Origin of the sequence: Allobosea vaviloviae, assembly GCF_001298265.1 — a bacterium.
Lineage (GTDB): Bacteria > Pseudomonadota > Alphaproteobacteria > Rhizobiales > Beijerinckiaceae > Allobosea > Allobosea vaviloviae_B.
Window position 1 is genome coordinate 217431 of record NZ_LGSZ01000040.1, and the last position, 55870, is coordinate 273300.

61 protein-coding genes (1 of these 61 running past the window's edge) are annotated in these 55870 nt (G+C 66.2%); 28 read left to right on the plus strand and 33 right to left on the minus strand.

Annotated elements, in window-relative coordinates; translation table 11 throughout:
- Positions 1-26 precede the first annotated feature (26 nt).
- The 3 genes from AE618_RS12825 to AE618_RS12835 form a co-directional block, all read right to left on the minus strand.
- On the minus strand, positions 27-410 hold the full coding sequence (locus AE618_RS12825) for a porin (RefSeq protein ID WP_054209446.1): 384 nt from the start codon (positions 408-410) through the stop codon (positions 27-29).
- A gap of 160 nt (positions 411-570) precedes the next feature.
- Positions 571-1665: a TRAP transporter substrate-binding protein gene (locus AE618_RS12830; RefSeq protein WP_054209447.1), complete on the minus strand. Its 1095-nt coding sequence runs from the start codon at positions 1663-1665 to the stop codon at positions 571-573.
- Between the two features lie 265 nt (positions 1666-1930).
- Positions 1931-3016 carry a TRAP transporter substrate-binding protein gene (locus AE618_RS12835; protein ID WP_054209448.1) on the minus strand — a complete coding sequence of 362 codons (1086 nt, stop codon included), beginning with the start codon at positions 3014-3016 and terminating at the stop codon, positions 1931-1933.
- A 297-nt stretch (positions 3017-3313) separates the two neighbouring features.
- Here AE618_RS12835 and speB point away from each other — a divergent pair, with 297 nt between their 5' ends.
- Positions 3314-4366, plus strand: coding sequence for an agmatinase (gene speB / locus AE618_RS12840; RefSeq protein ID WP_054209449.1), 1053 nt, complete (start codon positions 3314-3316; stop codon positions 4364-4366).
- Between the two features lie 10 nt (positions 4367-4376).
- Here the strand turns inward: speB and AE618_RS12845 are convergent, their stop codons facing one another.
- Positions 4377-5051: a spermidine synthase gene (locus AE618_RS12845; RefSeq protein WP_054209450.1), complete on the minus strand. Its 675-nt coding sequence runs from the start codon at positions 5049-5051 to the stop codon at positions 4377-4379.
- Between the two features lie 192 nt (positions 5052-5243).
- Between AE618_RS12845 and AE618_RS12855 the strand changes: the two genes are divergently transcribed.
- The 4 genes from AE618_RS12855 to AE618_RS12870 all read left to right on the plus strand — a co-directional run bounded on the left by AE618_RS12855 (position 5244) and on the right by AE618_RS12870 (position 8932).
- Positions 5244-6476 (plus strand): MFS transporter, encoded by a 1233-nt coding sequence (locus AE618_RS12855; RefSeq protein ID WP_054209452.1) that lies wholly within the window; start codon positions 5244-5246, stop codon positions 6474-6476.
- Positions 6477-6638: 162 nt separating this feature from the next.
- Entirely contained in the window at positions 6639-7418 is a 780-nt protein-coding gene (locus AE618_RS12860) for a transporter substrate-binding domain-containing protein (protein WP_054209453.1), read from the plus strand.
- Positions 7419-7490: 72 nt separating this feature from the next.
- Positions 7491-8219, plus strand: a complete 729-nt coding sequence (locus AE618_RS12865; RefSeq protein ID WP_054209567.1) for an ABC transporter permease — start codon at positions 7491-7493, stop codon at positions 8217-8219.
- Positions 8216-8932 carry an ABC transporter permease gene (locus AE618_RS12870; protein WP_054209454.1) on the plus strand — a complete coding sequence of 239 codons (717 nt, stop codon included), beginning with the start codon at positions 8216-8218 and terminating at the stop codon, positions 8930-8932. The genes AE618_RS12865 and AE618_RS12870 overlap by 4 nt, the downstream gene beginning before the upstream one ends.
- Before the next feature lie 23 nt (positions 8933-8955).
- On the opposite strand, the gene map is transcribed toward AE618_RS12870, so the two are convergent.
- A complete protein-coding gene (map, locus tag AE618_RS12875; RefSeq protein WP_054209455.1) occupies positions 8956-9705 on the minus strand; it encodes a type I methionyl aminopeptidase in 750 nt (249 codons plus the stop codon).
- 148 nt (positions 9706-9853) lie between these two features.
- Here map and AE618_RS12880 point away from each other — a divergent pair, with 148 nt between their 5' ends.
- Positions 9854-10720, plus strand: a complete 867-nt coding sequence (locus AE618_RS12880) for an NAD(P)-dependent oxidoreductase (RefSeq protein WP_054209456.1) — start codon at positions 9854-9856, stop codon at positions 10718-10720.
- Positions 10721-10756: 36 nt separating this feature from the next.
- Here the strand turns inward: AE618_RS12880 and AE618_RS12885 are convergent, their stop codons facing one another.
- The 3 genes from AE618_RS12885 to solA are packed head-to-tail and all read right to left on the minus strand — an operon-like array spanning position 10757 to position 14019.
- The gene (locus AE618_RS12885; protein WP_054209457.1) at positions 10757-11947 is read right to left on the minus strand and encodes a multidrug effflux MFS transporter; all 1191 of its coding nucleotides are present in this window, start codon (positions 11945-11947) and stop codon (positions 10757-10759) included.
- Complete coding sequence (locus AE618_RS12890; protein WP_054209458.1) at positions 11944-12846, minus strand: DMT family transporter; 903 nt, start codon at positions 12844-12846, stop codon at positions 11944-11946. The genes AE618_RS12885 and AE618_RS12890 overlap by 4 nt, the downstream gene beginning before the upstream one ends.
- Before the next feature lie 33 nt (positions 12847-12879).
- Positions 12880-14019, minus strand: coding sequence for an N-methyl-L-tryptophan oxidase (gene solA / locus AE618_RS12895; RefSeq protein ID WP_054209459.1), 1140 nt, complete (start codon positions 14017-14019; stop codon positions 12880-12882).
- A 199-nt stretch (positions 14020-14218) separates the two neighbouring features.
- Here solA and AE618_RS12900 point away from each other — a divergent pair, with 199 nt between their 5' ends.
- The gene (locus tag AE618_RS12900; RefSeq protein ID WP_054209460.1) at positions 14219-15988 is read left to right on the plus strand and encodes a methyl-accepting chemotaxis protein; all 1770 of its coding nucleotides are present in this window, start codon (positions 14219-14221) and stop codon (positions 15986-15988) included.
- A gap of 19 nt (positions 15989-16007) precedes the next feature.
- On the opposite strand, the gene AE618_RS12905 is transcribed toward AE618_RS12900, so the two are convergent.
- From AE618_RS12905 to moaA, 4 genes are all read right to left on the minus strand, one after another.
- Complete coding sequence (locus AE618_RS12905; protein WP_054209461.1) at positions 16008-16772, minus strand: hypothetical protein; 765 nt, start codon at positions 16770-16772, stop codon at positions 16008-16010.
- Positions 16773-16811: 39 nt separating this feature from the next.
- Positions 16812-18272 (minus strand): hypothetical protein, encoded by a 1461-nt coding sequence (locus AE618_RS12910; protein WP_054209462.1) that lies wholly within the window; start codon positions 18270-18272, stop codon positions 16812-16814.
- The gene (locus tag AE618_RS12915; RefSeq protein ID WP_210166458.1) at positions 18262-18792 is read right to left on the minus strand and encodes a hypothetical protein; all 531 of its coding nucleotides are present in this window, start codon (positions 18790-18792) and stop codon (positions 18262-18264) included. The genes AE618_RS12910 and AE618_RS12915 overlap by 11 nt, the downstream gene beginning before the upstream one ends.
- 173 nt (positions 18793-18965) lie before the next feature.
- Positions 18966-19994 (minus strand): GTP 3',8-cyclase MoaA, encoded by a 1029-nt coding sequence (gene moaA / locus AE618_RS12920; RefSeq protein WP_054209568.1) that lies wholly within the window; start codon positions 19992-19994, stop codon positions 18966-18968.
- 174 nt (positions 19995-20168) lie between these two features.
- On the opposite strand from moaA, the gene AE618_RS12925 reads away from it, so the two are divergent.
- Positions 20169-20537, plus strand: a complete 369-nt coding sequence (locus tag AE618_RS12925) for a gamma-butyrobetaine hydroxylase-like domain-containing protein (RefSeq protein WP_054209464.1) — start codon at positions 20169-20171, stop codon at positions 20535-20537.
- Positions 20538-20561: 24 nt separating this feature from the next.
- Here AE618_RS12925 and AE618_RS12930 read toward each other — a convergent pair whose 3' ends face one another.
- The 4 genes from AE618_RS12930 to AE618_RS12945 all read right to left on the minus strand — a co-directional run bounded on the left by AE618_RS12930 (position 20562) and on the right by AE618_RS12945 (position 23337).
- The gene (locus AE618_RS12930; RefSeq protein ID WP_054209465.1) at positions 20562-20966 is read right to left on the minus strand and encodes an AtzH-like domain-containing protein; all 405 of its coding nucleotides are present in this window, start codon (positions 20964-20966) and stop codon (positions 20562-20564) included.
- Positions 20963-22135 (minus strand): amidase, encoded by a 1173-nt coding sequence (locus AE618_RS12935; protein ID WP_054209466.1) that lies wholly within the window; start codon positions 22133-22135, stop codon positions 20963-20965. Before AE618_RS12935 ends, AE618_RS12930 begins: the two co-directional genes overlap by 4 nt.
- 141 nt (positions 22136-22276) lie before the next feature.
- Entirely contained in the window at positions 22277-22855 is a 579-nt protein-coding gene (locus AE618_RS12940) for a L,D-transpeptidase (protein ID WP_054209467.1), read from the minus strand.
- Between the two features lie 245 nt (positions 22856-23100).
- A complete protein-coding gene (locus AE618_RS12945) occupies positions 23101-23337 on the minus strand; it encodes a hypothetical protein (protein ID WP_156330245.1) in 237 nt (78 codons plus the stop codon).
- Between the two features lie 193 nt (positions 23338-23530).
- Here AE618_RS12945 and AE618_RS12950 point away from each other — a divergent pair, with 193 nt between their 5' ends.
- A complete protein-coding gene (locus AE618_RS12950; RefSeq protein ID WP_054209469.1) occupies positions 23531-24541 on the plus strand; it encodes an ornithine cyclodeaminase family protein in 1011 nt (336 codons plus the stop codon).
- The gene (locus tag AE618_RS12955; RefSeq protein WP_197280769.1) at positions 24538-25341 is read left to right on the plus strand and encodes a phosphate/phosphite/phosphonate ABC transporter substrate-binding protein; all 804 of its coding nucleotides are present in this window, start codon (positions 24538-24540) and stop codon (positions 25339-25341) included. Before AE618_RS12950 ends, AE618_RS12955 begins: the two co-directional genes overlap by 4 nt.
- Before the next feature lie 94 nt (positions 25342-25435).
- Here the strand turns inward: AE618_RS12955 and AE618_RS12960 are convergent, their stop codons facing one another.
- The 6 genes from AE618_RS12960 to AE618_RS12985 all read right to left on the minus strand — a co-directional run bounded on the left by AE618_RS12960 (position 25436) and on the right by AE618_RS12985 (position 30889).
- Positions 25436-26389, minus strand: a complete 954-nt coding sequence (locus AE618_RS12960) for an ABC transporter ATP-binding protein (RefSeq protein ID WP_054209470.1) — start codon at positions 26387-26389, stop codon at positions 25436-25438.
- Positions 26386-27021: an ABC transporter permease gene (locus AE618_RS12965; RefSeq protein ID WP_054209471.1), complete on the minus strand. Its 636-nt coding sequence runs from the start codon at positions 27019-27021 to the stop codon at positions 26386-26388. The genes AE618_RS12960 and AE618_RS12965 overlap by 4 nt, the downstream gene beginning before the upstream one ends.
- Positions 27021-27650 carry an ABC transporter permease gene (locus AE618_RS12970; protein ID WP_054209472.1) on the minus strand — a complete coding sequence of 210 codons (630 nt, stop codon included), beginning with the start codon at positions 27648-27650 and terminating at the stop codon, positions 27021-27023. Before AE618_RS12970 ends, AE618_RS12965 begins: the two co-directional genes overlap by 1 nt.
- Positions 27647-29200 (minus strand): HAL/PAL/TAL family ammonia-lyase, encoded by a 1554-nt coding sequence (locus tag AE618_RS12975; protein ID WP_054209473.1) that lies wholly within the window; start codon positions 29198-29200, stop codon positions 27647-27649. Before AE618_RS12975 ends, AE618_RS12970 begins: the two co-directional genes overlap by 4 nt.
- A gap of 11 nt (positions 29201-29211) precedes the next feature.
- Positions 29212-30096: a glycine betaine ABC transporter substrate-binding protein gene (locus AE618_RS12980; RefSeq protein ID WP_054209474.1), complete on the minus strand. Its 885-nt coding sequence runs from the start codon at positions 30094-30096 to the stop codon at positions 29212-29214.
- Positions 30097-30226: 130 nt separating this feature from the next.
- Positions 30227-30889 (minus strand): DUF1684 domain-containing protein, encoded by a 663-nt coding sequence (locus AE618_RS12985; RefSeq protein ID WP_082365228.1) that lies wholly within the window; start codon positions 30887-30889, stop codon positions 30227-30229.
- A gap of 288 nt (positions 30890-31177) precedes the next feature.
- Here AE618_RS12985 and AE618_RS12990 point away from each other — a divergent pair, with 288 nt between their 5' ends.
- Positions 31178-31411, plus strand: a complete 234-nt coding sequence (locus AE618_RS12990; protein ID WP_054209475.1) for a hypothetical protein — start codon at positions 31178-31180, stop codon at positions 31409-31411.
- Positions 31412-31453: 42 nt separating this feature from the next.
- Here the strand turns inward: AE618_RS12990 and AE618_RS12995 are convergent, their stop codons facing one another.
- From AE618_RS12995 to cyoA, 7 genes are all read right to left on the minus strand, one after another.
- Complete coding sequence (locus tag AE618_RS12995; RefSeq protein ID WP_054209476.1) at positions 31454-31987, minus strand: response regulator transcription factor; 534 nt, start codon at positions 31985-31987, stop codon at positions 31454-31456.
- Entirely contained in the window at positions 31977-33224 is a 1248-nt protein-coding gene (locus AE618_RS13000) for an ATP-binding protein (RefSeq protein ID WP_248310852.1), read from the minus strand. The genes AE618_RS12995 and AE618_RS13000 overlap by 11 nt, the downstream gene beginning before the upstream one ends.
- 46 nt (positions 33225-33270) lie before the next feature.
- The gene (locus tag AE618_RS13005; RefSeq protein ID WP_349236434.1) at positions 33271-33963 is read right to left on the minus strand and encodes an SURF1 family protein; all 693 of its coding nucleotides are present in this window, start codon (positions 33961-33963) and stop codon (positions 33271-33273) included.
- A gap of 71 nt (positions 33964-34034) precedes the next feature.
- Positions 34035-34421 (minus strand): cytochrome o ubiquinol oxidase subunit IV, encoded by a 387-nt coding sequence (gene cyoD, locus AE618_RS13010; protein WP_054209479.1) that lies wholly within the window; start codon positions 34419-34421, stop codon positions 34035-34037.
- Positions 34418-35050, minus strand: coding sequence for a cytochrome o ubiquinol oxidase subunit III (gene cyoC, locus AE618_RS13015; RefSeq protein ID WP_054209480.1), 633 nt, complete (start codon positions 35048-35050; stop codon positions 34418-34420). Before cyoC ends, cyoD begins: the two co-directional genes overlap by 4 nt.
- Before the next feature lie 5 nt (positions 35051-35055).
- The gene (gene cyoB / locus AE618_RS13020; protein WP_054209481.1) at positions 35056-37035 is read right to left on the minus strand and encodes a cytochrome o ubiquinol oxidase subunit I; all 1980 of its coding nucleotides are present in this window, start codon (positions 37033-37035) and stop codon (positions 35056-35058) included.
- 40 nt (positions 37036-37075) lie between these two features.
- On the minus strand, positions 37076-38254 hold the full coding sequence (gene cyoA, locus AE618_RS13025; protein WP_054209482.1) for a ubiquinol oxidase subunit II: 1179 nt from the start codon (positions 38252-38254) through the stop codon (positions 37076-37078).
- A gap of 212 nt (positions 38255-38466) precedes the next feature.
- On the opposite strand from cyoA, the gene AE618_RS13030 reads away from it, so the two are divergent.
- Positions 38467-39807, plus strand: a complete 1341-nt coding sequence (locus AE618_RS13030; RefSeq protein ID WP_054209571.1) for an MFS transporter — start codon at positions 38467-38469, stop codon at positions 39805-39807.
- Positions 39808-39863: 56 nt separating this feature from the next.
- On the opposite strand, the gene AE618_RS13035 is transcribed toward AE618_RS13030, so the two are convergent.
- Together AE618_RS13035 and AE618_RS13040 are read right to left on the minus strand one after the other, a co-directional pair.
- Positions 39864-40085: a hypothetical protein gene (locus AE618_RS13035; RefSeq protein ID WP_156330247.1), complete on the minus strand. Its 222-nt coding sequence runs from the start codon at positions 40083-40085 to the stop codon at positions 39864-39866.
- Between the two features lie 99 nt (positions 40086-40184).
- On the minus strand, positions 40185-41315 hold the full coding sequence (locus tag AE618_RS13040; protein ID WP_054209484.1) for an MlaD family protein: 1131 nt from the start codon (positions 41313-41315) through the stop codon (positions 40185-40187).
- 455 nt (positions 41316-41770) lie between these two features.
- Here AE618_RS13040 and AE618_RS13045 point away from each other — a divergent pair, with 455 nt between their 5' ends.
- The 5 genes from AE618_RS13045 (at position 41771) to AE618_RS13070 (ending at position 46969) form a co-directional block, all read left to right on the plus strand.
- Positions 41771-43051 carry an AAA family ATPase gene (locus tag AE618_RS13045; protein ID WP_248310853.1) on the plus strand — a complete coding sequence of 427 codons (1281 nt, stop codon included), beginning with the start codon at positions 41771-41773 and terminating at the stop codon, positions 43049-43051.
- Positions 43052-43444: 393 nt separating this feature from the next.
- Positions 43445-43960 carry a hypothetical protein gene (locus AE618_RS13055; protein WP_156330248.1) on the plus strand — a complete coding sequence of 172 codons (516 nt, stop codon included), beginning with the start codon at positions 43445-43447 and terminating at the stop codon, positions 43958-43960.
- Positions 43957-45831, plus strand: coding sequence for a phage terminase large subunit family protein (locus AE618_RS13060; protein ID WP_054209487.1), 1875 nt, complete (start codon positions 43957-43959; stop codon positions 45829-45831). Before AE618_RS13055 ends, AE618_RS13060 begins: the two co-directional genes overlap by 4 nt.
- 75 nt (positions 45832-45906) lie before the next feature.
- Entirely contained in the window at positions 45907-46161 is a 255-nt protein-coding gene (locus AE618_RS13065; RefSeq protein ID WP_054209488.1) for a hypothetical protein, read from the plus strand.
- A gap of 121 nt (positions 46162-46282) precedes the next feature.
- Positions 46283-46969, plus strand: coding sequence for a hypothetical protein (locus AE618_RS13070; protein WP_054209489.1), 687 nt, complete (start codon positions 46283-46285; stop codon positions 46967-46969).
- Here AE618_RS13070 and AE618_RS13075 read toward each other — a convergent pair.
- On the minus strand, positions 46966-47406 hold the full coding sequence (locus AE618_RS13075) for a hypothetical protein (protein WP_156330249.1): 441 nt from the start codon (positions 47404-47406) through the stop codon (positions 46966-46968). The two genes, AE618_RS13070 and AE618_RS13075, sit on opposite strands and share 4 nt — an antisense overlap.
- Positions 47399-47635, minus strand: coding sequence for a helix-turn-helix domain-containing protein (locus AE618_RS13080; protein ID WP_248310854.1), 237 nt, complete (start codon positions 47633-47635; stop codon positions 47399-47401). The genes AE618_RS13075 and AE618_RS13080 overlap by 8 nt, the downstream gene beginning before the upstream one ends.
- 64 nt (positions 47636-47699) lie before the next feature.
- On the opposite strand from AE618_RS13080, the gene AE618_RS13085 reads away from it, so the two are divergent.
- From AE618_RS13085 to AE618_RS13135, 11 genes are all read left to right on the plus strand, one after another.
- Positions 47700-48044, plus strand: a complete 345-nt coding sequence (locus AE618_RS13085) for a hypothetical protein (protein WP_054209492.1) — start codon at positions 47700-47702, stop codon at positions 48042-48044.
- Positions 48035-48676, plus strand: a complete 642-nt coding sequence (locus AE618_RS13090; protein WP_054209493.1) for a hypothetical protein — start codon at positions 48035-48037, stop codon at positions 48674-48676. The genes AE618_RS13085 and AE618_RS13090 overlap by 10 nt, the downstream gene beginning before the upstream one ends.
- A gap of 93 nt (positions 48677-48769) precedes the next feature.
- Complete coding sequence (locus tag AE618_RS13095) at positions 48770-49393, plus strand: hypothetical protein (protein ID WP_054209494.1); 624 nt, start codon at positions 48770-48772, stop codon at positions 49391-49393.
- A complete protein-coding gene (locus AE618_RS13100) occupies positions 49390-49635 on the plus strand; it encodes a hypothetical protein (protein ID WP_054209495.1) in 246 nt (81 codons plus the stop codon). The genes AE618_RS13095 and AE618_RS13100 overlap by 4 nt, the downstream gene beginning before the upstream one ends.
- On the plus strand, positions 49632-49874 hold the full coding sequence (locus tag AE618_RS13105) for a hypothetical protein (protein ID WP_054209496.1): 243 nt from the start codon (positions 49632-49634) through the stop codon (positions 49872-49874). The genes AE618_RS13100 and AE618_RS13105 overlap by 4 nt, the downstream gene beginning before the upstream one ends.
- Positions 49871-51274 carry a phage portal protein gene (locus tag AE618_RS13110; protein ID WP_054209497.1) on the plus strand — a complete coding sequence of 468 codons (1404 nt, stop codon included), beginning with the start codon at positions 49871-49873 and terminating at the stop codon, positions 51272-51274. The genes AE618_RS13105 and AE618_RS13110 overlap by 4 nt, the downstream gene beginning before the upstream one ends.
- The gene (locus tag AE618_RS13115; RefSeq protein WP_054209498.1) at positions 51271-53169 is read left to right on the plus strand and encodes a prohead protease/major capsid protein fusion protein; all 1899 of its coding nucleotides are present in this window, start codon (positions 51271-51273) and stop codon (positions 53167-53169) included. The genes AE618_RS13110 and AE618_RS13115 overlap by 4 nt, the downstream gene beginning before the upstream one ends.
- Before the next feature lie 2 nt (positions 53170-53171).
- Positions 53172-53396 carry a phage head-tail joining protein gene (locus AE618_RS13120; RefSeq protein ID WP_054209499.1) on the plus strand — a complete coding sequence of 75 codons (225 nt, stop codon included), beginning with the start codon at positions 53172-53174 and terminating at the stop codon, positions 53394-53396.
- Position 53397: 1 nt separating this feature from the next.
- Entirely contained in the window at positions 53398-53730 is a 333-nt protein-coding gene (locus AE618_RS13125) for a DUF2190 family protein (protein WP_054209500.1), read from the plus strand.
- Between the two features lie 67 nt (positions 53731-53797).
- Positions 53798-54205, plus strand: a complete 408-nt coding sequence (locus AE618_RS13130) for a hypothetical protein (protein ID WP_054209501.1) — start codon at positions 53798-53800, stop codon at positions 54203-54205.
- 159 nt (positions 54206-54364) lie between these two features.
- Positions 54365-55870 carry the 5' portion of a phage tail tape measure protein gene (locus tag AE618_RS13135; RefSeq protein ID WP_197280771.1) on the plus strand. The gene runs 297 nt beyond the window's last position, so the window shows 1506 of its 1803 coding nt (coding positions 1-1506); its start codon is at positions 54365-54367; its stop codon lies off the right edge, out of view.

Sequence of the window (55870 nt, forward strand, 5' to 3'; positions counted from 1 at the left end):
GCCGGAGCCAAGCGTCGCCGACGGCTTCAGTAGCGATAGGGGCCGGTAGGCAGGTTGCGCTCCAATTGCCCGCGGGCCTGGATGACGGTGCGCACGGAGCCGATGCCGGTTTCGCTGCGGGTTTCCAGATAGGCCATGCCGCCCGCGGCCGAGCCCGTGCCGTTGCGCGAGCTTTTCCCGAATTCCGCCCGCACCGCGCCGCCGACACGCACGCAGGCCGACGATCCTTCGACGCGCACGAAGCCAGGCCCGTATTCGGGGCAGGGACGCGAGGCCTGCGTGTCGACGCGGGCAGGCTTCGCACGCTCCTTGGCCGGACCACGGCCCGGCAGCGGCTCGCCGATCGATTGCGCCTGCACGGCGGCGGCGGTCAGCAGGACGATGAAGGCGGAGCCGGCGAGACGGAGCATGGCGCAATCCAGAGCGTGGACGTCAAACTGTCATCACCGAGCAAAAAGGCGTGACCATGGCGTGCTTCACGATACACTGTTGCCCGAAAACCGAAAACCCCGGCCTGCCGGCCGGGGTGGCATTCAAGTCGGGCCGCAGGGCGCGGCCGGTCGCTCCTTGTCAGAGCTGGTTGGCCGCGCGCGCGCGGATCAGGAAATTGTCGTAGGTGTATTCGGCGATCTGGAACCAGAGATATTCATCGTTGCGGAAGGCCGACATCGCCTCATAGACCTTCTTGAAGTCGGGGTTCTTGGCCGACGTCTCGGCATAGACCTCCTTTGAGGCCTTGAGGCAGGCCTCGAGGATCTCTTGCGAAAACGGCCGCAACTGTGCCCCGGCGCCGACCAGGCGCTTCAGCGCACCGGGATTGCGTGCATCGTATTTCGCCTGCATGTCGACATTGGCGAGTGCGGCCGCCGTGGTCAGGATCGACTTGTAGATCTTGGGCAGGGCCTCCCACTTGGCTGTGTTGAGGAAGAAGTGCAGCGATGCTCCACCCTCCCACCAGCCCGGATAGTAGTAGTAGGGCGCGACCTTGTTGAAGCCGAGCTTCTCGTCGTCGGCCGGGCCGACCCATTCGGCGGCGTCGATCGTGCCCTTCTCCAGTGCGGGATAGATGTCGCCGCCGGCGATCTGCTGCGGCACCACGCCGAGCTTGGCCATGACCTGGCCGGCGAAGCCGCCGATCCGCATCTTGACGCCCTGGAGATCGGCGACCGTCTTGATTTCCTTGCGGAACCAGCCGCCCATCTGGCAGCCGGTGTTGCCGCCGGGCAGCGCGTAGATGTTGTATTTCTTGTAGAATTCGTTGAGCAGCTCGTTGCCGCCACCATGATAGAACCAGGCGTTCTGCTGGCGCGCATTAAGCCCGAAGGGCACCGCCGTGCCGAAAGCGAAGGTCGGATCCTTGCCGACATAGTAATAGGAGGCGGTATGGCACATCTCGACAGTGCCGTTGGTCACGGCATCGGAGGCCTGAAGCCCCGGCACGATCTCGCCGGCTGCGAAGACCTGGATCTGGAACTTGCCGTCTGTCGCCTCGGAGACGGCCTTGGACAGAACCTCGGATGCTCCGAAGATCGTATCAAGTGATTTCGGGAACGAGGAGGTCACCCGCCAGCGGACCTCAGGCATCGCCTGCGCAATAGCCGGGCTTGCGATGGCGCCCGCGGCCGTACCGGCGCTCGCGACCTTCAGGAACTGACGACGCTTCATATTCTTCTCCCCTGCAGCCAATACGCGCCGGTTGTCCGACGTCGCCACGCCAGCAAAGCAGGTCTGCAACACAACGCAAGCGAAAAATGCATGATGAACATGCGTTAAACGCATGAATTGCGTCAGGGAAAAGCGCTGTCCTTCGTCAGTCGCAACACGGAAGCTCCGTCAGGCGCGACGACCCTGGCCAAACGAAAAAGCCCGGCCGGAGCCGGGCTTTCGCAGAAGATCGGTCCAACGGCCGCAAGGGCGTCGGCGTCATGCTTCAGCGTGCGCGCGAACGCACCTGGAAGACGTCGAAGCTGAGCTCCGCCACCTGCCACCAGAGATACTGGTCGCCGCGGAAGGCGGCCATGGCCTCGATCGCCTTCTTGAAGTCGGGGTTCTTCGCCGAGATCTCGCTGTAGAGCTCGTTGGAGGCCTTGAGGCAGGCTTCCAGGACTTCCTGCGAGAACGGGCGCAGCTGCGTCCCGGCGCCGACGAGACGCTTCAGTGCGGGCGGGTTCACCACGTCGTAGCGGGCGGCCATGATCGTGTTGGCGTAGGTGCAGGCGGCGGTCAGCGCGGCCTGATAAGCCTTCGGCAGCGCGTTCCACTTTTCGAGGTTCACGAAGGCGTGGACGGTGGGGCCACCCTCCCAGAAGCCGGGATAATAGTAGTACGGGGCGACCTTGGAGAAGCCGAGCTTCTCGTCGTCATAGGGGCCGACCCACTCGGCGCCGTCGATGGTGCCCTTCTCGAGCGCCGGATAGATGTCGCCGCCGCCGATCTGCTGCGGCACGACGCCGAGCTTGGCGAGCACCTGGCCGGCGATGCCGCCGATGCGCATCTTCAGGCCCTGAAGGTCGGCCGGGGTCTTGATCTCCTTGCGGAACCAGCCGCCCATCTGGGCGCCGGTGTTGCCGCAGGGCAGGCCGTAAATGTTGAATTTCTTGTAGAATTCGTTGAACAGGTCGTTGCCGCCGCCCTGGTACAGCCAGGCGTTCTGGCCGCGCGCGTTCAGGCCGAACGGCACGGAGGCCGCCACCGCGAAGGTCGGGTCCTTGCCGACATAGTAATACGAGACGGTGTGGCACATCTCGACGGTGCCGTTGGTCACCGCGTCGGCTGCCTGCAGGGCGGGGACGATTTCGCCGGCCGCGAAGACCTGGATCTGGAATTTGCCGTCGGTCAGCTCGGAGACCATCTTGGCCATGACCTCGGCGCCGCCATAGATCGTGTCGAGCGACTTCGGAAAGCTTGACGCCAGGCGCCACTTCACCTCGGGGGTCGACTGCGCGATGGCCGGCGCGGCGATGGTCGCGGCGGCGGCGCCGGCGGTGGCGGTCTGGATAAACTGACGGCGCTTCATGACGGACATCTCCTCGATGGGTCCCGGATTTCCGAGCGTTGTGGCGGTGGGAGGCGGTTCGGCCGCGCTCGCCAATTCTTCGATACTTGCATGGCCTTCTAGACGAGCGGCTCGCCAATCGCGAGCACTTTCAACGGTGTGGTCTGCGACTTTCGGCTAGTGCCTGGCGCTGCTTTTGCGGCCTCGGCATGCTCGGCTACAAGGAAACGGAACGTTGGCATGGGCCTGGTCTCGGATGGCGTGTGGGCGCCTCGCGAGCGGCCTCGGATTCGCCCGTGGCAGAGGAAGGGATCGGACATGGATCAGGATAAGCTGGAGCGGCTGAGGGCGCGCTATGCCGGCGCGAGCGGGGCCGACATCCATGATCCGCATTTCGCCAAGGTCGCCGCCGACCAGTTCAAGGGCGACAAGCGCAAATGGCCGTTCTCGGATGTCGCTACCTTCATCAGCGCGCCCTACCGCCCCGACGCGCTGGGCCTGCCCGATCTCGGCGGTCTCGACGTGGCGATCATCGGCCTGCCGATGGATCTCGGCGTCACCAACCGCGCCGGAACGCGGCTGGGGCCGCGCGCCGTGCGTGCCGTCGAGCGCATGGGGCCGATGGACCATGTCATCGGCACGGCGCCCTTCGGCATGCTGAAGGTCGCCGATATCGGCGACGTGCCGTTCCGCTCGCGCTATTCGCTCGAGAGCTGCCATGAGGACATCGAGGCGACCTTCAAGACCATCGTCGCCGCCGGCGTTTCGACGCTCGCGGTCGGCGGCGATCATTCCATCACCTATCCGATCATGAAGGCGGTCGGCGAGAAGCGCCCGGTCGGCATGGTCCATATCGACGCGCATTGCGACACGTCGGGGCCGTATGAGGGCTCCAAGTTCCACCATGGCGGCCCGTTCCGTCAGGCGGTGCTCGACGGCGTGCTGGACCCGGAGCGCGTCATCCAGATCGGCATCCGGGGAGGCGCTGAATATCTCTGGGAGTTCTCCTACGAGTCCGGCATGACCGTCATTCACGCCAACGAGGTCGATGATCTCGGCATCGAGGCGGTGATCGCCAAGGCGCTCGCGGTGATCGGCGACGGGCCGACCTATGTCTCCTTCGACGTCGATTCGCTCGACCCCGCCTTCGCGCCGGGAACCGGCACCCCCGAGGTCGGCGGGCTGACGCCACGCGAGGCGCTCGCCATCCTGCGTGGGCTGAAGGGCGCCGATATCGTCGCAGCCGACGTGGTCGAGATCGCGCCGCAATACGACGCGACAACCAACACCGCCCAATGCGCGGCGCAGGTGCTGTTCACGGAGCTTTGCCTGATCGCCGAGGCGCGGGCGCTGGGGAAGGGGCGGCCTTAGCCGCGGCCACTCAGGCCTTACGCGCCAGCCAGATGATGTGCCGGGCGCCGGCCTTGCCACGGTGGGCCCGCACCATCACCTCCTCGACCGCAAAGCCGGCATGCCGCAGCCTCGCGGCAAAGCGCCGGTCGGGCCCCTGCGACCACACCGCCAGGATGCCGCCGGGGCGCAGCGCGGCCTTGGCCAGCCCGAGCCCGCCATCCTCGTAAAGCCGGTCGTTGGCGGCGACCGTCAGCGCCTCCGGCCCATTGTCGACATCGAGCAGGATCGCGTCGTAGCGGCCTGCGCCGTCGGCGATGACGCGCCCGACATCCTCCACCGCGATCGTGACGCGGGGATCGTCGAGGCAGCCGGCGAACAGCTCCGCCATCGGGCCGCGCGCCCAGTCGACCACGGCCGGAATCAGTTCCGACACGGTGATCTCGGCCCCGGCCGGAAAACTCGAAAGAGCCGCGCGCAGCGTGAAGCCCATGCCGAGCCCGCCGATCAGGATGCGTGGCTTGTCGCGGCCGGCGAGCCGCGTCGCGACGAGCGTCGCAAGCGCCTCCTCCGAGCCGCTGAGGCGGCTGTTCATCAGTTCGATCGTGCCGAGCATGATCGAGAATTCGGCGCCGCGGCGCTTCAGCCGCAATTCGCGATTGGCGCCGGGCAGCGTCGCTGTGTCGAGCGGAATCCAGGGAATCACGGGCAGATCTCGATCAAGAGGCGGACGCGGAGGCAGAGGGCTGCGGCACCGTCTATAGCCTCTGGTCGCCGCACATGCAGGAAAATCATGCCGGGGCGCCTCACGCCGAGTTGATCCGACGCGGACCGCATGGCTATGGCATGCTGCAATGCAGCGTAACGCTGCGCCGCCACGAACGGACCAACCACCCTGATGACGCTTGCGACGAACGACACCGGCATCCCTGCGGCTGCGACCAAGGCGGCGACGGATCGGCCAGCCGCCCATCTCGGGCTGGTGCTCTTCGCGCTGGCGATGGGCGGCTTCGCGATCGGCACCACCGAATTCGCGGTGATGAGCCTGGTGCCCTATTTCTCCGCCGGTCTCGGCATCGACGAGCCGACCGCTGGCCATGTCATCAGCGCCTATGCGCTCGGTGTCGTCGTCGGCGCGCCGGTCATCGCCGTGTTGGCGGCGAGGGTCGCCCGGCGCACGCTGCTGATCGGGTTGATGGCGGTGTTCGGCATCGCCAACCTGCTGAGCGCGCTGGCTCCGAGCTATGGCTGGATGCTGGTGTTTCGTTTCCTCAGCGGCCTGCCGCACGGCGCCTATTTCGGCGTGGCCGCGCTCGTGGCCGCCTCGCTCTCGCCGCCGAACCGGCGCGCGCAAGCCGTCGCTCGCGTCATGCTCGGCCTCACCGTCGCGACCATCATCGGTGTGCCCTTCGCCAACTGGATGGGTCAGGCGCTCGGCTGGCGTTGGGGCTTCGGCGTCGTCGCCCTGCTGGCGCTCCTGACCATGGCGCTGGTCTACGCCTTCGCGCCGCGCGACAGGGTCCAGCCGGGAGCGAGCCCGTTTCGCGAACTGGGCGCGCTCAAGCGGCGGCAGGTCTGGCTGACGCTGGCGATCGGCGCGATCGGCTTCGGCGGCATGTTCGCGGTCTACACCTATCTCGCCTCGACGCTGATGGAGGTGACGCGGGTGGCGCCCGGGCTCGTGCCGGTCGTGCTCTGCGTCTTCGGCCTCGGATTGACCGCGGGGACGCTGGTCGGGGCCTGGCTGGCCGACCGGGCGCTGATGCCGGCGATCGGCGGAATGCTGCTCTGGACTGCGGCCGCTCTGGCGCTGTTCCCGTTCGCGGCCGGCAATATTGGGACGATCTCGCTGGTCGTCTTCTTGATCGGGACCAGCGGCGGACTGGGCGCCATGCTGCAGACCCGGCTGATGGATGTCGCCGACGACGCGCAGACGCTGGCGGCGGCGCTCAACCACAGCGCCTTCAACACGGCCAATGCGCTCGGCCCCTGGCTCGGCGGCATGGCGATCGCGGCGGGTTATGGCTGGACCTCCACGGGCTGGGTCGGCTCGGCGCTGGCGCTTGCCGGTTTCGCAATCTGGGCCGTCGCGGTGCTGGACGACCGGCGCCGGGCGACGCAGACGCGCTGAGCGGATCGGGCTCCGGGCGCGCTGCCGCATAAATCAGCGCGCCGGCCCATAAAAGCTGCGGGCCCCCACTTGCGGTCGGGGTGCGCTGTCGCCCAATCTGTAGGCAGAAGCCGGGTAAGGGAACTCGAAACGCCCATCCGGCCAAACCCTGTGGGAGGTCCTATGAAAGGTTTCGTGAAGTTCGTCGCCGCCGCCATGCTGACAGCTGTCAGCGCGACCGGCGCCCTGGCCCAGGCCAAGGAGTGGAAGGAAGTCCGGATCGGTACCGAAGGCGCCTATCCGCCCTTCAACAACCTCAATGCCAAGAAGGAACTCGAAGGCTTCGAGATCGACTACGGCAACATGCTCTGCGAGAAGATGAAGGTGAAATGCTCCTGGGTCGTCCAGGACTGGGACGGCATCATCCCGGCGCTGCTCGCCAGCAAATACGACATCATCATCGCCGGCATGAACGCCACCGACGAGCGTAAGAAGCGCGTCGATTTCACCTCGGTCTACACCAAGACGCCAATCTGGATCATCGGGCCGAAGACCACGACCTCGACCGACGTCTCACCGGCTGCGCTCAAGGGCAAGGCCATCGGCGTGCAGGGCTCGACAGTGCACTCCAACTTCGTCGAGAAGGTCTACAAGGACTCGACCGCGCGCCCCTATCCGACCCAGGAAGAGGCCAACCTCGACCTGCTGAGCGGCCGTCTCGACTACATCATCGCCGACTCGCTGTCGCTTGAGGATTTCCTCAACGGCAAGGGCAAGGATTGCTGCAAGAAGATCGGCGAGATCACCCGCGATCCGGCGATCCATGGTCCCGGCGTCGGAGGCGCCGTCCGCAAGGACGACGTTGCGCTCAAGGCGATGTTCGACAAGGCGATTGCGGAGTCAATCGCCGACGGCTCGCACAAGAAGATCGCCGACAAGTACTTCAAGATCCCGATCCTCTGATCGGATCGCTCGCTATGACCGGCGCGGCTCCTCCGCGCCGGTTTGGTTTCCAGCCCCGGCTCCGACTGCTTCATGTTCGATAAGTTCGCCCTGCTCGGTTTCGGCGAAGGCGGCTGGGGGCTCGCACTGCTTCAGGGCACGGGCGTCACGCTGTCGATCGCGCTCGCGACCTTGCCTTTCGGCCTGGCGCTGGGTCTCGTCGTCGCGCTCTGGAAGCGCTCGCGCAACGTGGGCCTGCGCGCGATCTCGACCGCCTACACGACGGTGTTTCGCGGTGTGCCGGAACTGCTGACGCTCTACATCATCTATTTCGGTGTCCAGGTGGTGTTCCAGGAGTTCTGGCGTTGGCTTGGCCTGCCTGGCACCTTCTCGATGCCGCCCTTCGTCGCCGGCATGATTGCGCTCGGCGTGGTTCTCTCGGCGTTTTCGAGCGAGGTCTGGGTCGGCGCGCTGAATTCCATTCCCCAGGGCCAGCGTGAGGCGGCCGCGGCGCTGGGCCTGTCGCGGGCGCAGGCCTTCCGGCTCATCGTGTTTCCTCAGCTTATCCGCGTCGCGCTGCCCGGCCTCGGCAACAACTGGATGGTGCTGCTGAAGGAGACCTCGTTGGTCTCGGTCATCACCTTGCCCGACATCATGTTCATCACCACCCGTGCCAATGTCGCGACAAAGGAGCCGTTCCTGTTCTTCGGCGCGGCGATCATGATCTATCTCGTGATCTCGCTGATCTCGGCCTGGGGCATGGGCAGGATGGAGCTGCGCGCCAATCGCGGCATCGCCGCCTTTCAGGGCGCGACGCGATGAACTGGTGCGAATATCCCGGCTGGCTCGTCGGCAGCGAGGTCTTCCAGAACTATGGCTGCCGCATGGCCGGCGGTCTCTGGATCACGTTGGAACTCGTCGCGATCTCGGTTGTTCTCGGCTTCGCGCTGGCGGTCGGCCTGGCGGTGGCGCGGCTGTACGGGCCGGGTTGGGCGCAAGCTGCGATCAAGGGCTACACCACCTTCTTTCGTGGCACGCCACTGCTCTGCCAGCTGTTCCTGGTCTATTACGGCTTGGGCCAGTTTCGCCTGTTCTGGACCGATATCGGCCTGTGGTGGTTTTTCCGCGAGCCGTTCTACTGCGCGCTCCTGACCTTCGTAATCAACACGGCGGCCTATCAGGCCGAGATCCTGCGCGGCGCCATCCAGTCGATTCCGCGCGGCCAGTTCGAGGGGGCTCTGTCGCTGGGCCTGCACCGCTGGTCGACGCTGCGCCACGTCGTCATGCCCCAGGCGATGATTCTGGCGCTGCGCCCGCTCGGCAACGAACTGATCGTCATGATCAAGTCCAGTGCCGTCGTCTCGCTGGTGACGATCTACGACCTGATGGGCGCGACCAAGCTCGCCTTCTCGCGCTCCTTCGACCTGACGATCTATCTCTACGCGGCGCTGATCTACCTGATCCTGGTCGAGGTGGTCAGGCGGGTCTGGGACGCGCTGGAATTGCGCCTGACCCGGCATATGGCGCTGCGCTGAGGACCCTTGGTGCGCTGTCGCGATCAGGCCGGCAGCGTCAGCACCATCGCGCCATTGGCCGTGGCGACGAGGGTGTGTTCGTATTGCACAGTCGGCGCGCGCGGCTCGCCATAGAGGGTCCAAGCATCATCGCCGTTCTCCGCCCAATTCGCGCCCAGCGAGAGGAATGGCTCGATGGTGAAGACCTGGCCCTTCTGCATCACCCGGCGCTCGGACCGGTCCGGCCAGGTCGCGAGCTCTGTCGGCTCCTCATGGAGCGAACGCCCCACGCCGTGGCTCGCGAGATTGCGCACCAGCGTATAGCCGTTCTTCTCGGCGAAGCGGCCGATCGCCTGCCCGATCCCGGCCAGCGGCTTGCCGGCACCGACCTGCCCGATCCCGACCCAGAGTGCGCGGCGCCCATCGCGGCAGAGTCGCTCCGTCCGGCGGGCGACTGGCGGCACGGCGAAGGAGGCGCCGGTGTCCGAATAGAAGCCGGCCTTCTCCGCGGAGACGTCGATGTTGATGAGGTCGCCGGCCTCGATTCGCCGCGCCCCGGGGATGCCATGGGCGATCTCGTCATTGACGCTGATGCATGTCGCGCCCGGGAAGTCGTAGTCCAGCTCCGGCGCCGAGCGCGCCCCGGCCCGGTCGAGCAGGCTGCGGCCGATCTGGTCCAGCTCGGCGGTGGTCATGCCAGGCTCGATCGCCTTGCCCATGGCGGCGAGCGTCTGCGCGACGATGCGGCCGATGTCCTGCAGGCATTTGAGGTCGTCGTCATTGGAGATCGTCATGGCCGGGTGCCTAGCCGCTTCCCGGGCGCCTCACAACCGACACGGCGTCATCGCGCATATGCGGCCGCACAGCAGTGCGCCTTTGCAGAGGGGCGGACGCAGGCTAAAGCGCTTGGTGAAATCAAAAAACAGTCAAGCGGAGCGTACCATGGCTAAAGTCGCCTTCATCGGTCTCGGCGTCATGGGATACCCCATGGCCGGCCACCTCAAGGCCAAGGGCCACGAGGTCACGGTCTACAACCGCAACCCGACGAAGGCACAGGCCTGGGTCTCGCAGCATGCCGGCATCTCGGCAGCGACCCCGGCCGACGCGGCCCGGGGGCAGGAGATCGTCTTCGCCTGCGTCGGCAATGACGACGATCTGCGCTCGGTGACGCTGGGCGAGCAGGGCGCCTTCGCCGGGATGGAGACGGGCGCGCTCTTCGTCGACCACACCACGGCCTCGGCCAATGTCGCGCGTGAACTGAACGCTGCGGCGAAGACCGGCGGTTTCGGCTTCATCGACGCGCCGGTCTCCGGCGGCCAGGCCGGCGCCGAGAACGGCGTGCTGACGGTGATGTGCGGCGGCGACCAGGAGCCTTACGCCCGGGCCGAGCCGGTGATCGCGGCTTACGCCCGCATGTGCAAGCTGATGGGCCCGGCCGGTTCCGGCCAGCTCACCAAGATGGTCAACCAGATCTGCATCGCCGGTCTCGTCCAGGCGCTGTCGGAGGGCGTGCATTTCGCCAAGCGCGCCGGGCTCGACGTCGAGGCCATGCTGGAGGTGATCTCGAAGGGTGCCGCCGGTTCCTGGCAGATGGAGAACCGTGGGAAGACGATGAACGCCGGCAAGTTCGACTTCGGCTTCGCTGTCGACTGGATGCGCAAGGATCTCGGCATCGTGCTGGAGGAGGCGCGCGGCAACGGCGCCCAGCTCCCAGTCACTGCGCTGGTCGATCAGTTCTACGCCGAGGTCCAGAAGATGGGCGGCAGGCGCTGGGATACGTCCAGCCTGCTCGCAAGGCTCGAGGACTGAGCGAAAACGCGGGAGCGTCGATGGCTGGAGAGATCGTCAGCGCTCGGGCGCGATGCCCCGCCGGCCGAAATGGATCGCCACCAGCCCGGCTGTGGTCAATAGCCATATCAGCACGATCAGCGATGGTGGCCAGAGCGTCACCAGCCAGCTGATCAGGACGGTCATCAGCGCGCTGAGGCCGAGCTGGATCGCGCCCATCAATCCGGCCGCAGAGCCGGCGAGCTCGGGTCGTGCCGAGAGCGCCTCTGCCGTCGAGCCGGGAATCGTCATGCCGTTGCCGATGGCGTTGAGGGCGAGCGGCAGGAACAGCATCAGCGGCGACCAGTCCTCCCTCAGCGCCAGCGGCACCGCGATCGTGATCGCGATGGTGGAGATGACCAGGCCGAGATGGACCATGCGCGGCGCGCCCAGGCGGACCACTAGCCTTGCCATCGCGAAGTTGCCGAGCATGTAGCCGAGCGCGTTCAGGATGAAATAGGAGCCGTAGACGTCGCTGCCACGCCCCATGGTTTCGACGACGATATAGGGCGCCGCCGCGATGAAGGCGAAGAAGGCCGACGAGCTCGTCGAGACGGCGATCACGTTGAGGACGAAGACGCGATTCGTCGCGAGTTCCGGAAACGCGCGGAAGACGCCCAGCAGCGGCGTGCGCAGGCCCGTGTTGGGGGCGGTTTCCGGCAGCCTCGCCGTCGTCAGCAGCAGGACGACCGCGCCGATGAGCGTCATGAACCACAAGACCATGCGCCAGCCGAACCGGGTCTCGATCTGCCCGCCGAGCCAGGGCGCGACCATGGGCGCGACGACCATGACCATAGTCACGGTCGCGATCTGGCTGGCGGCCTGGTCGCGGCTGGCCGTGTCGCGGATGATCGCGCGCGACAGCGCGAAGACCGAGCCCGAGCCCGCTCCCTGAAGCACGCGCGCCAGCAGCAGCCATTCGATCGATGGTGCGACGGCGCCGAGCAGGGAGCCGAAGACGAACAGCACGATCCCGGCATTGACGCAGGGGCGCCGGCCGAAGCGGTCGGAGAGCGGGCCGCTGACCAGTTGCGTCAGCGCCACCGCCACCAGGAACAGCGTCAGCGTCAGCTGGATCGTCGCGTAGCTCGCGCCGAAATGGCGTGACAGGTTGGGCGCGGCCGGCGCCATCATATTGAGCGCCAGCGGCTGCAGCGCCGAGATCGCAACCAGGACGGCAAGGGTCGGTTTTGCGATCGGAGCGGTCATGAAGGCGGGGGGCTCGCGATCTTCAGGTTGGATTGCGGCAGGACGCGCTGCCGGTGCATCGTGTAGAGCCCGCTCCAGACGATCAGCGCGATCCCGAGCCCGGCGACGGGATCTGGAACATGCCCCCAGACGACATAGCCCATCATGACGGCCAGGATGACGACGGAATAGCGATAGCCCGATACGACGCCGACATCGGTGTTGCGATAGGCGCTGATGATGCAGATGCTGCCAGCGGCCATCAATGCGGCAGCGCCGGCGACATAGACCGTCTCGCGCCGCCAGACCGGCTGCCAGATCTCGAACACGCCATAGCCGCAGGCGACCAGGCCGACGATGGCAGTCGTCATCAGCGCGATCACGGTCGAGGGAATCTCGTTCCCGATCTTGCGCGTCAGCAGGTCGCGGGCGGCGGCGAGGCAGGCGCTGACGAGCGCGACCAGTGCGGCGACGTTGAAGGAATCGGTCGCGGGCCTCAGCACGACGAGGACTCCGCAGAAGCCGACGAAGACCGCGAGCGTGCGGCGCCAGCCGACGCGCTCGATCCGCAGCACGACGGCCAGCACGACGATGATGATCGGCGAGGCCAGCAGGATCGCCGTGACATCCGCCAGCGGCATTTCCGCCAGTGCCCAGATGAAGGTCAGCGTGACGCCGGCATCGATCAGACCGCGCAGCAGCACGATCGGCCTCATCGCCAGCCGCAGCTTGGCCCCCTCTTTGAAGGCGAGCACGAGGCCGAGCGCGGTCAGCAACGCGAAGCCCGTCCGCAGCGTGATCGCCTGACCGGCCGGATAAACCTCGCGCGCCAGCTTCATCAGCGCGTCATTGCAGACGAAGAGCGCCATCGCAGCCAGCATGGCGAGGATGCCGCGGCGGTTTTCGTCTGGGCTGGCCACGGCGTTGTCTGGTCCCTCTTCGTCGATCTAGGCTCAGGCCGCGAAGCGATCGAGCGAGAAGGGCTTGAGATCGAACGCCGACTGGCCCGATGTCGAGAGATTGGCGAGAATCTCGCCGATGGCGCTGGCGAACTTGAAGCCGTGGCCGGAGCAGGCCGACGCGAAGACCGCCTGCGGCACGCCGGGCACGGCATCGATGATGAAGTCCTCATCGGGCGTCACGCTGTAGACGCAGCCCTTCAGCGTCAGCGGTTCGCCCGCCGCATCGGGCAGGTAGCGCGCGAGGCAATCGCGGATCAGCTCGACCTGCCGCGGGCTGGGTGTGCGGTCGTCCTCGCGCGGGTCCATCGGCTCACGGCCGAAATGCGGCCCGCCAAGCTTGAAGCCGGGATGTTCATAAAGCGGGAAGCCGTAGAAGGTGCCCTCATCGGCGCTCAGGATGAAGACCGGGAAAACATCGGGGCGGTAGAGTTCCGGCCGACGCGTCGTGAACCAGCCGATCGCCTGCCGCACCGTCGCGACGTTGTTGGCGAGCGCCGGCACCGCGTCCGCGATCCAGCCGCCCGAGGTGATCACCAGGCGACCGGCGGAATAAGTGCCGCGGTCGGTGCGAACGATGACACCGCCCTGCGCCGTCGGCGTCCAGTCGAGCATCGGCTCGTTGGTGCGGATCTCCGCGCCGCGCGACTGCGCCAGCCCGACATGCGCGTAAATCGCCTTTTCCGATGCGACGAAACCGCCATCCGGCTGCCACAGCCCGATATGGCCGGCCGGCAGCTGGAAACCCGGGAAGCGCCGCGCGAGCTCCCGGGCGTCGAGCTGCTCATGCACCAGCCCGTGGTCGATGCAGGATTGCAGCGAGGCCTCGACCGGCCCGCCTCCCGCCGGGGCCAGATCGAGCGAGCCGGTGACGTGCAGCAGCTTCATGCCCGCCTCGTCGCCCGTCTCCTGCCATAGCTGATGCGCACGCTGGACGATCGGGACGTAGTGCGAGCCCTCGAAATAGGCGATCCGGATGATCCGGGTCAGCCCGTGCGAGGAGCCCATCGCATGGCCGAGGTCGAAGCGTTCCAGGCCGAGGACCTTCAGCCCGCGCTTCGCCAGATGCCAGCAGGCGGCCGATCCCATGGCACCGACCCCGGCGACGATGACGTCGTAGCTGTTGCTCGTCATGGTGGTCTCGCTGGCAGTTGGGCAAGGCGGGCGGGCCGACAAGATTGGGCCTGAATCTGCCGGAGCAATACAGGGGCAACCTGCGCGGGTCCATGCCCAGCGTCGCCGGATGTGCCTGTTCGAGGCGCGCCGGTGAGCCTTTCTTAACAATGTCCAACCATAACGGAAGCCTACGTAGAAAACTTAACCGGATGGGCTGATGCACCGCAGGGTTCGACGCTGGCTGAGCGGTCGGAACCAGTCGATCGCGGTGGATGCCACCGTGATCGATGAGGCCGTGACGGTTGTCGTCCCGGCTGGCGCGCGCATTCCCGGCGATGCCGCCGACCGTGAAGCCGTGACCATGCTCGAACAGGACGTGGTGGCCGCGATGCGCCGCCTCGCTGCTGATCTGGCCAGTGCAGAGCATTTCTCGGCGGAGTCCGAAGTCCGGTCCGGCGCCATCCACGACAGTGTTATCGGAATGCGTGCGGCGACAGCGACCGCGAGTGCCAACTCGGCAACGCTAGTTGCGGCGACGCAGCAGGTCTCCGATGCGGCCGAACAGATCGGCACGTCGATGAGCGATGCGCGCGAGAGGCTCGATGCAGCGGCGACGCGCGCTGGCGAGGCGACCGAGATGATGACCGGTCTGGCGTTCGCGACGGCGGAAATCCGCGGGATCGTCGATTCGATCGCTGAGATCGCGCGCCAGACCAACCTGCTCGCCTTGAATGCGTCCATCGAGGCGGCCCGCGCTGGCGAGGCGGGGCGCGGCTTCGGTGTCGTCGCCCAGGAGGTCAAGTCGCTCTCGGTCGAGGTGCGCGACGCCGTCGGTCATATCCGCGACCGCGTCGACCGGCTGACGCAGGCCGCCCATGGCTCGGCGGCCATCGTCACCGAAGCCTTCCAGATGGTCCGCGACGTCAATCCGGTGATCGCGGCGATCGGCAACGCCTCGCAGGAACAGGCCACCGCGACGGCCGAGCTCTCCCGCAACGCCGGCGCGACGGCGCGCTTCGTCGAAACGGTCGTGCAGCGCGTCGACGAGATCGACAGGGTCGCCATGGCGGCGGCCACCGAAAGCGCCAGCGCCCGCAAGGCAACGACCAAGGGCTCGCTTCTGGCCGGCGGCATGCTGCGCCGCTTCATCCCGACACTGCGCCATTCGTCTTTTGCCGACCGCCGCTTGCATGACCGCTTCCCGGTCGAGCACAGCGCCAAGGCGCGGCTGGGCACGGTCGACTTCGTCAGCCATACTATCGACCTCGGTCGTGGCGGCGTCCTGCTGGCCCGTCCTGATGATCGAAGCCTCATGCCGGGACTTTCCGGCTCGATCGAGATCGCCGACCTGCCGCCGTTGCCATGCCGCATGGCGGCGATGAGCGAACTCGGTCTCCACGTCGCCTTCGATCGGCATGGCTTCGACGAGAACCGGCTTCTCGACGGTCTGATCGAATCCATCGAGAATTCCTACCGCCCGCTGATCGAAAGGGCCCAGACTTTCGCCGTCGAGGTCGCCACGCTGATGGAGGAGGCTCTTGGGGCTCGGCTCATCGACGAGGTGGAGCTGTTCGACGTGGACTACATCGCCGTGCCGGACACCGAGCCGCGGCAATACCGCAACCGCGCGCTGCCGGCGCTCGAGGCGATCCTGCCGACCTTGCTGGGCCGCACCCTCGCCAGCGACCCGCGGCTGCTTTTCACCATAGCGATCGATCGCAACGGCTATATTCCGGTCCACAACGCCGCCTACGCCATGCCGCAGCGGCCGGCCGACCCCGTCTGGAACGCCTCGCATTCACGCAACATGCGCATTTTCGACGACCGCGCCGGCATCGCGGCGGCGCGCTCGGTGCGGCCCTTTCTGGTCCAGTCCTATCCGCGCGACATGGGCGGCGGCGTCACCGAAATGGTCCGCGAGGTCGATGCACCGTTGCGGGTCAAAGGCCGCCACTGGGGCGGCGTGCGCATGGCCTACCGGATGTAACCTCTCGGTCTGAGAGCGCCTACAGCCGCTCCCAGACGAACGGGATGTTCAGCACGCGCAGGGTCTGCTGCCACAGCGAGCCGGCCTGTTCGAGCCGCTGGGCATCGTAGACGCCCTGGACCTGATGGACCTGGAGCTGCCACGCTCCGGCACCCGAATCCCGCCAGACCTTGCCGACCAGCCGTTTCAGGCGCTCGGGGTCGCGCGCGCCGGCATTCGAGCCGAAAACCGTGAACTGGCTGGAATTCTGCAGCATGTCCGAGACCAGGACGAGCGACCGCTCGCCCTCGCGCACACGGGTCTCGGGCCGCGAGACGACATCGCCGACGGCCTCGACGATGGGCGAGAGATTGCCCTTCGCCGGCTGCGTCAGCACGGCCAGCGCATCATCGAGCGGCCGGCCGAACTTCTCGACCCAGCGAACATAGTCGCGGCGCGGGTTGCCGATCAGCTCGCTCGCCGTCCGGCCGGGATTGCACAGCGACAAAAGCGCCGGGAAACCCGGCTCGAACACGTCGTTGAAGACGTAGATCGACAGCATCCGGTCGGCCGGCAATTCGTCGCCGATGCGCTTGACCAGCCGTTTCAGCCGCCCGGCCTGGACCTCGCTCCAGGGATCGCTCTTGTCCACCAGCACGAGCGTGTGGCCGACCGCGCCGGTCTTCAGGCACAGTGACTCGGTGTCCCGCGGCGGGCCGCGCAGCAGGGACGGCGCCGCGAAGAAGCCGACCACCGCGACGCCCGCCAGGATGGAGGCGACGATCGCCCAGCTCTCGCTCTTCATGTCCCGCTCTTCATCCGCTTGTCAGGCCGCGTACGCTGCTTAGCGCGGCATTGCGGCAAATTCCGCATTGATCTGCCGGCGCGCTGCCTCGTCCTGCTCGAAGGCGTCGCGGCCGGCCTCGGACGCGCGCGTCTTCAGCCGCTCGATCTCGCCGGCGAGATCGAGGCCGCGCACCAGCGCCAGCCGGTCGCGCAGCTTTGCCTCGACCAGTGCCGGCATGTTTGCCAGTTGCCGCTCGAAATCCTCGATCAGGCCTTTCACCGCGCCATGCTCGGGCAGCGGCACCGGCTGGTCGATCTCGGCGACGTTGAGGGCCTGCGAGAAATAGGCCGGCGGTAGATCCGTCCGCACCCGCAGATTGGCCTCGCGATACTGCATCAGGGCTGCATCCTTGGCGCTGCGGAGCTGCGACAGCCTTGCGCCATAAAGATCTCGGATCTGGTCGGCCGTGGCCTTGGACGCCTGCAGCCTGCCGAGTTCCCGGGCGCAATCCTCCTTGAAGCCGTCGATCTGCGAGCGAACGGTTTCGAGTTCCGGCAGGAGTTCGACATCGAGCCGGCGGCGCTCCTCCTCGACGGCGTCCCAGCGCTGGCGCCAGCGCTTGTAGGCGGCGCCCTGGCCGGGATAGGTGCCGAAGGCGGAGTAGCCCTTCACGGCCGCAGCAAAAGCGACGATGCAGCCGATCAGCACCAAAGCGGCCGATTTCAGCTCGGTGATCCCCAGCGGGTCCGCCAGCATGCGCGGGATCACCTGCAGCGAGCGCGCATCGGGCGTGGCGATCAGCATCTCGCGGTAATGGCCCACTGTGAGGTTGAACATCACGATCAGGATGATCATCGCGACATAGACGGGCAGGGCCCAGAACAGATGCGAGGCCCGCACATGCTGGCAGTAGCGGGCCGGCCACAGGCCGGTCAGGAAGCCGAGCGCGATGTTGAGGGCGGAAATGATCACCGCCGTCGCGGCCCCGCCGACCAGGCCGAACTCGCTGGCCTCGGCGAAGAAATTGCCGTTCAGCAGGCTCTCGATCGCCAGCGGCACCATCAGGAACAGCAGGATGAACTGCCATTTGTCGATCTTGGGATCGGCGGTGCGGCGATGCGTGTAGTTGAAATACTCATACTCGCGCTTGGCCTTGAGCGCGTCATAGACCCGCTGCTCGAGCTCGCCGCCATGCCGGTTCAAGAGTGCCCGCATCGACGCCTCGATCGAGCGGACGCGGCCCTCATAGCGCTCCTGCGTGAAGCTCTCGCGCCGGCTGGAGATCTCGGCATGCAGGCCGTTGAGCGCGACGGCCGCCTGCTGCCGGATCGCGCCGAAGAGCTCGACGACGCGCGACAGCAGGGTCAATTCGGTTTGCGAGGGCAGGGCCGATTGCGGCGGCGGATTGTTGTCGAGCGCGTCGCTGGCTCCGTGATGGCCGGCCTGCACCAGCTCGGCGAGGTGATGGGCGGTGATCGGCGGGATCGTGCCGCCGCCGGGCCTGGATTCATCCGCCATGGGCGGCTCTCGCCAGGAACTGCCGGGCACCGACGACATCGACATGGAAATCCCGGAAGCCGCGCCGCGCAGCGTTGCGATAGGTCCGCTGGAACCAGCCGGTCATGGCGAGCAGGATGAGGGCGACGCCGGGGGCAGCCCCGTCCGAAGCGGTCAGCTCGGTTGCGTCGGCCGCAGCTCGCAGTGCCACCGCCACAGCAAGGATCGTGGCGAGCCCCAGAAGCACGCCGACACGGTGCCGGCCGAAATCATGGGCCAGTTGCAGCAGGGCTTCGATGCCGGCGATCGCAGTGAAGGCACAAAGCGCGAGCACGACAAGCGCTGTGAGGCCTGCGGCAACACTGGCGCCGATGCCGCTCGGCGAAGCCGGCGATAGCGCCAGAAACACGCTGCGTGCCGAGAATCCAGCCAGGGCGATGCAGGCGATCACGAGCAGGACCAGCAGCATCGAGAGAAGCCGCAAGCGCGGCCACAGCTTCACCGCCATGAGCGCCAGTCTTGCGATCTGGGTCTCCAGCACGAAGCGCGAAACGGCGTTGGCGATTGATCTGAGCCGAGGGAGAAAGCCTCTGATCATCGAACGCCCGCAACCTCCACCATCGGCGAACCGTTAAGCCTTTGCAGGACCGCGTCAAGACGGAGGGCAGAGAGGCCGCGCACGAGCCCTGGCCGGATGGTGCTGCCGTTGCGCGTTCAGCCGCCGGTGACGCTCATATGGCGCCCGACCGCGGGCTTGGCCCGGCGTCGGTCGATGACGAAGTCGTGGCCCTTGGGCTTGCGCGAGATCGCCTCGTCCATGGCGCGATGCAGCGCGGCGTCGTCGGCAGAGGCACGGATCGGCGCGCGCAGGTCGGCAGCGTCCTCCTGACCTAGGCACATATAGAGTGTGCCGGTGCAGGTCAGGCGGACCCGGTTGCAGCTCTCGCAGAAATTATGCGTCATCGGCGTGATGAAGCCGACGAGCCCGCCGGTTTCCTTGACGCGCACATAACGCGCCGGCCCGCCGGTCCGATAGGGATCCTCGACGAGGTTGAACTTGTCCATCAGCCGCGCCCTGACCACCGAAAGCGGCAGGAACTGGTCGATGCGGCCCGGCTCGATCTCGCCCAGCGGCATCACCTCGATCAGCGTCAGGTCCATCCCCAGACCATGCGACCAGGTCATCAGGCTCTCGATCTCGTCCTCGTTGACGCCCTTCAGCGCAACCGCGTTGATCTTGACCCGCATCCCGGCCTTGCAGGCCGCCTCGATACCGCCGAGCACCTTGCCGAGATCGCCCCAGCGCGTGATCTTGCGGAACTTGTCGGGGTCGAGCGTGTCGAGCGAGACATTGATCCGGCGCACGCCGTAATCGGCCAGCTCCTGGGCGTAACGATCGAGCAGCGAGCCATTGGTCGTCAGCGTCAGCTCCTCGAGCGCGCCGGAGGTGAGATGGCGCGAGAGCGAGCGGAACAGGTTCATCACGTCGCGGCGCACCAGCGGCTCGCCCCCGGTGAGGCGCAGTTTGCGGGTGCCGCGTGCGACGAAGGCCGATGCGACGCGGTCGATCTCTTCCAGAGTCAGCAGGTCGCGCTTGGGCAGGAAGGTCATGTCCTCGGACATGCAGTAGACGCAGCGGAAATCGCAGCGATCCGTCACCGAGATGCGCAGATAGGAGATGTCGCGGCCGAACGGGTCGGTCAGCGGCGCACGCGACAAGGGCGCGATGGCGTCTGCCTTGATGACATCTGGCTTGGTGGTGTCGAGGAGCACGGCCGGGTCTGCCCTGGTCTTTGTCGCCGCTCCTGCACGTCAGCGCGCGGGAGAGCGGCATTGCTATGAGCCCAGGACATTGGCATTGCTGCGGCCAAGGTCAAGCGCAGCCTTTGTCGCGGCCGCCACGTGAGTGAGTGCAGCATGTCATCCTGGCCGACCGAAATTCGTCTCTCGAAGGACCGCCGGACCCTTCACGTCACGTTCGATGACGGCGCGTCCCACGCGCTTTCCGCCGAATTGCTGCGGGTCGAAAGCCCCTCGGCCGAGGTCCAGGGCCACGGCCCGACGCAGAAGAAGACCATTCCCGGCAAGCGCGACGTCGAGATCATCAAGGTCGAGCCCGTGGGTCACTATGCCGTGAAGCTCACCTTCGACGACATGCACGACACCGGCATTTTCCCCTGGGACTATCTGCGCGAACTCGGCGAGACCGGCGAGGCGAAGATACAGGCCTATCTCGATGCACTTGCGGCGCAGGGCCTGTCGCGGGAGCCGGCGCGCAGGCGCTGAAGGCCCGTCGCGGCCAGGCTGGTCTCAATAGAGCCGCAGGCCGTCCATCGTCGAGACATGGGCGGAGATCACCTTCCAGCCGACGTCGGGAAAGCGCACCCAGCTCTGGCTCTGCCGGCCGACGAGGTCGCGCCCCCGCACTTTGAACTCGAGGTTCACGGTGGCGATGTCGTGGCCGAGCGTCAGGATCTCCAGCCTGATCCGCTTTTCCTTGATGCCCGGACCCGGCGGACGAGCGACGCGGTGGGCGTGGATGTCGGCAAAGCCGTAGCCGTTCTCGTGCAGCGCATAACGGATCGTATGCGGGCTGTTCCAGAAGGTGGCGTCGAGCACATCGACGTTCTTGTCGATGAGCGCCTGCTCATAAGCCTCGAACAGGGCCGAGACCTCGGCGACGACCTCGGGCAGGTTGGGGGTCAGGTCGCTCACGCGGCGGCCTCCATCGCCTGGGCGACGGCGATGAGCGCTGCATCCGTGCCGCGCCCGCCGATGATCGAGAGCCCGACCGGCGCGCCGTTCACCGTCGCCCCGGGCAGGCTCACCTGCGGCGAGCCGGTGAGGCCGCCCTGCGCGCACAGGCAGCTGATCCGGTCCTTGACGACCTGAAGCACCGGCGAGGACAGGCCACGCAACGGGGCGGGGAAGGGCGTCGTCGGCAGGCACAGGATCGTGCCCGGCGGCAGCAGATGGCGCAGCCGCCCGCGCGCCTCCAGCCGCATCATCGCGGCCCAGGCACGGTCCGCCGCCGGCATCTGCGCGCCGGTGAGGAGGGCGGCGACGACGCTGAACGCCATGCGCGGATTGGCGCTCTCGACCCAGGGCTGGAAGGTCGCCCAAGCCTCGACCGGCTGCAGCGTGCGCTGGGCTCTCGCCCACACGGAAAGCCCCTGCGGCGCCATGATCTCCTCGCGGACATCGCCGACGATCCGTCCGAGGCGTTCGACCATGGGCTTCAGCGCCTCCGCGACCTCCGGATCGGCGAAGCCGAAGGCATCGACGGCCACGATCAGCCGCGTCGGCAAGGCGCCGGGCGCTTCGCCCAGCATCACCGTCGAGACCTTGGCGAAGGTCTGCGCGTCACGCGCGAACCAGCCCGTGGTGTCGGAGCTCGGCGCCTGCGGCAGCATGCCGGTCGTGTCCACCCGGCCATGCGTCGGGCGGATGCCGTAGAGCCCGCAGAAGCTCGCGGGAACGCGAACCGATCCGCCGGTATCCGTGCCGAGCGCGGTGTCGCAGATTCCTGCCGCCACCGCCGCCGCCGAGCCGGAAGACGAGCCGCCGGGCACGCGGTCGGGCGCAGCGGTGTTGGTCGGCGTGCCGTCGAAGGCGTTCTCGCCGAGGATGCCGAGCGAGACCTCGTCTGTGATGGTCTTGCCCACCAGCTCGGCTCCGGCATCGAGCAGGGTCTGGACGGCCCAACCATGTCGCTCCGGCACGGGATTGAACTTGGCCCAGTCGTGATTGCCGCCGCCGGTGGGCACGCCCGCGACGTCGAACAGATCCTTGGCCGCGAAGCTCAGCCCTGAGAGCGGTCCGCCGGCGCGGCCGGGAATCCGAACCCGCGGCCCGGGCACGAAGGCATTGACGACATCATCCATGACAAATCCTGAAGGCTGTTGCGGACGAATCCGCACGCAAGCACGATGCCAGTCCCGGAGCGCCGTGTCGCCATGACCACCCACCATGAAAAAGGGCCGCCCCGAAGGACGGCCCCGATCAGCGGATGCGGCGTGGGTCGCTCAGCGGGCGACGACGACCCGGGTGCCGACCTTGACGCGCTCATAGAGGTCCACGACGTCTTCGTTGAGCATGCGGATGCAGCCCGAGGAGACAGCCTGGCCGATCGTCTCCGGCTCGTTGGAGCCGTGGATGCGGTAAAGCGTCGAGCCGAGATACATGGCGCGCGCGCCCATCGGGTTCTCCGGGCCGCCGGGCATGAAGCGCGGCAGGTCGGGGCGGCGCTTCAGCATTTGGGCCGGCGGCGTCCAGGTCGGCCATTCCTGCTTGCGGGTGATCGTCTGCGCGCCGGCCCAGTCGAAGCCGGGGCGGCCGACTCCGACGCCGTAGCGCATGGCCTTGCCGTCGGGCATGACGAGATACAGGCGGCGCTCGCTCGTGTTGATCACGATCGTGCCGGGATTGTACTTGCCGCTGAACGAGACGACCTCGCGCGGGATGGCCGTCGCCTGTGCCTTGGAGGGATCCTCATAGGTGAACAGCGGCTGACGCGTCAGCGGATCGATCTCGGCACGCGCCGACGAGGCCATGGCGAGCATGCCAAGGCCAGTGAACATGGCCATGCGGAAAAAGCGGTTCATGAGGACCTCGGACGGGCGGCTAAAAGGGCGCGGGACATGAAGTTGACCCTAAAAAGTCAACATCTCCTCAATTTCCTGTCAGAGTCACGGGGCCGGCGCAATCGGCGGCTCATCACATCGGTGCGAGCCAGCCGGCTTTAAGCGCGCCCGTTGCGCGCATGCAACATGGGTCCGCCGTGTGACGTCCATAGCCGACTTCGCGTTATGCAGGCCTGTCCACCAACTCGTAAAGATGCCGACGCGCCTCAGGCGTCCAGATCGGCGATGCCGAAGGTCTGGAGCAGGTCTTTGCGGCCCATGCAACTGACGTCGAAGGTCACCGCTCGGCCCTTGAATTCCGGCTTCTTGCCGAAATCCGCGGTCATGGTGTCGGTGATCGAATCGATGCGCGCTTCGCAGGCCTCGATGCTGGTGAACCGCACATCGGCGACGCGCGCCGAGGTGCATTTGGGCTCGCCGGCCACGCAGGCCAGAATGATCATCGTGAATGCGTCCATCACCCGTCCTCCTTCGGATGTTGATCGTCCCCAGCGATGAATGCTCAGCAAGTTCCGCGCCAGCGCCACGGGTGCGTTCCCGGAATTGCCGCCTTCCGGGAGCGGGGGGATGGCGGCGCGGCGCAGGCGTGTAATGTAGGGGCTAATCCGCTCTCAACACCAGGCAGGGTCCAGAAGCGTGCCACATCCTCCGCTCCATATCGATTTCCTGAACGCGCTCGATGTCGAGGCGCTGGCTCTGACCGATGCGGAGATTATTGCCGCGGTCGAGGCAGGTCTTGCCGCCCAGGGGCATAAGGCCACCGAGATCGAGCCGCGCGTGCATCTGATGCCGAAGGCCGGCGCGAACGGGCATTTCAACGTGCTGCGCGGCGCCTTCCGGGCGCCGATCAACCGGGCCGGCGTCAAGGTGATCGGCGACTTCGTCGACAACTACAAGCTCGGCCTGCCCTCGGAGATGGGCCTGCTCCTGCTGATGGACCCGATGACCGGCGTTCCGACCGCGATCGTCGACGGCAGCCACCTCACCGATATGCGCACCGGCGCGATCACCGCGATCGGAGCCAAATATCTCGCTCGCAAGGGCTCGAAGGTTCTCGGCCATGTCGGCGCCCGCGGCACCGCCTACTGGAACGTCCGCCTGCTCGATTCCCTGTTCGATTTCGACGAGATCCGTGTCCATTCGCGCCGCCCCGAAAGCCGCGACGCCTTCGGCGCGAAGCTCGCGGCCGATCTCGGTAAGCGCGTCGTCGTGACGGAAGACTGGCGCTCCTGCGTGGAGGGCGCCGACATCGTCGTCGAGGCCTCGCGGCTGAATGCGCCCGAGCCCATGCTAAAGACGGACTGGATCAAGCCGGGCGCCTTCGTCGTGCCCTATGGCACGATGAGCGCGGTCGAATTGTCGCTCACCGACATCATGAGCAAGCTCGTGGTCGATGATTGGGGCCAGTGCAAGGGTGGCCCCTTCGGCAGCTTGCGCGCCCATGTCGAGGCCGGCAAGCTCTCGGAGGAGACGCTGCATGCCGAGATGGGCGAGATCGTCGCGGGCCTCAAGCCCGGCCGCGAAAGCGAGGACGAGACCATCCTGTTCTGGCATCGCGGCCTGTCGCTGTCGGACATCGCACTCGGGCATTTCATGCTGGAGAAGGCCAGGACCATGGGCCTCGGCCAGCGGCTGCGCTACGCGTGAGCCTCGTCGCCAATGCCCGCATGTATGCCGTCGACGCCGCGACGGCGGCAGTGTGGTCGGCGCTGTTTGCGCGCGTGGCCGCATTGAGCGGGGTTCCGCTCGAGGTCATAGCCCATGCCGCGCCGGCGCCCTTGGAGGGCCTCTGGCGCCGAGACGATCTCGGCCTCGCCTTCATCTGCGGCTATCCCTTCGCGAGCGGCGGCTTCCGTGTGCAGCCCGTCGCCGCTCCGGTGCCGGCCTCGGGCGATGGCCGCCCGCTCTATGCGAGCCATCTCGTCGTGCGGGCCGATAGCGCTATTGCGACCTTGCAGGACAGCTTCGGCAGGCGCATCGGCTGGACGGTCGCGCATTCGCAATCAGGCTTCAACGCCATCAGGACGCATCTGCTCGCACGCTGGCAGGCGAGGGGGCCGCTCTATGCCGAGAGCACCGGCCCGCTGCTGACGCCGCGCCGCGTCATCGAGGCGCTGCTGGCCGACGAGATCGACATCGGCCCGCTCGATTCCTATTTCCACGACCTGCTGCTGGCTACCGAGCCGCAGACGGCTGCAGGGCTGCGCATCGTCGAGACGACGGCTCGCCGGCCCATGCCGCTGCTGGTGGCGTCCGACGGGGTCGGCGAGGCAATTGTCGCACGGTTGCGGGCGGCACTGCTGACCGCGCATCAGGACGATGAGGGACGCGCGATCCTCGCCCGGCTCCGGCTCTCGGGCTTCGCCGCCGTCGAGCCGGCGGCTTATCGCGTGCTGGTCGAAGAGGCGGATGCCGCCGACCGTGCCGGCTATCTCCAGCCGGGCTAAGGCGGACCCAGCCGTCATTGCGAGCGCAGCGAAGCAATCCAGAGCGGCAGCGCTCGACGTCTCCCTGGATTGCTTCGCTGCGTTCGCAATGACGTCAGAACAGTGTCGTCCCCGCGCTCCGCGTCCGAATGCCTGCGAGCGTGATCTGCCCCAGCGCCGTCCCGTCCTCGGCCATAATCGTCGCGGCGTCGCGCCCCTCGGCGAGCAGCGCCGACAACACCTCCCGCACCGAGAGCGAGCCCGGCAGCGTGAACCCGTCCACAGCCGCACCAGGCTCGACCGCATCGGCCGCGCGCACCAGCGAAAGCCGCCGCAGCGCCCGGTCGGCGCCGACGAAATCCGCGACGAAGTCGTTGGCCGGCGCGGCCAGCAGCCGGTCGGGCGTGTCGTATTGCACGAGCTTCCCGTCCTGCATGATCGCGACGACATCGCCCATGCGGATGGCCTCGTCGATGTCGTGGGTGACGAGGATAACCGTCTTCTTCAGCCGCTTGAGGATGGCGAGGAACTCTTCCTGCAGCCGCCCGCGCACGATCGGGTCGACAGCTCCGAACGGCTCATCCATCAGCATCACCGGCGGGTCGGCGGCGAGCGCGCGCGCCACGCCGACACGCTGGCGCTGGCCACCCGAGAGATGGCGCGGATAGCGCGAGAGATAGAGCTTCGGGTCGAGGCCGACGAGGTCGAGCATCTCCTCTGAGCGCGCCTTGATGCGTGAGGCCTCCCAGCCCAGCAGCTTGGGCACGGTCGCGACGTTCTGCGCGATCGTCATATGCGGGAACAGGCCGATCTGCTGGATGACATAGCCGATATGGCGCCGCAGCTCGACCGGATCGGCCTTGGTCACATCGCGGTCGCCGACGATGATACGCCCGGAGGTCGGCTCGATCAGCCGGTTGACCATCCGCATCGTCGTGGTCTTGCCGCAGCCCGAGGGGCCGATCAATACGCAGACCTGGCCCTTTTCGATCGTCAGGTCGAGCGCATCCACCGCGGGCTTGGCCACGCCCGCAAACAGCTTGGTGACCTTCTCCAGCCGGATCGTCATGTGGCTCCCATCCGCAGCTGGCGTGTCATCAGTCGCTCGATTCCGGCAAAGCCGATTTCCACCGCAAGCGCCAGCAGGGCGACCGCGACGGCGCCTGTGATCAACTGCGGGAAGTTGAAATTCGCCATGCCGGCTGTGATCAACTCGCCCAGGCCGCCGCCGCCGATGAAGGCGGCAAGCGTCGCCGCCGAGACGATCTGCACGGCTGCCGTGCGGATGCCGGCGAAGATCACCGGCAGCGCCAGCGGGATCTCGATGCGCGTCATCACCTGCGCATCGGAAAAGCCCTGTCCGCGCGCCGCCTCGACGATGTCGGCATCGACCTCGGTCAGGCCCGTATAGGTGTTGAGCAGCAGCGCCGGCAGGCCATAGAGCGTCAGCGCCACAACCGAGGGCAGGAAGCCGGTGCCGAGTAGCGGCAGCATGATCACGAGCAACGCCAGCGAAGGCACCGTCCGCAGGATGTTGACGACGGCGATGGCCGCATTGGCGAAGCCGCGATGGCGCGTCAGCAGCAGACCGAGCGGCAGTGCGATCAGCAGCACGGCGGACAGCGCCACGCCTGTCAGCCAGAGATGGTTCTGCAGCGCGACGATGAAGATTTTGGGGTTGGCGGCGATCCACTGGGCCATCAGGCGGTCTCCGCCTGGTTGGCGCGCAGCCGCAGTTCGACCCGGCGCAGGCTCTCGTCGCACAGGATCGCCAGCGCCGAGGTGACGACCGCGCCGGCCACGACCTTCTCGCCGAAATCCTGGGTGATGCCCTGGAAGATGATGTCGCCCAGCCCGCCCGCATTGATGAAGGCGGCGACCGTGGCGACCGACACCTGGGTCACGACGGTAATGCGGATGCCGGCGATGATGACAGGCAGCGCCAGCGGCAGCTCGATCGCGAAGAGCCGGCGCCACCGTCCGTAGCCCATGCCGTCGGCGGCATCGAGGATGTCCGGCGAGATCTCCTGCAAGCCGGTTGCGACATTGCGGATGATGATCAGCAGCGCATAGGCGACGAGCGCCACGATCGCCGGCCAGAAGCCGAGGCCCAGATACGGGATCAGCAGCGCGAAGATCGCCAGAGCCGGCACGGTGTAAAGCGCGCCCGAGACCAGCAGCACGACGAGCGCGAAGCCCGGCCGCCGCGCCGAGAGCACGCCGAGCGGCAGCCCGATGGCGAGCGCGATCGTCAGGCCGACGCCCACGAGCTGGATATGCTCCCAAAGCGCGATCAGCAGCCGATCATAGTTCTCGATCGTCCAGGTCATGCGTCCGACCCGTCGTTGCCCGCCATGCCGGCCCGGATGAGATCGCCGGCCTCGATCGCCAGCGCCAGCGCCTCATATTCGCACCCCATCGGCCGGTCGTCGTCGAGGCGGTCGACATGGGCTCGCACGAAGCGATGCGCGGCGGCCGTCCCGCGCCCGAGCGTGATCGCGCCGCGCAGATCGACGGCTTCGGTGGCCACCACGAGCTCGATCGCCCCCAGCCGTGTCAGGCGCCTCGCGATGGCATGGGTCTTCTCGACGATGGCCGGCGTCATCGGTGCGTAATCCTCGACGCCGTCGGCCACGGGCAGGGTCATGGCGCCGAGCGGCAAGGCGAGATGGCGGATCTCGGCCTCCAGCGCTGCCACCGTCTTCTGCGAGGTGGCGAAACCCGAATGCGAGCCGCCATGGCGTGTCAGGAAACGCGGCAGGTCGCTCATCGCAGGCGACATCAGCTTGACAATGCGGGCGGCCGATGTCGCGGCCAGATGCGAGAGCGCGAGCCCCGCGGCCTCGAACGTCAGGGCAAGCTCCGTCGTGTCGAAATTCACGCTGGAGAGCATGAGATCGCGCGCGACCAGCACGGCCGGGCTGTCGGGCGCGCTCGCGAGTTCATTCTGAACGGCATGGCTGGCCGCGGCGACGGCGTTGCGCGCATGGCCAGCGACAGGGGCCAGGCAGCGGAAGGACAAGGGGTCCTGCAGCCGCCGGGCCGCACCGGGTTTGAACAGGTCGCTGCCGGCCAGAAGGCCGCGCAGCCACGCGGCGCCGACGCGGTGGCTGGGCAGCGCCCGAATGTCCGCCAGACCCTCGTCGAGTGGGGACAGATTGGCGCGGAAGGCTTCGAGCGACAAAGCGCCGGCCATGAACCCCGCGTCGAGCGCCTTGTTCATCGCATCGACCGCCAACGCGGCCAGGCCGACGCTCTGCGCATTGGCGTTGAGCAGAGCAAGCCCGTCCTTCGGGCCAAGCGCGGGCAGCGCGATTCCGACCGCCGCCATCGCCTCGCCGCCGGGCAGGATGGCGCCCCTGAACTCGGCCTCGCCCTCGCCGATCAGCGGCAGGAAGGCCTGCGCCAGCGGGCTGAGATCGGCCTCGCCGAGCGAGCCGATCCGGCGCACCACGGGGTGGACGCCCGCGTTCAGCATGGCGGCGATCGTCTGCGCCAAAACCGGGGAGAGGCCGGATGCGCCGTGGCAGATCGCGACGAGCCGCGCCGCCAGCATCGCCCGCACCTCAACCGTCGAGAGAGGTTCGCCGACGCCCACGGCCCGGGCGCGGATCGCGCGCGCCTGGAAAGCAGGGATGGCGTCCGCGTCGAGGCGTGTATCGACGGCCGCACCCAGCCCGGTGGTCAGGCCGTAGACGCTGTCACCCCGTTCAAGCGCGCGCAGTACAACGGCGCGCGCGGCGGCGAGCCGTGGCGCCACGCTCTCATGCAGACGCACAGGTGCGGAATCGAGAGCAATCACAAGGATTGCCTCGATGCCCTGTGAGGTGTCGCCGAGAACGACAGGCGCGGGTTGCCCGGCGCGTTCGGCGTCAGGCAATGCGGTCGCGGTCAGTTCACCAGCCCCTTGGCCTTCAGGAAGGCGGCAGCCACCGTGCGCGGCTCCTTCTTGTCGACCTCGACCTGACGGTTGAGCTCCTGCATCGTCGGGTTGTCGAGCGCGGCGCCGACCTTGTCCAGGATGGCGACGATTTTCTCGTTGGCGGCGATCTCCGGCCGCACGACGGGCGCCAGGAAATAGGGCGGGAACAGCGCCTTGTCATCATCGAGCGCGACGAACTTCTCGGCCGCGATCTGCCAGTCGGTCGAGAAGCCGTTGGCGACCTCGATCTGCTTCTGGTTCAGCGCCTCGTAGCGCAGGCGGAGCGCCGCGAACTGCTTGAACTCGGCGAATTCGGCCCCGTAGACCTCCTTCAGCCCCTTGATGCCGTCGCGACGGTCGACGAATTCCGTCCCGGCGCCGAGCCGCAGCTTGGAGGAGGCCTTGCCGAGATCGCTCAGGGTCTTGAGGTTGAACTCCTTCGCCGTCTCGGGCCGCACCACGATCGCATAGCCGTTGTTGATGCCCGATGGCTTCAGCCAGGTCAGGTTGAACTCCTTCTCGTAGAAGGCCTTGACCATGCCGCGGACCTTCTCGGGGTCCGTCTCGGTCACCCCTTGCGCCTTCATCACGGCGTTCAGCCCGGTGCCGGTGTATTCGGGATAGAGGTCGATCGCGCCGCTCTTCAGCGCCTCATGGGCAACCAGCGTGCCGCCGAGATTGATCTTGCGCTCGACCTTGAAGCCTGCCGCTTCCAGCGCGGCGCCGTAAAGCTCCGCGACGACGAACTGCTCGGTAAAGTTCTTCGAGCCGATCTTGATGGTCTGGGCTGAAGCCGCGGAAAGGCCGGTCGCCAGCATCGCGGCAGCCGCAAGGACGGTTTGGAGAAGGCGCATGGCAATGGGTTCCTTGGCGTCTGAGGAGGGCAGGCTAGCAAGCGGCGCGCCCGATGCAAGGTGTGGGTGAGACAAAGAACGGTGATGTCGTCATCGCCGCGCTCGCCGGAAGGCCTTGCGGCTGGCGAGCTCAGGGCAGCGCGTTTCTTTCGCCGCCCCGGATCTCCACCGGCAGGCGGTTCTCGATCGGCGAGAGCGGACAGACCCAAGCTTCCGAATAGGCGCAGGACGGGTAATAGGAGAAGTTGAAATCGAGGATCAGCCCGCCATCCTCATCGCTCCCGAGATCGGCGCTTTTGATCGTGTCGAGCAGGTAGCGCCCGCCGGCGAAGCTTTCGCGGCCATTGGTGGCATCGCCGAACGGCAGGAACACCCCGCCGCCATAGCCGTCGATCCAGTACAGCGTCAGTTCCTTGCCCAGCGGAGCCTCGAGCCCGATCGTCATGGCGAAGGGAATGAGCGTGACCGTGCCGTCCTTGCCGGCTTCAAGCTCGATCGCCTCGCGTTCGATGGCGGGACTCATCCCGACCGTGAAGCGCAGGGCCGGATCATAGGCAAAGCAGTCGATACCGCGAAACTGCGCCCGGCGCGACGTCGCGAGCGGCGATTGCGGATGCTCGCGGAACAGCCGGTCGCGAACGCTGCGCCAATGCGTCCAGCCCTCGTGCTCCGGCATCGCCCGCACGGCGGCATAGAGATCCGCGACCTGCCGACGCCAGTCATGCAGGGTTGAAAACTGGTCCAGCCTGCCGGCCGCCGCGATGGGCTCGGCCACCTCGATGATCCTGCCCATGATGCTCGCCTTTCAGACCACTTGCATACACCGCCTATAGAGCGGCCGCGAATTCAACGCGCGGCAGCGGATCGGGTTTCACGGCGCAGATTGATCCATGGCGGTGTCAGTTTTTGTCAGGGTTCGCGCCTGCATCCGGCAGGCTCGTCTGACTGTATCCCGAGTCGACGCGATAGCGGCATGTCGACAGCGTGTGTGGTTCCAGATTGTCAACCACTGATTGTATATTCGGCGACTGGAAGCTCACTGATGGCACGGACCCCTGTGGATCCTGGACAGGAAATGGTGATGGCACATGATCCCGGCTTTCGCATGCAGATCGGTCAAGCCGATGCTTCCGGCGCAGGCAATCCCGTTCCAGCACCGATCATGCTGACGGCAACCCGCGAATTCGCTCAAGATCTCGGCGAGCGGATCGCGATCACAGCGGCAATGGCGCTGCTGGTCGTCGTCCAGTTCGTGGTCGGCGCCATCGTCTGGACTGGGCTTGGCATCGCCTGGCTGCTCGGCAAGCGCGGCTGACGATCTCGTATCGGGCGCTTCATAGCCGAAGAGGCAGGCGCTCTACGTCAGCCGCCGTTTTTCCAGCTTTCGCGCCAGCGTCCGCCGGTGCATGCCGAGTCGGCGGGCGGTCTCCGAGATGTTGAAGTCGCTTTCGGCCAGCGTCTCGTGGATGCGTTCCCATTCGAGGTTCTTCAGCGAGGTCTGGCGCTGGGTCAGCGGCACCTCGGCATCGCCCTCGATCTTGCCGAAAGCGGCTTCGATGTCGTCGGTGTTGGAGGGCTTGGCGAGGTAGTGGCAGGCGCCCAGCTTGATCGCCTCCACCGCTGTCGCGATGCTGGCGAAGCCGGTCAGCACCACGATCTTCATGGCCGGATCATGGGCATGCAGCAGCTTGACGCATTCGAGCCCCGAGCCGCCCACGACCTTGAGATCGACCACGGCATAGCGCGGCTGCGCGGTGTCGAGCAGGGTCCGCAGGCTGTCGAGCCCGTCGCAGGACTGCACATCATAGCCCCGACGCTCGAAGGAGCGGTGCAACACCGGCGCGAAGGCAGGATCGTCCTCGACGATCAGCAGCGTCTTGTCATCCGTCATGGCGGCTCTCCCTGGGAGCCTTTACGGGCGAGAGCGAAGCCAGCGGCAGGGTCACGGTGACGCAGGCGCCGCCGGCCTCGCGGTTCTGCGCCGACAGGGTGCCGCCCAGCTTGCGCATGACGTTGCTGACCAGGAACAGCCCGAGCCCCCCTCCCGGCCGCCCTTTCGTCGAGCGATAGGGCTTACCGAGGCTGGCGAGGATCTCGGATGAGAAGCCTGGACCCTCGTCCTGGACGATGATGGCGAGGTCGTCCTCCCGACGCTCGACCCTGACCACGACACGGGCAGGCGAGGCCTCGAGCGCATTGTCGAAGATGTTGCAGATCACCTGCTTCAGCGCCGGATCGGAGACGATGACGGCATCTGGCGCAAATGCGTTGACGTAGTCCAGCCGCGCCGGCGCCTGATGCGATTGCCACTGCGCCATGAGGTCGTCGACGAAGCGCCGCACGCTTGTGCGCCTCGGATTCTCTCCGCGCGTCTCGCCCGACGACATCAGGATGCCGGAGACGATCGTCTTGCAGCGGTCGATCTGGCCCTGCATCTCGCCGATCTCCTGGATCAGTTGCGGCTGGGCCTTGAAGACGGGCATGCGCAGCCAATCGCCCAGGATCACCGACAGCGTCGAGAGCGGTGTGCCGAGTTCATGCGCCGCGCCCGATGCCAGCAAGCCCATGCGGACGATATGGTCCTCCTCGACAGCACGTTGGCGCAGATCCGCGAGGTTCTCGTCGCGGACCCGCAGATTGTGGCTGATCCGCTGGATGAACACCACGAGCAGCGCTGCAGCGATCAGGAAACAGATGAAGACACCCTGGATATAGAGCCGGGGCACGCCGTCATCGAGCTGGACGGGCAAGGCGAGTGGGCGGTGCAGCCCGATCAGGCCGATGAAGCACAGGCTCGCGAGCGCGACCAGAACCCAGGTCGACCAGCGCTCGATCAGCACGGCCGCGAGCCCGATCTGCAGCAGATAGAGAGAGATAAACGGGTTGGTTGCGCCGCCGCTGAGATAGAGCTGCGTGGTCAGCGCGCCGACATCGAAGAGCAGCGCGGCAAACAGCTCGGCATTGCTGACCTCCGCCCCTCTGCGATGATGGCGCAGCAGGCTCGCGAGGTTCAGCAGCACGAGGAGCGCGATCACCATCGCCATCTCGGTGAGCGGCAGGGCGATGCCGAGCCCCCACTGCACGATCAGGATGGTCAGCACCTGGCCGCTGACCGCGAGCCAGCGCAACTGGACCAGCAGCAGCAGGTTCTGCCGGTTCGTGGTGGCGTGGACGCTAATGCTGGCGCTCCGTTCCGTGCCGCAACCGATACTCGCAGCGTAACACGAAGATCATGGCGCAAGCGAGCATCAGCGCCAGGGCAAACCAGGTCAGCGCATAGACGAGGTGGTTGTTGGCGAAGCGCAGCACCGTCAGCCCGCCGACCGGAAAGCCGCCGGGATTGGGCGTCGCATCGGCGTCGACGAAATAGGGCGCGGCGTTCTCCAGTCCGCGCGTTTGGGCGGTTGCCGCGACATCGCGCGAATACCAGCGATCCTGGGCCGGGGCGTTCTCACGGAGGAAGCCGCCACCGGGCTCGCTCAGCCGCAGCAGACCTGTCAACGTCACGGGCCCGCTGGGCCGCGCGTCGGCGCGGCTGCCGCGCCGTTCCGGCGGCACGAAGCCGCGATTGACCAGCACGGTGAAGCCGGCCTCGCTCACCAGCGGCGTCAGGACCCAGAAACCGCCGCCGCGTTCCGTGACGGCCTGGACCAGCGTCTCGCGGTCGTGGAGGAAGCGGCCGGCGAGCCTGACGCGAAGGTATTCGTCCTCGCCGATGCTGCCCCAGTGCGCCGGGCCGGGGGCGGGAACGGGTTCTGCCCGGATGCGGGTTTCGACCCGCTGGATCAGCGCCTGCTTCCAGCCGAGACGCTGCATCTGCCAGATGCCGAGGCCGGCCAGGCCGGCGACGCAGGCCAGAGCTACCACGCAGGCGATCGACAATACCCAGAGAGGCCGCGGCGTGCGTGCAGCGGCAGGCTTTCTCGACGCCTGTTCGCTCAAGGCACCTGCCGCATGTCGTGGGGCGGCATCATGTTGGTGTTGAGGTGGTACATCACCCACAGCGAGCCCGCGAGCACGATCACCACCAGGATCAGGGTGAAGAGCAGCGCCAGCAGGCTCCAGCCGCCCTCGGAGCGGCCGTTCATGTGCAGGAAGAAGACCATGTGGACGAGGATCTGGACGACCGCGAAGGCCATGATCGCGAAGGCCGTCAACTGGTTGCTGCCGAGCGCGCCCGACATCACCAGCCAGAACGGAATCGCGGTCAGGACGACCGAAAGCCCGAAGCCGATCATGTAGCCGTTGAAGGAACCATGCACATGCTCCTCGGCGGCGTGATCGTCATGTCCGGGCTGATGCTGGGCGTTCGTCTCGGAGCTCATCGCAGCATCCCCATCAGATAGACGAAGGTGAAGACGCCGATCCAGATGACGTCGAGGAAGTGCCAGAACATCGAGAGGCACATCAGACGGCGGCGGTTGGCTTCGATCAGCCCGTGCTTGGCGACCTGCGCCATCAGCGTGAACAGCCAGATCGTGCCGAAGGTGACGTGCAGCCCATGCGTGCCGACCAGCGTGAAGAAGGCCGACAGGAAGGCGCTGCGCTGCGGCGTCGCGCCCATGTGGATCAGGTGGTGGAATTCGTAGAGTTCGATGCTGAGGAAGGCGAGGCCAAACAGCGCCGTGACCGCGAGCCAGCCTTGCGTTGCCGCGATCTTGCCCTTCGCCATCGACAGCATGGCGAAGCCATAGGTGATCGAGGAGAACAGCAGCATCGCGGTGTTGAGCGCGACCAGCGGCAGGTCGAACAGATCCTTCGGGCCGGGGCCTGCGGCATAGTTCCCGCCGACGACCCCGTAGATGGCGAACAGGATCGCGAAGATGAGGCAGTCGCTCATCAGGTAGATCCAGAAGCCCAGCGGCGTGCTGTGGCCTTCCGGGTGGGGATGTTCGTCGCGCAGGTAGAAGACCGGCGCCTCGCCGTTGTCGGCGGCAGGGATGGAACTCGCCATGGTCGTCAGGCCCTCGATCCGGCGAGCAGACGGGTGCGCTCGTCCTCGGCGCGGACGACCTGCTCCGCCGGGATATGGAAGTCGCGGTGGTAGTTGAAGCTGTGGGTGATCGCGGTCACGAGGATCGCCGCAAAGGAGACAGCCGCCAGCCACCAGATGTGCCAGATCAGCGCGAAGCCCATCGCCATCGAGAAGCCCGCCAGCACGATGCCCGTCGCGGTGTTCCTGGGCATGTGGATCGGCTTGAAGCCGTCGAGCGGGCGGACATAGCCGCGCTTCTTCATGTCGGTCCAGGCGTCGTTGTCATGCACCACCGGGGTGAAGGCGAAATTGTAGTCCGGCGGCGGCGAGGAGGTCGCCCATTCCAGCGTGCGCCCGTTCCAGGGATCGCCGGTGACGTCGCGCAATTCCTCGCGCTTCCAGATGCTGTAGGCGATCTGAAGCAGGAAGCAGACGATGCCGAGCAGGATCAGGAAGGCGCCGAAGCCCGCGATCACGAACCAGATCTGCAGCGACGGGTCGTCGAAGACGCGCATCCGCCGCGTCACGCCCATCAGGCCGAGAATGTAGAGCGGCATGAAGGCGAACCAGAAGCCGACCACCCAGAACCAGAACGAGAACTTGCCCAGCAGCGGGTGCAGCCGGAAGCCGAACGCCTTCGGGAACCAGTAGATCATGCCCGCGAACAGCCCGTAGAGCACGCCGCCGATGATGACGTTGTGGAAATGGGCGATCAGGAACAGGCTGTTGTGCAGCACGAAATCGGCCGGCGGCACGGCCAGCAGCACGCCGGTCATGCCGCCGATGACGAAGGTCAGCATGAACGCGACCGTCCACATCATCGGCGCCTCGAAGCGGATGCGCCCGCGATACATCGTGAACAGCCAGTTGAAGATCTTCGCACCGGTCGGGATCGAGATGATCATCGTCGTGATCCCGAAGAACGAGTTCACGCTCGCGCCCGAGCCCATCGTGAAGAAGTGGTGCAGCCAGACCAGGTAGGACAGGATCGTGATGACGACGGTCGCGTAGACCATCGAGGTGTAGCCGAAGAGCCGCTTGCCCGAGAAGGTCGAGGTCACCTCCGAGAAGATGCCGAAGGCCGGCAGGATCAGGATGTAGACCTCCGGGTGGCCCCAGATCCAGATCAGGTTCACGTACATCATCGGGTTGCCGCCGAAGTCGTTCGTGAAGAAGTTCGTCCCGACATAGCGGTCGAGCGTCAGCAGGGCCAGCACCGCCGTCAGCACCGGGAAGGTCGCGACGATCAGGATGTTGGTGCACAGCGAGGTCCAGGTGAAGACCGGCATCTTCATCAGGGTCATGCCGGGGCAGCGCATCTTGACGATGGTGCAGACCAGGTTGATGCCGGACAGGGTCGTGCCGACGCCCGCCACCTGAAGCGCCCAGATATAGTAGTCGACGCCGGGGTCCGGGCTGTAGGCGATGCCCGACAGCGGCGGGTAGGCGAGCCAGCCGGTCCGCGCGAACTCGCCGATGAACAGCGACATCATCACCAGAACGGCGCCTGCCGTCGTCATCCAGAACGAGAAATTGTTGAGGAAGGGGAAGGAGACGTCGCGCGCGCCGATCTGCAGCGGCACGACATAGTTCATCAGCCCCGTCACCAGCGGCATGGCGACGAAGAAGATCATGATCACGCCATGGGCGGTGAAGATCTGGTCGTAGTGATGGGCGTTGAGGTAGCCCTCGGAGCCGTTGAAGGCCATCGCCTGCTGAATTCGCATCATGATCGCGTCGGCAAAGCCGCGCAGCAGCATGATCAGGCCGAGCACCATGTACATGATGCCGATCTTCTTGTGGTCCACCGAGGTGAACCACTCGCGCCAGAGATAGCCCCAGAGCTTGAAATAGGTCAGGGCGCCGACGACGGCAATGCCGCCGAGCGCCACGGCGGCGAAGGTCACGATTAGGATCGGCTCGTGGATCGGGAACGACTCGAGCGTCAGCCGGCCGAAGAGCATGGAATGGGGTGCGGAAGCGTCGGTCACTGTGAAGCTCGCTTCAGGAATGGGACGGCCGGGCCAGGCTCAGCAGCTCGGAGAAACTCTGCGGCCGGCGCGGCGTGAGGGCGGGAAGCGGCAGGCCGAGGCCGCGCATTGGCGAGAGGTCGCGCGGCGTCGTGTCGGCCGGCACCTTCGCCATCATCGCCTTGGCCTCCTCGATCGAGCAGATCGAGGCGATGTAGGCGGGCTGGGCCCCGAAGGGCGCCTCGCCGCCGCGGCGGGTGTATTTGTCATAGGCGAGCGGCAGCGTGGTGTGGAGGCCGGCGAGCCCCAGCCCACCCTTGGCGTCGATCGCCATCATCTCGCTCATGCACATCTTGCCGGGCTGCACGCAGAGATTGCGGATCGCGTCGAACAGCTTCGCTTCGGTCGCGGAGAAGCGCTTGACCGGGACGTTCTCGCTGGGGCGTTCGAGGTCGAGATAGGCGGCGCGGTCGAGCGTGCCGCCCGCTTCCTTCGCCTTGGCGACCCAGCCCTCGAAATCGCCCTCTGACAGGCCGAGGAAGCCGAAGCGCATGCCGGAGAAGCCCGCGCCGCTGTAATTCGCCGAGAAGCCCTGATAGCGCCCGGCCTTGTTGATCACGGCATGGAGCCGCGTCTGCATCGCCGGCATCGCGTAGATCTGGCCGGCCAGCGCCGGGATGTAGAAGGAGTTCATCACCGAGGACGAGGTGATGCGGAAATGAATCGGCCGATCGACCGGCGCGGCCAGCTCGTTGACCGTGGCGATGCCCTGTTCCGGGTAGATGAACAGCCATTTCCAGTCGAGCGCGACGACCTCGACCTCGAGGGGCTTGGCCGTTACGGGAATAGGCTTGCCCGCCGCGATCCGGTCGAGCTTGCGGTAGGGGTCGAGCAGATGGGTGCCCATCCAGGTCAGCGCACCGAGCGCGATGATGATCAAGAGCGGCGCCGCCCAGATGATGAGCTCCAGCCCGGTCGAGTGATCCCAGTCGGGCTTGTAGGTCGCCTCCTTGTTGGAGGCGCGGTAGCGCCAGGCGAAGAACACTGTCAGCGCCATCACCGGCGCGATGATGATCAGCATCAGCACGGTCGAGATCACGACGAGATCGCGCTGCTGCGCCGCGACGTCGCCGGCAGGCGACATCACCACGAGGTTGCAGCCGCCCAGAAGGGCGAGCATCGGGATCAGGGCGGCGAGGCGCAGACGGTTCAAGGCATCGACCTTTCGCAGGGCAATGGAAGCAGGACCGCTAGCTGCAGTGCAGCAAAGGTGACATTGGACAATTTGCCCAATGCCGCCGTTCCGTCCGATAATGCACTAGCGGGGGCTTGGCGGCAAAACGCGATGGCGCCGCCTGCCTGAAACCACGCGCGAGGGTGCAGCTCATGGCCAACATGCCCACGACGCAGATGCCCGAGACCCGGATGGCGACCTCGCAAAGACCCAGCACCAGCGAGCGAGATGCCAGCCATCTGAGCGAGAGCCATGGCGCTGTGAACCCCGGCGAGATGGCGATCGGCGTCATCATCGGCCGCACCTCCGAGTTCTTCGACTTCTTCGTCTACGCCATCGCCTCGGTCATCGTCTTTCCCAAGCTGGTCTTCTCCTTCACCGATCCGCTGACCGGCACGCTCTACTCCTTCGCCATTTTCGCGCTCGCTTTCATCGCCCGGCCCTTCGGCACCGCGATCTTCACCGCCATCGACCGCCGCACCGGCAAGAGCGCCAAGCTCACCATGGCGCTGTTCCTGCTCGGCATCTCGACCTGCTCGATCGGCTTTCTGCCCGGCTACGAGCAGATTGGCGCGGCCTCGATCTGGCTCCTGGCGCTGGCGCGCATCGGGCAGGGCATCGCTCTCGGCGGCACCTGGGACGGGCTGGCCTCGCTGCTCGCGCTCAACGCCCCGCCGCATCATCGCGGCTGGTATGCGATGATTCCGCAGCTCGGCGCGCCCTTTGGCCTGATCGTGGCGAGCGGGCTCTTCGCCTTCTTCGTCGGCAATCTTTCGGCCGAGGATTTCTACGACTGGGGCTGGCGCTACCCGTTCTTCGTCGCTTTCACGATCAATGTCGTGGCGCTGTTTGCCCGGTTGCGCATGGTGGTCACGCCCGACTACCAGAATCTGTTCGAGACCCGCGAACTGCAGCCCTCCAAGATCATCGACACGCTGCGCAATGAGGGACAGCATGTCGTGGTCGGCGCCTTCGCGCCACTGGCGAGCTTCGCCATGTTCCACATGGTCACGGTGTTTCCGCTCTCCTGGGTCTACCTCTTCACGCAGGAAGGGCCGGCGCGCTTCCTGGTGATCGAGGTCGTCGGCGCGGTCTTCGGCGCGATGGCGATCGTCGCCTCGGGCATGATCGCCGACCGGATCGGACGCCGCGCGCTGCTCGGCGGCTGCGCCATCGCCATCGCCGTCTTCAGCGGCTTCGCCCCGCAGCTTCTCGATGGAGGGTTCATCGGCGAGATGGTCTTCATGATCGGCGGCTTCATCCTGCTCGGCCTGTCCTTCGGGCAGTCATCGGGCTCGGTCGCCTCGGCCTTCTCGGCGACCTATCGCTACACCGGTTCGGCCCTGACCTCTGACCTCGCCTGGCTCTTCGGCGCCGGCTTCGCTCCGCTGGCGGCGCTGGTGCTGTCGAGCAAGTTCGGCCTGATCTCGGCCGGCGCCTACCTGCTGTCGGGCGCTCTCGTCACGCTGCTCGCCCTGCGGCTGAACCGGCAATGGGAGATCAGGAGGGTCGAGGAGGAGCAGCGCGGCTGAGGCTTCGTCCCTGGCTGCCAGCGAAGGCCGCACCGATCCCAGGCTGCCTTCGCTTCTTACATATACCGCACGATGGTGTCGGGCCCGATCTGATAGAGATCGAGCTCGGAATCGCTCAGCCGGCGCTGGAGCTTGAAGCTCGGCTGCGGCAACAGGCCCGCATATCCGCGCAAGGCCTCGATCGCCGCTTCTCCCGTGTCGGCGGCGACATGGAAGATCTGGCGAGCGCCGTCGGACGGAGAGGTCACCTCGACCTGGAAGGCTTTGAGTTCGGTCATCGATTCCTGGGCTCCGCTGTCGCTCGGCGGTAGCATGCCTCTCCATATCTCGCCATTCGGCGGGCCGGCAGCGATCCGGCGCGCATCCAGGCCACAGTGCTAGCGCGATCCGTTGTAGGGCGGCAGCTTCGGCTTGCCGCCGAAGATCAGGCTCTGAGGGTCTCGTTCGACATCGCGCAGAGTCTGGCCCACGCCCGTCAGCGCGCGCTTTCCGGTCGACGTCAGGGTTTCGAGGTTGCGCAGCCCAACGTTCGTAAAGCGAACGATCTCGGCCGCAATCTCTGCCGAGCGCCTGTCGAGCGTGTCGGCCAGCACACGAAGCGACTTCGCGGCCTCGCGGACATCGTCGAAAGCGCTGCGACCGTCCTGTCCGGCCGCCTTGTTCAGGAAGGTCTGCGCACCGATCAGCACGCCCTCCACCGTGTCGGCCGCCCTGTTGAGCTTTTCGGCAGCCGAGGTGACGTCCTTCACGGCCCTGCTGACATCGCCGCTGCCAAGGACGCCGGTGAATCGATCGATGTCATCGACGACTGCGATGATGGTCCTGTGATCGACAGAGCGGATGGTCTCCGTCAGCTGCAGGCTGAACGTGCCCAGCTTCTCCGTGGCCGGCGCGATGAAGTCGGCGACCGCGCCAATGCTCTGCATCAGCTTTTCGACACCGCCCGAACGGTCGTTCAGTCCGGCCGAGATATCCTCCACGTTCCTGATGCCGTCGCCGATAGCGCCGGCATTGGCCTTGATCGCTGTCTCGATGCCGCCGAGCACTTCGTCGGTACGCTTGGCGACCGAGCGCACCGTCTCGAGGATGCTCTCGGAGGGTTCGGCGATGATGGTCGGAAGCGACTGGCCAGTCAGGGCGGTGAGAACAGGCGAGTTCGGCTCGCCGCCGAGAAGCTGGACGGCGACGACGCCGGCCAGGCCCTGCGCCTCGATCCGGGCGCGGGTATCGACGCGCAACGGCGTCGACCGGTCGACCCTGATCACGGCATGAATCTGGCCCGGATCATCGGGCTGAAGGTTGATCTGCGTGACCTCGCCGACGCGCAGGCCATTGAACAGCACGCTGGACCCGCGCCCGAGGCCCGACACCTTGTCGTTGAAGACGAGGCGGACATTCGTCTTGCTATCGCCGCCGCCGCTGCTGAACCAGTACGCGAAGCCGAACAGCGCAGCCAGAATCGCAAGCGTGAACAGTCCGACCAGCGCATGACTCGCTCGCGATTCCATATCTGGGCTGGCCTCCAATGCTCACATGTGCGGCGGCGTGCTCCGCTCGCTGACGCTACGGATATCACAAAGCGTCGCGCCCCGGATCAACGGCGATCGGTGCCGGATCGTTGCAAAGGCGAAGCCGTCACAGCGTCGTCGACATGCGTATTGCAGGGTAGCGGGTGCGTGGCGATCCGTTGTCGGCGTGCGGGCCAGCGGCTGCGGCCGCAAGCCTGGCACGAGCGGCAGATCAGCTTCGACATGAAAGGGATGAGGTGGTGGGCGACACAGGGATCGAACCTGTGACCACTCCCGTGTGAACGGAGTCCCAAGCACAAAAGCTATTGAAACTGCAGGCAAATCGAGCCCTGGCGACGCCGAACGCAAGGCGATCAAGAGGGGAACGGAATGAGTTCCGCGATTGAGCTGCTATTGAATGGTGGCCGGCTGACAGCCGTTTGGGGAGATCGCGCGTGATCGACCCCGACAAGCCCCTACCCGACGATATCCGCCGCATCATTCGCGAGGCCGAAGCAAAGGCGGCGCCGAACGTCGACGACGAGATCGCCGACATCGTCGATCGAGCCTTCGCCGCTGCCGAACAGCAGCAGCCGGTTCGCAAGCCTATCTTGGCGACCCCATTCGTATGGCAACTGCCCTGGAAAATTCCGCCCCGTCAGTTCCTCTACGGGCGCCACTATGTCCGCAAATACCTCTCCGCCACGATCGCCCCTGGCGGCGTCGGCAAGTCCGCGCTCGCGCTAACTGAGGCCGTCGCCATGGCCAGCGGCAAGCCGATCCTCGGCCTGCAATCTCGCCCCCTGACGGTTTGGTACTGGAACGGCGAAGACCCCATCGACGAGACGCAGCGCCGGATCGCGGCTGCCTGCATTCACCACAGGGTCGCTCCCGTCGACATCGAAGGCCGGCTGTTCATCGACAGCGGCCGGGAGACCGAAATCAGCATGGCGAAGGGTTCGCCTCGAGGCTTCGTCCCGAACGAAGAGGTCAAGCGTGAGCTGATCCAGACAATCCATGAGAACGGAATCGACGTCGTGATCATCGATCCCTTTGTTTCCAGCCACGAGGTCGCGGAGAACGACAACGGCCAGATCGCTGCAGTCTGCAAGCGCTGGGCTCAGATCGCCGACGAGACCGGGTGCGCTGTCGAATTCGTCCACCATGCCCGCAAGCTGGCGGCAGGCGGGAGCGGGGACGTGACAGCCGACGATGCCAGAGGTGCCAGCGCGCTCCTGGCGGCCGTCAGATCGGCGCGGACACTCAACACAATGTCGAAGGACGATGCGGAAAAGGCCAAGGTCGAGCAGCCCCGCTCGCACGTCCGCGTCGATGATGTGAAGGCGAACCTTGCACCGCCCGCTGAGGGCGCGAAGTGGTTCAAGCTCGTTTCCGTACCTCTCGGCAACGCAACGGACCACGACCCTCAGGACGAGGTGGGTGTCGTCACCACATGGAAGTGGCCGGACCCGAATGAGGACGTCACCATCGCGGATGTGATCGCTGCCCAGGATCGCATTGCAAGCGGCGAATGGCGGCTCGATCCGCAGTCGAAGTCATGGGTCGGCTTGGCGGTGGCCGAGGCGCTCGATCTCGATCCCGCCGACCGCGGCGCCAAGAGCGCGATCAAGCTGCTGATCATGAAATGGATCGCCAACGGATGGCTCCGGATCGTCAAGCGCAATGATGCAAAGCGGATGGCGCGGGAGTTCGTCGAGGTGGGAGAGAGGCCATGAAGACGGTGATTTGCCACACCTTGAAAGGTGTGGCGCGGCAAGGGTCGGCAGCGGGGCAAACCGGGCTTGCCCCACCCCCCTATAGCCCCCCCTTTAGGGGGGGCGTAAGGGTGGGGCAGGAGCGGTCGGCAGGTGTGGCACATGAGGCGGGTGAGGTGCTGGCGCAGCTGGCAGCTCGCGTTGATCGGCTGACCATCTCGCATCGCGACCCCGAAGCGTTCTTCGTCGAGCGGTCGGAGATCGCCGCAGCCCTGAGGGGGGCAGCCGAGCGGGTCCCTCTACCGGTCCAGCGTGCGGGGCAGGCGGTCCGCTCGGTTTCACTAGCGAGCAAAGATTTAGCTCCTAAAGTCTCGGGCAGGGGCCGCTAAAGCCATGCACCCAACGCAGAACGGATTGCTTGACGGGCTCGCGATGCCGCCGGTCGAAACCCTCTCCAAAAAGGGTTTCGCCGAGCGGCTCGGCGTGACGCCTGCCCGCGTGTCGCAGATGATCACCGCCGGTCTCCCCGTCGAGCCCAACGGCCGGATCAGGATCGCCGACGGGCTTGCCTGGGTGGATGCGAACGTCGACAGCAACCGCCGCCGCTCTGCGCTCGCATCGACCGACTCCACGATGATGCCGCCGATGTCGTCGCGGGCGCAGCGCGACGCTGCCGATGCCAGGATCGCTGAGCTGAAGGCCGAAAAGCTCGCCGGCAACCTGATCAACAGCCGCACAGCCCTCCGCTGGATCGAAGGCCGCGCGCGCATGGAACGAGACAGCTGGATCGCCTGGACCAGTCGCGCCGCGCCCGAGATCGCGACCGCGACAGGATCCGACATCGCCATCGTGCTCGCCGCCCTCGACCGGATGGTCCGCGACCAACTGGCGAGCCTCGCCGCCCGGCCGTTGGAAGGCCTCGGCCGATGATGCTGCTCGAGGACGAGACGACCGCGCTGGTTGAGGCTGCCTGGCTTCGCGGGCTTACCACCCCGCCGGCCATGACGGTTTCAGAATGGGCGGACCAGAACCGTCTCCTGCCGGGTGCCAACGCCGAGCCGGGGCCGTGGCGCACGGCGCGCGTGCCCTATCTGCGGGAGATCATGGACTGCCTGTCGGTGTCGTCCCCGGTCGAGCGGGTGGTGATGATGAAGGGCGCTCAGACCGGCGGGACCGAGGCCGCGCTGAATGCGATCGGCTACTGGATCGACCATGCGCCGGGCTCGATCCTCGCCGTCTGGCCATCGATCGACATGGTCCGCAAGAACTCTCGCACCCGTATCGAGCCGCTGGTCCAGGACACCCCGGCAATCCGAGCGAAGATCGTGCCGCCACGGTCGCGGGAGCCAGGCAACACGATCGCCCTGAAGGAGTTCCCGGGCGGCTCGCTGATGATGACCGGCGCCAACAGCGCGGTCGGCCTGCGCTCGCATGCCGCGCGCTATCTGACGCTCGACGAGGTCGATGCATTTCCGGCCGATGCCGACGATGAAGGCGATCCGGTCTCTCTCGCGATCCAGCGCACCGTCACCTTCCGCGGTCGCCGCAAGATCATCATGATCTCGACGCCAACCACAGCCGGGGTCAGCCGCATCGAGCGCGCCTATGCTGAGAGCGACCAGCGCCGCTATCACGTGCCGTGCCCGCACTGCGGCGAGTTTCAGGCGCTGACCTGGTGCGGCGTGACCTGGCCGAAGGATGAGCCCGCCCGCGCCTTCTACGCCTGCCAGGAGTGCGGCGGCGTGATCGAGGAGCATCAGAAGCCCTCTCTGCTGGCCGCCGGCGAGTGGCGCCCTGACGCGCCCGGTCCTGGCAAGGCCGCCGGCTTCCACCTGTCGGCGCTCTACAGCCCGTTCGAAAGCTGGGGCGACATCGCCGTCGACTTCCTCGCTTCGATGAGCGATCCGACGCGGCTGAAGACCTGGACCAACCTCAAGCTCGGTGAAGCTTTTGAGGATCGCGCGACGCAGACCGTACCGATCGACGAGCTGCAGGCGCGCGCCGAGGCCGCCGAGCGCCCCTGGGCCGAGCTTTTGCCGGATGGTGTCGCGGTCATCACGGCAGGTGTCGACGTCCAGGACAACCGAATCGAGATCGAGCTCGTCGGCTGGGGCCGCAACGAAGAAAGCTGGTCGCTCGATTATCGGATCATCCATGGCGACCCGGCAGGCCCCGAGCCTTGGGCCGCCCTCGACGCGCTGTTGACGCGGACGTTCCGGCACCCACGCGACGTGCCGGATCTGCGCGTCGCGGCGGCGGCGATCGATTCCGGTGGACACCGCACCAGCCAGGTCATGGCGTACTCTGCCGCGCGCCTGGCGCGACGTGTGTGGGCCATCAAGGGCAAGGGCGGCCCTGGCGTGCCTGCATGGCCCCGCAGGCCTCCGAAGCCGCAGAAGGCCACCACGACGCCCTTGCACATCGTTGGCGTCGACGGCCTGAAATCGCAGCTCTTCGCCCGCCTGCGGATCGAAGCGGGAGCCGCGCCGGGCGCCTGCCATTTCCCAGCCGATCGCGACGTCACATGGTTCGCCGGCCTGATGGCCGAGCGGCCGGTACGGAAATGGACCCGAGGCGTCGCCCGCATCGAGTGGATCGTCGATCGCGGCGTTCGAAATGAGCCGCTGGATTGCCGCGTCTATGCGACGGCGGCGCTCGCCGGATTGGGCGCTGCTGGCTTCAGCCTAGGCGATGCCGCGACCCGCACCGCCAGCGCAGCGATGCGAGCGGATACCGAGCCGCCGCGGGACATCGCCGCGCCGCGGGCTGCCGTGATAAGGTCGCGGTGGGTGCATGGATGATGCATCACATGCAACTGATGCGAGCTCGCTGCGGAGAGTTTGATGGCTGTGATTCGTCGCTTATCCCAAGCCGACATGAAGCCGCTCGCCGAGCAGGCCGCTCGGAGCAACGGCCATAGCGCATTCGATTGGAAAAAGGCCTACAGCCCGACGCGATATCGCGGCCATTGCAAGCGATGCCGCAGCGTGCTGGAGATCATGCCTCGCGGATTGATGCCAGCGGAGGCCGAGCAGTATCAGGCGGCAGGATCGGTCATTGCCGAGACGATGGGCTTTGGAAACTACAGCGTCGTTCAGGGCTCGGCGCTCGCCCAACGTTGCTGGGGCTGAGAGCCTCTCGGGGAATTACGGGGACGAATTGCGGGCATTGCGAGGATAGCGTTGGTCGATGAATTGTTAGCGCGCGTTTTCGTCGGTTTCTCTGGCGCATCGAACAGCCAAGGAGGCCAGCATGACCATCGACGTCTCCCATCGCGATCTGTTTGCCAACGCGACGCCTGCTTCGGCCGGCAATCTCGCAGCAGCCAAAGCCCTGGCCGGCAACCACGCCGACGCCCTGATCATCTCACTGGCGGTCGAATACGAGCATGCCAGGGCAGCCCGGGAGCATAGCCAAAAGGTCCTTGGTGCCGCCGAGGCGCGCTATGTTCAGCCGCAAGTGCCGGCGGCGTTGTTGCCTCGGCGGGGAGATCCGCTCTGCTTTCGCCCCTGCCGCACGCATGACGGCACATGGTGGTATGTGAACCTCATCGACACCTTTCGAAAGGGGCCGATCACCAGGCCGGCGACCACACATGACGGCGAGGAGATTGTTGTCCCGTATCAGCAAGCACAAGCGCGCGCTGACGAGATCGTTGCGGCGTACGATCGGTGGACGGCTGACTGCACGCGAGCCAAGATCGAATGTGGGCTAGCGGCCGCCGATGATGAGGACACCCGGCTCTATGTCCGGATGTGGGAACTCCATGACCAGCTCATAGCAATGCGACCCATGACGTTCGCCGGCATTCAGGCCAAGGCACGCGCATCCCAGCTACGGCGTGAACTGGTCGAGAGGGGCGAGGAGTGTGACACGGACCTGCAGCTGCTATTTTCGATCAGCGACGACCTTGTCCGGCTTGGCGATGACGCGGCTTAGCCGCTCATCGACTTGATCGCGCCGCCGAACAGGCCTCCCAAAAACGAACCGGCCTTCACATACTGCGAGGCCGGCGCATCTCCCTTCGCCTTACCTTCGATGACCTGCTGCGGAGTGAGGCCTCCAAAAATGGCGGTGGGCGTTTGGACCAAGTGGATACCCTTGGCCGTCAAACCGCATTCCCAGACCATTTCGCCTTCGGTGCCCTGCATCGAATTCTTGACGAAGATTATCTGCTCGCGATCGAGCCAGGCGATGATGTCTTCGATCAAGCTCTCAGAGTCGAAGCGGGCAGGATAACCTGCCTCGGCATAGGCCGCGCTGAACGTCTCGGCAGAAATCCACTCAGGCAGCACGCCGCCTTCCAGCATTTTCTCAAGAATCGCCGCAACGACGATCGATTGCCGCTCTAGGTTCGACCTCGCCGCCTCAGACATCGGCGTTCTTCCGGAGGCGCACCCCAGGCCCACCACCATTCTCAGGAATGAACACGACGCCCGCGGCTTCCAGCGCCGCACGCATGACGGCCAATTTCTCTTGGTCCCCGGCATATTTCCCGGTTTCGAAGTTGGAAATGGTGTTTCTGTGCACACCGGCAGCGCTTGCCAGGTCGGCTAAGCTCCAATTCAGAGCGGCTCGCGCCATCCTCACTTGTGCAGGCTTCACAAGCCATAATCCTTGTGCTAATGTCACAAGTGAAAGTAGCACAACCCAGCCCGAGGAGCAAACCATGCCCAACGCACGCGTTGCGGCAGCCGCGAGCGGCTTGCCTGGAGTCACGATGATCACGCCGGCGATGCGCCGACAGATGGAAGAGGCCGTCGAGCGGCTGATCGCCGTGCTCGATTCTCTCGATGGCGATACCGACCTCGAGCCCGAGAACGACGCCGAGCAGACCGGCACAGAGACGCTCGGAGGCGGATTCCGGAACTCACCCTTCGGCGACGACGATGAGGACAGCCATGACGCAGAGGCTGGCGACGCAGATCGCGAGCTGACGCTTGGCTGGTCGGAGGGCGAGTCCATGTCAGGCCGGCTTTCGTCCGGCGGATCTCGACAGGAGGAATGGGCATGACTGCGATGGTCAAACCTTCACGCCGCGCGCTGCTCGGCAGCCTCGCTGCCGCCACCGCGGCGCCTGCCCTCGCGGGGCAGGCCTCCGATCTTGACGAGATGATCGCGGATCACCGGTGGGCCAAGGAGGCCGCGGAGGTCGCTGTCGTCGCCCATTGGGAGCTGGAGGAGAAGCACCGGCTGCCCGCCCCGGCGATCGAATATGGCCGGCGCCGGATCGAAGACCCGGAAACGGGAGCCGTCTCGTATGCGCCGATGGAGTTCCGGACCCGGGAGCAGATCGAATCCCATTTCGGCCGCATGATCGCGGCGTGGGAAAGCGACCGGCTGCAACGGACCCGCGTCGGTGAACTCCGCGTCACCCGCGATCGGCTGATCAGCGAGATCGGGCAGATCGAGGCCGAACGTTGCGACGCCGAGCAGCGGCTCGGAATCACGGCCGCGGCCGAGATGGCAGAGCGCGCCTGCAGGGAAGCCGAGGCCCTGCGCAAGCGGGTTCTCTGCTACCGGCCCACAACCATGGCGGAGGTCGCGGCCAAGAATTCATTCCTCCTCGCGCTTCTGAAAGAGGGGTTCGATTTCGATGACGAACTCCTGGGGATTTTCGGATCGGTCGATGCAAACCGTCGTTAAGTTTCTGAAAAGAAAGAGTTTTCATCGATCTTGACTAACGCATTAAAAGCGTTATGTTTGCAACACTTCAGGAAAGGGATACAGGCGCAACAGATGGATATCAGGGCTCGCACACATCAGACGTCGACCCTGGTTGCAGTCGCTGGCTGCAAGTCCGTCACGTTCCGCGCATGGCGGCACCGGCACAATCTCTTCCCTGAGACCATGGAAACGAAGGGGTGGAGCTATTTTTCGATCATCGACATGTGCGTGCTGCGCGCCGTTGTGGTGATGACCGAGCACGGTTTGGCAGTCGACGATGCCGTTTGGCATGCCGACAAGTGGCTTCGGCTCAACTTCGCAGCACTGCTCGAGGATAGGGACACCTCCTATCTGCACGGGTTCATGCGCGGAAGCTCAGCTTCGAGCGGGCCGACTGCCTTCGTCGACGAGATATCCGGCCAGGTTTCAAGCACCGCTCCTGACCATTGGCCCCGTGACGCGTCGGCCTCGTTCATCTCGATCGGGCCGGAAGAGAATGTCGGCGCCGTCCTCGCCTGGGCTCGGGGTGCGATCACGATCTTCGATCTGCGCGCCGTCACCGGTCACGTCCTGACGGAGCTGGCGGCACTCCAGCCCGAGACCGTCGCGACTGCAGAAGACACGCGGCGGATCGTATTCGGCACGCTCGCGGACGCGCTTCGCCCCAAGCCAAACGCAGAGGGAGACGACACATGAGCGCCATCTCGCAGCGTCAATCCGGGAACGAAACGGCTTCAAATCATCGCCAAAACACGAACGACGAGCGTCTCGACCGGATCACGCCCGCATGGCGGCGGTTCCGCAATGAGCACTGCTGGCCGGCGTGGCGCCTGGAGCGCTGCTCGCTCGACGAGCTGCGCCGGCTGCGCAGGGCGGTTCCGTACCTCTTGCACGCCCTCGATCTCACGATCGCCAGCAAGGAGGAGATCGCACGATGAATGTCTTCTTGTTCCCCAACGCGCCGGCTGGCCCGCGCCCCTGCGGGGCCTTCGTGCTGAACCTGCCGCAGATCAGCGTCCGGAAGGAGCCTCAGCTCTACACAGACGTGCCGGCGGCCGACCAGGCCGCCATCCTGAAGGAGGTGGCCTACATGACGGCCGCCTTTGAGGAAGCGGAGAGGAGCATCGACCGCCTCGCAGAGCTGCTGAAGCCCTATCTCGTCGAGGTGGCGCGATGAGGTTTGCGTTCCCGAAATTCCCAGCGAATCTGTTCCGCCGCGGCCAGAAGCCCGCCCCGCCAGCTGTTCGCGCCTTCGATGGTGGCGGCATGGGCCGCCGCTGGACCGGTTTCGCCGACATGCCGAGCGCGGTGTCCGCCATGCTCGCGAGTGGCGGCACGCTCGCGCGCCGAGCCCGCGGCCTTGTTGCGAACAATGCCCACGCCGCGAGTGGCGTCGAGGCCTGGGTTTCGGCCCTTGTCGGGACCGGGCTGAAGGTCCAGAGCCGGGCCTCGGGACTTGCGCTGGATTTCGAAGCCTGGACGGACGACGCGGACGCCGACGAGCTGACCGATTTTTATGGGCTCCAGGCGGCGGCGGTGCGGTCGATGGTGATCAGCGGCGAAGCCTTCGGGCTTCTGCTGGCCGGTGGGCGCCTCCGCCTGCTCGATCCGGAACAGGTCGACCGCAACGTCACGCAAAACACGATGAATGGCGGCTGCGTCATCCAAGGCATCGAGTTCGATGCCGGCGGCAGGCGCGTCGCCTATCATATCAGGCGCGACCAGCCTGGTATGCCGTTTCCGGTTTCCTATGAGACGGTGCGCGTGCCCGCCGCCCAGGTGGTCCACCTGTTCAAGCGGATCTTCCCGGGGCAGGTCCGCGGCATCACATGGTTCGCGCCCGTGCTGCTCCGCATGGCCGATTATGACCGGGCCATGGATGCGCAGCTCCAGCGCCAACTCGTCGCATCGCTTTTCGCAGGCTTCATCGTCGATCCGAAATCGACGGTCGAGAACTTCGACGGCACGCCGAACGGTTCGAACCTGCAGGTCACGCTCGAACCGGGAACGATGAGTGTTCTGGGGGCAGGGCAGGACGTCAGGTTCAGCGAGCCGGCAGGGCTCGGCGCCGAAGTCATCGACTTCCTTCGCATCACGCGTGACGAGATCGCGGCCGGCCTCGGCGTGCCGGCGCATGTCCTGTCGGGCGACCTGACGCAGGCCAATTACTCCAGCCTGCGCGCAGGGCTCGTCGAATGGCGCCGCCGCGTCGAAGCGCTCCAGCACGGCATGATCGTTTTTCAGTTCTGCCGCCCCGTCTGGCGCAACTGGCTGCTGTTGCGCGCGCTTTCGGGCGCGTCGGACATGGCTGGATATTTCAACGATCCCGCCGCCTATGACGCGGCGCGCTGGATCACACCTCGCTTCGACTGGATCGACCCGCTCAAGGACGCCGAGGCAGAGATCGCGGCGATCGGCGCGGGGCTCATGAGCCGCCGCCAAGCGGTCGCTGCGCGCGGCGAGGATATCGAGCGGCTCGACAAGGAGATCGCGGACGACAATGCCCGCGCCCAACGGCTCAAGCTGACCTTCGCACCGCAACCCCGTCCCATCCTTATCGGGAGCCCGAACCCATGAACGCCGCCGCCCCCGTCACACCGGCCACGCCGGAACCGATGGATATCGTCGTCCGCCGCCTGCCGGCAGCAGCATCGACATGGAACGCCGATACCTGGACCGTCGAGTGCGTGATCGCGACAAGCGGGGCAGGCGTCTCGCGGTACGACGAGCGCGGCGAATACGTCGAGATCCTGTCTCTCGAAAATCAGAGTTGGCCGTCGCAGATCCCTCTGCTCGACGCCCATCGGCGGGGCAGCATGGACAACGTCCTGGGCAGCGTCGACACCCTTCGGGTGGTCGGCGGGGAGCTGCTCGGCCGTGCCACGCTGTCCCGTCACCACCCCTTGTCGCAGCGCATTGCCGCCGATCTCGGCGACGGCCATCGGTTCAGCGCTTCCATCGGCTACATCACTCTCGCTTCCCGCGAGCAGGCCAACCCGTCGACCAAGCGCCGCGAAAAGATCGCGACCCGGATCGACCTGCTGGAAGCCTCGCTCGTCGTTCTCCCCGCCGACCGCCTTGCTGGTACCAGGAGTCACAGCATGACGGCCAATCCCGCACCGGTCGAACAGCCGGTCACCCCTCCGGCGCTCGCGCCGGTTGTCACCGCGCCCCCGGTTCAGGAACGAGCCGCCGGCGCCAACATTGAGATCGCCGACCGCGCAGCGGTGAACGGCGAGATCCGGTCGATCGCCCGTCTTTCCGGTCTCGACCAGACCTGGATCGACGGCCAGATCGACGCCAATGCCAACGCCGACCATGCGCGCCAGGCGGCCTTCGCCGCGCTGGGTACCCGCGCCGCGCCGGCCGGCACCGTGCGCAACGCGACGATCTCGATCGGCGCGGACCACACCGACCCCGAGCTGCGCGTCCGCCATGTCGGCGAGGCGCTCTTCGCGCGGCACAATCCGGGGCATCAGCTTTCGGAGCCGGCGCGACCGTTCTTCGGGCTCAGCACGCTGGATATCGCCCGGGACAGCCTCCGGCTTCGCGGGATGGCGACGACCGGATTGTCTGCCGCCACCATCGTCGAACGCGCGTTGCACTCGACGAGCGATTTTCCACTGATCCTCGGCGACACCATCGGCAGGACGCTCCGGGAATCGTATCGGGCCGCGCCGTCCGGCCTGAAGATGCTCGCTCGCAAGACCACGGCACGCGACTTCCGTTCGCAGCATCGGCTGCAGCTCTCGGAAGGTCCGCGGCTGCTGCCGGTTGTCGAGGGTGGAGAATTCAAGTCGGGAACCCTTGCCGAGGCGAAGGAGAGCTACAAGCTCAACACCTGGGGCCGCATCATCACGATTTCCCGCCAGGCGATCGTGAATGACGACCTCGGCGCCTTCGTCGATTTCGCTCGTCGCATGGGCCAGGCCGCAGCCGCCACCGAAGCCCAAATCCTCATCGACCTGCTGATTTCGAACAGCGCGAACGGGCCGACGATGTCGGATGGCAATGCTCTCTTCCACACGAGCCATGGCAACAAGGCGGCGACCGGGACGGCGATCACTGTCGCGAGCCTGTCCGTCGCCCGCGCCGCGATGCGCAAGCAGGTGGGACTGACCGGCGAGTCGATCGACACCGCGCCTCGCTACCTCCTCGTCGGCCCCGACAAGGAGACTGAGGCCGAGCAGCTTCTGACGGTGTTGAACCCCAATTCACCCGCCGACACGAACCCCTTCGCCGGCAAGCTCGCTCTTGCCGTCGATGCCCGCCTCACCGGCAACCGTTGGTACGTCTCCGCCGATCCTGCGACGGTCGACGGCCTCGAATACGCATACCTGGAGGGCGAGGAGGGCGTCGTCATCGAGACGAAGGCTGGCTTCGAAGTCGACGGGGTTCAGACCAAGGCGCGTGTCGATTTCGGTGCCGGCTTCGTCGACTGGCGCGGCTGGTACGTCAACGCGGGAGCATGACGATGGAGACCCTCGCCGAACTTCAGGATCAGCTTGTTAGCTTGCGAGCAGCGCGCGCCACGGGTGTGGCGAGGGTCGAATTCGTGAGCGGCGAGAGCCGCCGCGTCACCGAATACAAATCCGACGCCGACATGGCGTCCGCCATCGCCGATCTCGAACGCCGCATTGCCGCGTTTTCCGGACGGCACATCAGCACTGTTCGCTTCTCCTACTCGAAAGGCATCTGACATGAAAAACCACGTTCAGCCTGGCAATTCCCTCACTCTTCCCGCTCCCGCCGGCGGCGTCGCGAGCGGCGACGGCGCCCTCATCGGTTCAATCTTCGGGATTGCTGCGAAGGCCGCTGCCGCAGGCGAACTCGTCGCCTTCTGCGTCACCGACGTCTGGACCCTGCCGAAGGCCGCCGGTGCCGTCACGGTCGGCGCCAAGCTCTATTGGGACGCGACCAACAAGGTCGTCACCACCACCGCCAGCGGCAACACCCTGATCGGCGCGGCGACCGAGGCGGCGCTGTCCGGCGACGCCGCCGCAACGGTGAGACTGAATGGCGTTTCAGTCTGACGACTTCCGGCGGGCTGTGGCCCGCCGGAAGCCTCTCGGTCTGTCGTGCAATCGAGGAGCATTCAAGATGTCGAACGATACCCACTCCGCCCCGCGCCGCGAAGATCTGCCCGATGGCAGCGTCCGCATCCATTTTGCTGCGCCGATCCTGCTCTTCACCGAGCCGAAGGGCCACGCGACACTCCGCCGTCCCACCGTGGCCGAGAGCTGGGAGATCGGCGATCCCCTGACCTATATCGTCGACGAGCGCGGTTATGCCACGCCGTTCCTCGATCGCCCGCGGCTCGTCACATGGATCAATCGGCTTGTGACAGACCACGACGCCGACGTGATCGGCCGTGACAGCGACCTCGCCCTCGGCATGCTGATGGAGGACGCCGTCATCGATTTTTTTCGCAAAGCGAAGCTGAGATCGAGGATGCGATCCGGCAGCTCGTCCGAGCAGGAATCGCACCATCCGAAATCAAGCGCATGACACTGCCCGAGCTGGCGCATTGGCAGAAACTGACGAGGTGACGTGATGCAGGTTGTCAGGGCAGAGGCGATAATCACCGCAAAGAACAGCTTGAAGCCCGGACTGCAGAATGCAGCTCGCGATCTTGGCCGCTTCCGTGCCCAACAGTCCCAGGCTTCGATGGCGTTCAACTCGACGATCGCGCGCGCTCTCGGTAGCGTCGGCGGCGCCTTCGCGGCGATGGATGGCGCGCGCCGAGCGCTGAAATCCGCGATCTCGCTGGAGCGCGAGATGTATAACATCCAACGCGCGACAGACTCCAGCGGCGATGTTCTCAAAAGTCAGGAGAACTTTATTCTCGACCTGGCCCGCGCTACCGGCAAAACCAAGGAGGAGCTTGCGAAGCTTTACGCTGCTGCGGGCTTTGCCGGTCGCCCCAACAGCGAACTCGGCCGCTTCACCGAATACGCCTCCAAGGCGACCGTAGCATGGGGTACCAACGCGGAGGAGACCGGCCAGGCGCTGGCCGAGATCGGCAACATCTTCGAAGCCAACCAGAAGCGTATCGAGGGCATCGGCGATGCCATCAACACCGTGGCGGATGGCTCGGCATCGTCCGAGAAGGATCTGATCGAGATCCTGCGGCGCGTCGGCGGGGCAGGTAAGGGCCTCGGCATCTCGGCCGAAAACATGCTCGCCTTCGGCGCGGCGCTGAAGGAGGTCGGCGTCGGTACCGAGGTCGCATCCACCGGCCTCAATGCCATGCTGACGAAGATCTCTGTTCCGGACGACAAATTCGACGAGGCGCTGACCAAGATCGGGCTCAAGCCGAAGGCGTTCCGTAAGAGCGTCGACAAGGATGCGACCGGGTCGATCATGACGCTCCTCGGAGCCCTGAAAAAGCTCGAGGGGACCAAACGCATCGCCGTCCTGAAAGACATGTTCGGCATGGAATACGCCGACGACATCTCTCGCATGGTCGGCGGGCTCGATCGCATCACGAAGCTGCTGGCGCTTGCCAACGACAAGGCGAAGGCGCTCGGATCGGTGCGCTCCGGCTTCGGCATCGCCATCGAGAAGGACTTCAATAAACTCGACCGCGCCCAGGCATCGATCGACACCCTGCTCGTCCGGACAGGAAACCATCTGAAGATCATCGCCGGCGGGTTCGCCGATGTCATCAACGAAGCGGTCGACGCCTCCGAGAGCGCCTCGCGGCGCCTCGAGCGGCTGCGTAAGATCGACGAGGACGCGGCCGACCGCGCTGGCAAGCCCGGCACGCCCGGGTCGAAACCGGAAGATCAACGCGCAAAGGACCAGCAGACGCTCGCGGAGATCAATGCGGGGAAATATGACGCGGCGGCGCTGCCCTATGTCATCGCCCATGCCAAGAACCCGGAGATCATCAAGGCTGCGGAAGATTCCTATCGCAGGCAGCGGTATGGCGCCGTCGACGAGAAGGACGCGGCTGACGAACAGCGAGCGCGCGACACCCACGCTCGCCTCTCCAGCTTCGATCCGTTGGCCTCGAAAACCATTCCGATGCGAGACCGCCCTGCAGCCGCAGCCCAGGCGCTGGACATCGCCGAGGCCATCCGCAAGCGGCGGATGGAGCGCGAGTTCAACGACATGCAGGTCGGCGGCAACGCGCGGAAGCGGGCAGGTGAAATCAGCACCGCGCTGGCC

Coding starts and splice junctions, on each gene's coding strand:
- AE618_RS12825 (WP_054209446.1), bottom strand. CDS start 410: ATGCTCCGTCTCGCCGGCTCCGCCTTCATCGTCCTGCTGACCGCCGCC.
- AE618_RS12830 (WP_054209447.1), bottom strand. CDS start 1,665: ATGAAGCGTCGTCAGTTCCTGAAGGTCGCGAGCGCCGGTACGGCCGCG.
- AE618_RS12835 (WP_054209448.1), bottom strand. CDS start 3,016: ATGAAGCGCCGTCAGTTTATCCAGACCGCCACCGCCGGCGCCGCCGCC.
- speB (WP_054209449.1), top strand. CDS start 3,314: ATGGATCAGGATAAGCTGGAGCGGCTGAGGGCGCGCTATGCCGGCGCG.
- AE618_RS12855 (WP_054209452.1), top strand. CDS start 5,244: ATGACGCTTGCGACGAACGACACCGGCATCCCTGCGGCTGCGACCAAG.
- AE618_RS12860 (WP_054209453.1), top strand. CDS start 6,639: ATGAAAGGTTTCGTGAAGTTCGTCGCCGCCGCCATGCTGACAGCTGTC.
- AE618_RS12865 (WP_054209567.1), top strand. CDS start 7,491: ATGTTCGATAAGTTCGCCCTGCTCGGTTTCGGCGAAGGCGGCTGGGGG.
- AE618_RS12870 (WP_054209454.1), top strand. CDS start 8,216: ATGAACTGGTGCGAATATCCCGGCTGGCTCGTCGGCAGCGAGGTCTTC.
- map (WP_054209455.1), bottom strand. CDS start 9,705: ATGACGATCTCCAATGACGACGACCTCAAATGCCTGCAGGACATCGGC.
- AE618_RS12880 (WP_054209456.1), top strand. CDS start 9,854: ATGGCTAAAGTCGCCTTCATCGGTCTCGGCGTCATGGGATACCCCATG.
- AE618_RS12885 (WP_054209457.1), bottom strand. CDS start 11,947: ATGACCGCTCCGATCGCAAAACCGACCCTTGCCGTCCTGGTTGCGATC.
- solA (WP_054209459.1), bottom strand. CDS start 14,019: ATGACGAGCAACAGCTACGACGTCATCGTCGCCGGGGTCGGTGCCATG.
- AE618_RS12900 (WP_054209460.1), top strand. CDS start 14,219: ATGCACCGCAGGGTTCGACGCTGGCTGAGCGGTCGGAACCAGTCGATC.
- AE618_RS12905 (WP_054209461.1), bottom strand. CDS start 16,772: ATGAAGAGCGAGAGCTGGGCGATCGTCGCCTCCATCCTGGCGGGCGTC.
- AE618_RS12910 (WP_054209462.1), bottom strand. CDS start 18,272: ATGGCGGATGAATCCAGGCCCGGCGGCGGCACGATCCCGCCGATCACC.
- AE618_RS12925 (WP_054209464.1), top strand. CDS start 20,169: ATGTCATCCTGGCCGACCGAAATTCGTCTCTCGAAGGACCGCCGGACC.
- AE618_RS12935 (WP_054209466.1), bottom strand. CDS start 22,135: ATGGATGATGTCGTCAATGCCTTCGTGCCCGGGCCGCGGGTTCGGATT.
- AE618_RS12940 (WP_054209467.1), bottom strand. CDS start 22,855: ATGAACCGCTTTTTCCGCATGGCCATGTTCACTGGCCTTGGCATGCTC.
- AE618_RS12945 (WP_156330245.1), bottom strand. CDS start 23,337: ATGATCATTCTGGCCTGCGTGGCCGGCGAGCCCAAATGCACCTCGGCG.
- AE618_RS12960 (WP_054209470.1), bottom strand. CDS start 26,389: ATGACGATCCGGCTGGAGAAGGTCACCAAGCTGTTTGCGGGCGTGGCC.
- AE618_RS12965 (WP_054209471.1), bottom strand. CDS start 27,021: ATGGCCCAGTGGATCGCCGCCAACCCCAAAATCTTCATCGTCGCGCTG.
- AE618_RS12970 (WP_054209472.1), bottom strand. CDS start 27,650: ATGACCTGGACGATCGAGAACTATGATCGGCTGCTGATCGCGCTTTGG.
- AE618_RS12980 (WP_054209474.1), bottom strand. CDS start 30,096: ATGCGCCTTCTCCAAACCGTCCTTGCGGCTGCCGCGATGCTGGCGACC.
- AE618_RS12985 (WP_082365228.1), bottom strand. CDS start 30,889: ATGGGCAGGATCATCGAGGTGGCCGAGCCCATCGCGGCGGCCGGCAGG.
- AE618_RS12990 (WP_054209475.1), top strand. CDS start 31,178: ATGGCACATGATCCCGGCTTTCGCATGCAGATCGGTCAAGCCGATGCT.
- AE618_RS12995 (WP_054209476.1), bottom strand. CDS start 31,987: ATGACGGATGACAAGACGCTGCTGATCGTCGAGGACGATCCTGCCTTC.
- cyoD (WP_054209479.1), bottom strand. CDS start 34,421: ATGAGCTCCGAGACGAACGCCCAGCATCAGCCCGGACATGACGATCAC.
- cyoC (WP_054209480.1), bottom strand. CDS start 35,050: ATGGCGAGTTCCATCCCTGCCGCCGACAACGGCGAGGCGCCGGTCTTC.
- cyoB (WP_054209481.1), bottom strand. CDS start 37,035: ATGCTCTTCGGCCGGCTGACGCTCGAGTCGTTCCCGATCCACGAGCCG.
- AE618_RS13030 (WP_054209571.1), top strand. CDS start 38,467: ATGGCGACCTCGCAAAGACCCAGCACCAGCGAGCGAGATGCCAGCCAT.
- AE618_RS13035 (WP_156330247.1), bottom strand. CDS start 40,085: ATGACCGAACTCAAAGCCTTCCAGGTCGAGGTGACCTCTCCGTCCGAC.
- AE618_RS13040 (WP_054209484.1), bottom strand. CDS start 41,315: ATGGAATCGCGAGCGAGTCATGCGCTGGTCGGACTGTTCACGCTTGCG.
- AE618_RS13060 (WP_054209487.1), top strand. CDS start 43,957: ATGATGCTGCTCGAGGACGAGACGACCGCGCTGGTTGAGGCTGCCTGG.
- AE618_RS13065 (WP_054209488.1), top strand. CDS start 45,907: ATGAAGCCGCTCGCCGAGCAGGCCGCTCGGAGCAACGGCCATAGCGCA.
- AE618_RS13070 (WP_054209489.1), top strand. CDS start 46,283: ATGACCATCGACGTCTCCCATCGCGATCTGTTTGCCAACGCGACGCCT.
- AE618_RS13075 (WP_156330249.1), bottom strand. CDS start 47,406: ATGTCTGAGGCGGCGAGGTCGAACCTAGAGCGGCAATCGATCGTCGTT.
- AE618_RS13085 (WP_054209492.1), top strand. CDS start 47,700: ATGCCCAACGCACGCGTTGCGGCAGCCGCGAGCGGCTTGCCTGGAGTC.
- AE618_RS13090 (WP_054209493.1), top strand. CDS start 48,035: ATGGGCATGACTGCGATGGTCAAACCTTCACGCCGCGCGCTGCTCGGC.
- AE618_RS13095 (WP_054209494.1), top strand. CDS start 48,770: ATGGATATCAGGGCTCGCACACATCAGACGTCGACCCTGGTTGCAGTC.
- AE618_RS13100 (WP_054209495.1), top strand. CDS start 49,390: ATGAGCGCCATCTCGCAGCGTCAATCCGGGAACGAAACGGCTTCAAAT.
- AE618_RS13105 (WP_054209496.1), top strand. CDS start 49,632: ATGAATGTCTTCTTGTTCCCCAACGCGCCGGCTGGCCCGCGCCCCTGC.
- AE618_RS13110 (WP_054209497.1), top strand. CDS start 49,871: ATGAGGTTTGCGTTCCCGAAATTCCCAGCGAATCTGTTCCGCCGCGGC.
- AE618_RS13115 (WP_054209498.1), top strand. CDS start 51,271: ATGAACGCCGCCGCCCCCGTCACACCGGCCACGCCGGAACCGATGGAT.
- AE618_RS13120 (WP_054209499.1), top strand. CDS start 53,172: ATGGAGACCCTCGCCGAACTTCAGGATCAGCTTGTTAGCTTGCGAGCA.
- AE618_RS13125 (WP_054209500.1), top strand. CDS start 53,398: ATGAAAAACCACGTTCAGCCTGGCAATTCCCTCACTCTTCCCGCTCCC.
- AE618_RS13130 (WP_054209501.1), top strand. CDS start 53,798: ATGTCGAACGATACCCACTCCGCCCCGCGCCGCGAAGATCTGCCCGAT.